Genomic DNA, 57,130 nt, shown 5'->3' on the forward strand with positions numbered 1-57,130 from the left:
AGTGACCTCCTCACGAATGATTTACGCTGTCTTTCAACAACGCATACGGATCATTCTAGCAGGAGGCGCTATGGAGTGGCTTACTTCGTCCGGAAGGGTGGCTCAAAAACGCCGGAGACGTGGCTCTCACTCACCGGAACGATGGCTCAATTCGCTCCGGATTATTCAATGAGGCGCAAGTCCGTTTGGAAAGGCAAATCAACGTAATGAAAGAAAACCGGAATTATGTACCCGTAGAGGAGGATGGACAATGACAATTTTAGTAACGGGAGCAACGGGGAATGTCGGTCGTCATATCGTCAACCAACTTCTCGAGGCTGGCCAGCATGTGCGCGCGCTCACGCGCAACCCGTCTAGTGCAAAGCTACCCGAAGGGGTGGAGGTAGTGTATGGCGACCTTACTGAGCCCAAGACTCTTGCGCCTGCGCTGAACGGCGTTACTGGTATACACTTGATCACCTTCAATAGTGACGGGTACACCCCTCTGCAAACCGGACCTGAGATTGTTGAATTGGCTCGAAAGGCAGGGGTTCGGCGAGTCTCGGTGTTATGGAATGGCGAGAACGGACCCGTGGAGAGAGCCGTAGAAGCTAGTAGCCTCGAATGGACCTTACTCCAGCCTGTCGAGTTTATGTCCAATGCGCTTGGGTGGGCAGAGTCTATTCGCATGGAAGGTATTGTGCGGGAGCCATATGGTAACTCGCCCAGCGCTATGATTCACGTTGCCGACATCGCTGACGTAGCGGTAGCCGCATTAATCGGTGAAGGTCACGCCGGAAAAACCTACACGCTGACTGGCCCTGAAGTACTGACAGTGTTCGATAAGGTTCGGATTATCGGTGCAATGATCGGCAGGGATATCCAGTTTATCGAGCTCAGCGAAGATCAGGCACGCGAACGTATGAGGGAGCAGGGGGCGCCAGAGGACGCCATCGATTTCGTCCTAGGATGGTATGCCAACCCTCCAAAATCTGCTTATACAGTGGCTCCGACCGTCGAGCAGGTCACTGGTCGCCCGGCGCGAACCTTCGCCCAATGGGTCTCTGAACACGTACATTATTATAAATAACATAATTGGGGCGCACCGGTAGGGGAAGGAGCATAAATGACGGACTTTGATTGACGTTCGGGAAATCCATGAATATAAGAGCGGCCATAGGGAGGAAGCATTCGTTCAGCCCTTTGATAGCGCTGTAAGAAAGTTGTAAGCTCCTGCAGTTACCATAGGATCAACATAATATTCCATGAAATGGAGGAGTGTTGGTCTATGGCGTACGGCATTTTGTTATTCATCCACATACTCGGTGCGGTGATGGGCCTCGGGGCGGCGTTCGGGTTCCCGATCGTCGCGAAGAGCGCGAAGACCGTATCGCAAGCGAAGCACACGCTGGAGCTGCTGAGGAAGCTCGAAATTCTCCCGAAGGTTGGAAGCATAACGCTGCTCGTCACGGGCTTAATTCTGGGGATCATAGAGCCTTCCTTGTTCAGGACGGGATGGTATATCGCTTCGATCGTGCTGTACGTCGCGGCCCAAGTCGTCGTTATCGGCTTCTTGCCGAAGAAGATGAAGGAACAAGCCGACATCCTCGCCAATCACGAGGGAGAAGTGCTGCCGAATGCATATCTTGCCGTCGGCAAGCAGGCGGGGCGGCTCGAAAGCATAACGCACGTGATCGCCTTCCTGCTCATCGGACTGATGTATTTCAAGCCGTTCTAACCTGCGGACGAGCCGCGGACGAATCGGAAGGGAATGAACGACAACTAGTCACGTTATTGATGAACCGTCAGGGATATCCTCTGGCGGATTTTTGTTGCCTCGTTAGGATTGCCGTTTTTTTTCGCGGGAACATCCGAATTGGTCGTCTACGCGAAGGGAAGGAGCAGGGTTCGATTGCGTTAACGGGTACGGGAACCTTGCGGATAAAGGAAAAAGATAGGTTCCTGAAAAAAACAATCCATTGTCTGGTAAAATGGAAGCGACGGGAAACCATCCCAGTACTAATGGTGACAGGGATTCGTAAACAATGGGGGGACGAAGGTGCGGATGACGAGGGAGTCGGCTCCAGAGGAGCTGACGTGGAACCTGAAGGACTTGTTTGCGGATCAAGCGGCTTGGGAAGCGGCACGAGTCGAAATCGAGGGAATGCTGCCCCTGCTTGAAGCCTTTCGCGGGAAGTTAGGGGAAGGGGCGCGTACGGTTGCCGACTGTCTCCAAGCTCAGGAAACGCTGCACGTCAAGCTGGTGCGGGTTTCCACGTACGCAAGGCTTCAGCAGGCGCAGGACGGGACCAATCCGGAATTTCAAGCGAATTCCGCGCGAATGGAGGATTTGATCTCCCGCGTGAATTCCGGGCTGGCTTTTATTCGCTCGGAGCTGCTGAGCATGCCGGACGGCTTGCTGGAGCGCTATCTAGATGAGGAGCCGGAGCTCGGCGCGTTTCGTAGAAGCTTACTGAACCTGCTTCGAACGAAGCCGTATGCGTTATCCCCGGACACCGAGGCGGCGCTGGCAGCGCTCGGCGAGGTTCTCGGCTCGCCCTATACGGTCTACCAGAGGAGCAAGCTGTCGGATATGACGTTCGCCCCGGTGAAGGACGGCGCCGGAGCGGAAAAGCCCGTATCGTTCGCCTTATTCGAGGCGGACTACGAGGAGTCGCCGGACCCCGTGCTTCGCCGGGCGGCATTCGAATCGTTCACGCACACGCTTACGACCTACCGCCATACGATTGCGGCGGCTTACGCGACGGAAGTGAAGAAGCAGACGGTATTGTCCCGGCTGCGGGGGTATCCCTCGGTCACTCGTATGCTTCTGGAACCGCAGGAGGTCGAGCAGGAGATTTACGAGAACGTCATTCATATCATTCGAGTCGAGCTTGCTCCGGCGATGCGACGATTCGCCAAGCTGAAGGAGCGCGTCCTCGGGCTGGACCGAATCCGGTTTAGCGATTTGAAGGCTCCGCTTGATCCCGACTTCAGTCCCCCCGTCACCATAGAGGAAGCCGGCCGCCTGCTGAAGGAAGCCCTGGCTGTAATGGGCACGGAATATTCGGACATCATTCATGCGGCGCTTACGGAGCGGTGGGTCGATTATGCGGACAATATCGGCAAATCGACGGGGGCGTTCTGCTCTAGCCCTTACGGCGTGCATTCCTATGTGATGCTGACTTGGGCGAACACGATGCGAAGCGCCTTCTTCCTCGCGCATGAGCTGGGGCACGCGGGGCATTTGATGCTGGCGGCTCGGTCGCAGCGCTACGTCAATTTCCGGCCTTCGATGTTTTTCATCGAGGCCCCGTCGACCTTGAACGAGCTGCTGCTGGCGCGCCACATCGTGAAGCAATCCGAGGAGCCGCGTCTGAAACGCTGGGTGCTGCTTCAGCTGATGAATACCTACTACCATAACTTCGTAACCCACCTGCTGGAGGCGGATATGCAGCGCCGGGTATACGAGGCGGCCGAGTTCGGCACGCCGCTGACGGCGGCCAAGCTGACCGCTTTGAAGGAAGCGGTGCTGCGGGAGTTTTGGGGCGACGCCGTCGAGCTGGACGAGGGCGCGGGTTTGACCTGGATGCGGCAGCCTCATTACTATATGGGGCTGTACCCGTATACGTATGCAGCGGGCCTGACGGTGTCTACGCAGGTTGCGGCGATGATTGAAGCGGAGGGCCAGACGGCCGTGGACCGCTGGCTGCGCGTCCTTAAGGCGGGAGGCACGCTCGACCCGCTGGAGCTGGCGCAGCTGGCCGGCGTCGACATGAGCAGTCCCGCGCCGATCCGGGCCGCGGTCGGGTACGTGAGCTCCATTGTGGAGGAGTTGGAGCGGATGTTTTGAAATCGGACCCGACCTTCGGAAGGGAGACGCGTCGCGAAATCGAAGCGCGATCCGAAGCGGAGAGATCGGGAAGCTGACATCCATCACCGCTTCGCTCTACCAAGAATGGCGAGAAGGGACCGCGAACTCTTGGCGCCAGGATCCGTCGCTCTCCGGGGGCGGTTTCCTCATGGATTCAGGCAGCCATATTATCGACGTACTGCTGTGGACTACAGGGCTTACTCCGGTCGAGGTGAAGACGCAGCTCCATCGGCAGGGCTCGCCGGTGGAGATCGACACGTTCAGCTCTATCCGTTTCGCCGAAGGCGCCGTGGCTGGTTTAAACCTCGTCGGGCATGCGCCATGTTGGCATGAAACCTATGTGTTCTGTGGTGAAGCGGGCGGGATTTTCTATGACAACGGAAAAATCACGCTTCGCAAAGCCGGCGAGGAGCCGATCGTGCCGAAGCTGCCGGAGCCTGCGACGAATCAAGACAAAAGTTTTATCGATGCGATTCTTGGCCGCCACGAAGTGATGGTCCCCGGCGAATTCGCTCTCAAAGTCGGTGAAGCTTTCCGAAATGGTTTACCAGGCTGCAGGGTATGTGCCGCACGGAATGCCTGTGACCGCCGAAGAACAAACAGCATCATCGGGATCACCGTAACGCGCCAAGCCGGCGCGTTTTTTATGAAATACAGCGGCAAAAGAAAACGGACATCGTCGATTTCGCAGCCGCTTTCCATAGAAAATACCCGAGGGTTTGGGAGAAGAACAAGCAGCGTTGGGACAAGATTTTCCCAGAGGTTAAGACCAGCGTGGAAGTAGAGGCGCACATCATAAGACCCGGCAATGTTAGCGCCCCGGGCGGAATGCCGCGCGAAGATTATCGGCGTTGGATCTCCTTCACACGCCAGGCCCTAGACTAATTCTTACAACGATATTCGAACCGTTCGCTGGACTCCTCGAACTTCGGAAGCGGTGAACCGGCAACCGGCCAAGGAAATGGCGTTCAGGGGAAACTAGCTTTACTTACTAGTCTTTTTCGAATTACTGCATTTATTTTGCGACATAGGATCGTCGACAACGCGAATGCTGGCAATTTGGTTCGTTTGATAAAGAATTTGAACGGGACCTGCGCAGCGATAACATTTCCACAGTGTTATCCAACGATTCCCTTGTACGACTTTTACCTCTTGTACGTAGGAAGGGAACCCCTTATTTTGTCCCCGGATGCGTACGAACACATATTTGCCGACATATTTTTTTAAACTGCTCAGCGACATGGTACCACCCCCTTATCATAGTCTTATACTTTATATTCTCTCTATTTCTTCATTGCTTGGATTATAGTCTTGCCACAAAAAAACACCCCCCAAGTCAACGCTGCCGGCGTCGCTTAAAGGAGTGCATTGGTTTCGTGTATAAGGCTAAACTTTATAGGTTACCAGCGCTGAACAAAACTGGGATAGACTCGTACCCGTTTTTTTCTTAAACATTTTGCCGAACGTGTGGACGTCGGAGTATCCGACTTGGCTCGCGATCTCGCTGACGGACAGGCTTGTCTGCAACGCCAGCTCCCTCGCCTTCTGGATGCGCACCCAGGTCAAGTACTGCATCGGGGTAAGACCGAACTGCCGCTTGAATTGCACGATAATATAGTTGCGGCTTAGCCCGGCGATCTGTTCAAGGTCGCGGTGCTGGACATTCTCGGCGTAATGCTCGCGGATGTAATGTTGCACCAGCAGCAGTTTGGCCTTCGTTCGAGTCTCCACCGTGGAGCCGGTCCGCGTCTTCTTCAGCCCTGCCGCAGCCTCTCCGAGCGCTTCGAGCAATAGGCCTTGCGCTTGCAGCTGCGAGGAAAGATCCGGCTGCCGGTACAGGTGAACCAGCCGATTCAGTTTTTTCTCCAGCTCCGTGCCCGTATAGTTGCCGAGCAGGTGCTTCTCCCCGAACAGGTGATGAACCGGAAATTCATGCGCCCCGAAGTGGAATACAAGCGACAAACACACATACGGTTCTCCCTCCAAAGTTAGGATGGAATGAGGCTCGCCAGGGCGGTGGAACAGCAGATCGCCCTTAACGGTAGGATACAAGCGACCGCCGATCGGGTAATCCGCTCTCCCTTCCACTACATATTGAAGGACGTATTGCCCCATCGTTCGGTTGCGAATCGCCCATCCCTTCGGTGCATGAAACAAATGGGCCAGTGTGATATGCGGCGGATAATGAAAGTTAGGCAGGTCCGAAATCGTTTCGCTCGGCGATGAACCGTCCGATGCCGATCGTTCCGTTTTCTCATCGATCATAGTTATGGCCCCCTTCCTTCCTTATCGTAAAGGAAAGTGATTTCGGCAACAAGAATCGATGTTCGGACCAAATACGGCGGACGTCATTTTCGATAAAATGGTTCTCGAAACCATTGGCGAAAAGAGGAGACGATTCGATGAGCGAGCCGCAGATCGATATGCTGTATGCCGACGCACGTACGCAACGCTGCATTACAGAGGAGCAAGCCCGGTTTTTTCTGGATAACGGGTTTCTCGTCGTCAAAGGGGTTCTTCGCGGAGAAGAGCTTCAAACCATCCAAGACGAGATGGAGAAGCAAGTGGCCAAAGGCGCCGCGGGCGTCCAAGACGACCCGGACTACATGTACGGCAAAGGCGGCAAGACCGGCCGCAGCGTCCTGCGCCGCATCGAGTACGTCATTGACAAAAGCGATCCGATGAAGGCGCTCCTCGGTCACCCATTTATTCTGCGTTCGGTCGAGAAACTGCAGGGGCGTAATTTCATTCCGACTTGGGATTCCATGGTTCTCAAAATGCCGGACGAAGGCATCGTGGTCCCGTGGCACCGCGACGCGGAAGTTCCGGCCGACTGCACGGATCCCCGTCCGATTTTTAACGTAGACTTTTACTTGGATTCGGCGGACCTCGCGACCTGCCTATGGGTCATCCCCGGCAGCAATAAGTGGTCGCGGGAGGAGTGCAAAGTTCGGATCAACCGGGATGGCCCCGATGGCTTCAGCACGGAAGACGCGATTCCGGTTCCGCTGGAGGCGGGCGACGCCATTTTCCACGACATCAAGGTGCTGCACGGTTCCCCTGCAGGAGACGGCAATCCGTTGCGCCGTACGGTCTATTACGAGTTCCGCCCCGGCGAGATCGAATCGAATTACGGACCGCACACGCGAGAGTACCTCGGACTGAAGCAGCAGGTGCTGCTCGAGTGCTTGGACCGCCGGGCCGCTGCCTCTTATGCTCAAGGCGAGGAGCCGTACGTCTATCATCCGGACGGGGAATTCGCCCTCGGCGAGCGGATGGAGCTGGTTACGTTCCGGTATCCGCATCAACAGTATTGGCGCAGCTAGCCCAAAGACTCCTATTAGACGATCTTAAGCCACCCTCCGGCGACAATTCGGATAAGCGGCTCGAGATCGTCTTTTTTACTTCATATCAACTAATCATCCCATCTGGAATGAAGAACGCTGTGGCAAAAGTTGGGCCGTTTATAACCCGGAAGAAGCATCTCGCACACGTCGGCGTTTATCGTGCCGTATGTCGTTTCCGGTTTGTGTTTGAAGCCCTCCAAGAAAGCATGCAGTATCTTGTGCTTGAAGCTGTCCCGAGGAAACGCCTTGACGACTTGCTCGCGCGCTTCTGCGGAGATGAGGTCGAAGTTTTTTCCCACCACATCATAACCTACGCCAAAATTCATAAGCGCCGCTTCGGCTTCCTTATATTCGACGATTCCTATTGTCGTATGAAGAGCTACAGCATCCCATACCAGCCGAATATACTCTTCCGGAACGCCGCGACTTGTAAGAAAATCGCGGGCGGCATTAGCGCCATCGACCTCAAAGCGTTTGTCATCGCTTCGGAAAGCAGGGGGAAGTCCAATATCATTCGAGTGGTTCCACATTAGATCGTCGCCATGCTCGCGCAACAACTCAGCCGCTTCAACGGCTAATTTACTATCGGGAAATCTCGCTTCCTTGATCGACTTTGTTCGCTAGACGCGCTGCCGCTTCTTCGGCTTCTTTTTTTGCTTTATTCAGCACATCCTTTTTGTCTAGCAAGTTCGTACCTTGAGCGCGGATAATCTGGTAATCCTCGACGCCGAGGAAGTGAAACATCGACTTCAGGTACTTGTGCGAGAATTCGTTTTCTGTGTACCAGTCGTTATTCGTATAGATGCCGCCGCTTCCTTGAATCACGAGTAAACTCCGACCGTCAGTCAATAAACCTACGCCACCGTTTTCCGTATATTTGAAAGTCTCTCGGGCGATCATGATGTTATCCATGTAATCTTTCAGTCGGGAAGGGATGTTGAAGTTGTGAAGCGGCATAATAATTACATATTTTTTCGCGCTTTTGAATTGCTGCAAAATTTCATTCATCCTGCCGGTCACACGCGTTTCTTCGTCCGTCAACGCTTCGCCGGAGGCGAATTTACCCCAAGCACTTAAAACCGTACTGTTTACTTCCGGGATTTCTTCGCGATAAAGATCGATTCGCTCGATCGAGTCGTTGGAATTCAACTTGCGGTAGTTTTCAATAAAGCGATTACCGACTTCAAGGCTAACGGAAGAAGGGGAATCCACAGCGGCATGTGCATTGATTACAAGTAGTTTTCCCATTTTTACACCCCTAAATATATTGTTGTATAATTGACGACAGATGGAATCGTCGATCCAATGTGGCTTTAATATACAGCTTCATATGGGCATAGTCAAATCCATTTTTATGGTGCGGGCAATGGTTGACAATTGGCGCGGTTACCATTAGATTAAAACTATTTACCCATGCGAAAATAATGGAAGGTGTTATTATGCAATATAGCGTCGGGGTAGAATATGCACTGCATTGTCTAGTTTACTTAATTCCAAACGAATCAACGATTGGTATCAAGGAACTTGCCTTTTTTCAAGGCATTCCAGAGACCTACTTATCCAAGATTTTCACAAAACTTGCCAAGGCGGGAATTATTACGTCGGTTCCTGGGGTTAAAGGCGGATTTAAACTGGCGCGCGACCCAGACGAAATTTCCTTTTGGGATGTGGTCGAGGCCGTGGAGGGAAAGAAGCCGATTTTCCAATGCCAGAACATAAAGGATAAGGGCTATCTATATCGCGATCGCGATTGTTCGGATTGTACAGTATCCACGAGCTCCTGCTCGATTAACTTAGTTATGCTCGAAGCGGAAGAAACCATGCAAAATTATTTGCGAAGCAAGAAGTTGTCTTGGCTGGAGGAGGAATTGGATCGTGTTTTGCCTGCGCAGACGCGCAAGGAAACGCGGGCGTTCTTTGCTAAGGGCAATTCCATAAACGAAAGAGATCGAAAGGAATAGACTTAGCGGATGGTGTCGTGCATTAAGCCGTTACAAAAAGTCCCCCTTAAGCGAAACGTCATGCGTTGGCTTAATAAGAAGAAATCCGAACCAAAATGTAAGGGGCACGCCTGCAACGGTGTGTCTCTTTATTTATCATGTTGATATTAAATTCTGCGTCGTTATACGGCAGGAAAGCCCCGATGGAAGCATCGGGGCTTTGCCTTGGAGTCAGGAATCGTTCTTTATTCCGAAACTTGCGATCAGGGCGAAGATCACAGCGATGGTAACCGCCAGGAATGAATCGGAATAGTTAACGGCATCTAATCGATACATCGGGTTTAACGGATCGATAGCGTCGCTTCGCGCATGCAGGAACGCTCCGATGAGGCTGGCTCCCGTCCCCGCCCCAAGATATAACGCGCCTTGGAAAAATCCCATCCCCGCTCCGACCAGGTCTTTCCGAAGAACGCCGATAGCGGAATTCGTGGCGGGCGAGTTCACGAAAGCAAAGGCGATTCCTACCCCCATGACGCCCGCTGAAATCAGAAGGGGGGATGCCCCCGGGGCAAAGGCGGACAAGAAAAAGGTGGATACTCCCATCAGGATGAGCCCGCTAACGACGAGCGATTTGGTTCCGACGCGGTCGGATATTCGGCCGACCCATGGCGAAACGAGCGCAACGGCCGCACCTCCCGGCAAGAGCGTTACACCCGCTTCGCCGGGGCTGAGCCCGTTCACCTCCAAACACAGCAACGGAACGAAAACTAGGACCGCAAAATAAGCGAACGCGGACAAAAAGGCTACGACGACAGAGTTCACATAAAATCTGTTTTTGAACAGGGCCGGGGGTACGAAAGGCTTGCTCGCCGCGCGAATCCTCAGAACGAATCCAATCATGGCAAGAAGAGACCCCAAAAGACTCCCATAGGAAGAAAATGAGGCGAAGCCGGCGCTTTCCCCTTGCGTTACCCCAAAAAGGAACAGTCCCGCGGTAAGTCCTAATAGCGTACCGCCTAGCAAATCGAAGGTTTGCTCGGTACCATCTTCGATTTCCGGTCGAATGACCGGCAGCGCAAAGACAGACCCGACTACGATGAGGAGCGACAGGCTAAAGGCGATCCAAAATAGAGCGGGCCAGCCCCAGGCTTGACCGACAACGCCTCCGAAGATCGGTCCTAAGGCCGTTCCGATCCCGATACAACCTGCAACAACTCCTAAGGCGGCGCCACGTTTCCCTTCCGCAAAAACCTTCGAAACCGCCACGACGGATAAGACCGGTATGGCAGACATTCCAGCCCCTTGAACCATCCGCCCGAACACTAATAATGGGAGGTTGGAAGCAAGGGCGCAGATCAAACTTCCGATGCTCAATATGGAAGCGGCCAGAGCGAACAGCTTCCTGAGCTCGATAAAATCCGACATCCGGCCGTACAGAGGAATCCCAATAGCAAGCAGAAGCGCAATCCCGCTCACGACCCAACTGACTTGAGCTTTCGAAGCTTGCAAGGATTCGCCAATGAGACCAAGAACGGGGTTTACCATATCCACCGTCATTGCAGCCGACAGGGAAGACAAGATAATGACCATCATTAACAATGTTGCGGATGCCCGATGTTCTACGAATTCATTTTGTTTCGTCTTTGCTTTCATTTTGGAAAAAGCCCCCTAAAATATTGGATTCCTTATTTTAGGAGGCTTGGTCATCTGCTTTCTTTACCACGTTCGTTCACCCTTCTTCTTCATGGTAACGAATGGAGGGGACGCCAGCCTGATTAGCGATCGCCGATCGCGTCCGCCAAAATTTCGAACGAACGCAGCCGGGCCGCATGGTCGTAAATTTGTCCGGCGACGATAATTTCGTCCGCTTGCGTCATCCGCGCGATGGCGGCGACGCCCTCGCGCACGGCGTCCGCATCGCCCGTCACCGTGTACTTCAGCTGGCTCTTGACGATCTCCCTTTCGTGTTCGCTCCAGAGGGGATCCATCGAGTCGACCGGCGGGGCGAGCAATCCGGTTCGACCGCGGATAATATTCAGGAACGCGAGCTGATGCGACGTCGCCAGCCGCTCCGCTTCCTCGTTCGTATCGGCGGCGACGACATTGATCCCGACCATCGCGTACGGTTTGTCGAGCGCTTCCGACGGGCGGAAGCTGCTGCGGTATAGCTCCAGCGCGGGCAACAAGTAATCAGGCGCGAAATGGCTGGCGAACGCGAACGGCAAACCGAGTTCGCCGGCGAGCCGTGCGCTGAAGCCGCTCGAGCCGAGCAGCCAGATCGGAATGTCGAGCCCTTCGCCCGGGTGCGCCCGCACGCTCTTCGCGCCCGGACCGGGCGCGAAAAACCCGCGCAGCTCTTCGAGCAGCTGCGGGAAATCTTGGCCGTCGCGGTCTAGGCCTCTGCGAAGCGCGCGCGCCGTCAGCTGATCGGAGCCGGGCGCGCGCCCGAGTCCGAGATCGATGCGTCCGGGATACATCGATTCGAGCGTGCCGAACTGCTCGGCGATGACGAGCGGCGCGTGGTTGGGCAGCATTATGCCTCCGGAGCCGACGCGAATCGTCGACGTACCGGCTGCGACGTAGCCGATGACGACGGACGTCGCGGAGCTGGCGATGCCGGGCATGTTATGGTGCTCCGCGAGCCAATAGCGGCGATAGCCCCAGCGCTCCGCATGGCGCGCGAGGTCGAGCGTATTGCGAAACGTGTCGGCCGCCGTACCGCCTTGTACGACAGGCGCTAGGTCCAACACGGATAAGATGGTCACGAAGAATTCCCCCTCAATCAAGGAAATTGAATGTTCGAACTGTAAGTATTAATGTAACAGATTCGGGCCGCGGTTTGCAAACGCAAGCGATGATTTACGGGCTACGCAAAGCGTAGCGTCAATCGGAATGCGCCGGACGATAAACCATCTACGAGGGCGGCGGCCGGCCGGTTTTTATTTTTCGTAATGGGTACATTAACACTTAAATTGCTGCAAATGGAGAGATTATGATGAAAATACAATTAAATGCTTCGGAAATTGCAAACCTCTGGACAACGGATATGAATAATTTAGTGTATATTTTCTCCATACCTTATTACATGAACCAATGCGAGGATGAAGAAATTCGTTCCATTATCGAATTGGCATTGGAAATTTCGCAGGACATTGTCGGCAATGTAGAAAAAATTTTCAAACAAGAAAACTTTCCTTTGCCGTTCGGATTTACGGAAGAAGATGTATATTTACATACTCCACGGTTATACTCCGACCAATTTGCGCTTCTTCAATACAATACATTAGCCGAGAATGGGTTAATGTTATACGGTCTTTCGTTGGCGACTTCCACTCGTTCGGATGTCCGCGACTTTTTTACTCACTGTATCTCTTTAACAACAAAGCTTTACAATCGAAGTAAAGATTTGTTGGAAAGAAGAGGACTGGTAAATTCCGCGCCGACGATTCCTTTTCCCGAAAGAGCGGAATTTGCTCATGATCAAGGATTTCTAACGGGCTGGTTCGGAGATCGAAGACCTTTAAACGTTATCGAAATTAACCAATTGGTTTTTAATAGTAGAGGCGCGGCTTTCGCGTGCGCAAAGCTCATGTCGTACAGTCAAATAGCGGGATCAAAAGAGCTTCGCGAATTTTTCGTTACAGGAAAGGAAATGTTCGGCAAACACTTTGAGGTATTTACTTCATTACTTAGAGAAGATGATTTGCCTTCCCAAATGACTTACGAATCCGAAGTAACGAACTCGACCGTACCCCCTTTCAGCGATAAAATGATGATGTTTTTCATTATGTCCCTAGGGTCTGTGTTCCTGAGCCGCTATGGCACGGCAATAGGTTTATGTAACCGACGAGATATCGGACTGCATTTCACGCGGTTGATGGCGGAATCGGCCGCGTATTTGGAAGATGCCGCTAACATCATGATCAAAAACGGGTGGATGGAGCAGCCTCCGCAAGCGACGGCTCGAAAAGCGTTAGCGGAAAACAGATAGGATGAAGTCGCTCCGTTCGTAAGCAGGACCGTCCCAATCCAAGGGCGGTCCTTTTTTGCGCTGACGCGAATGAAGCGAGCGTGCTCGAAAGCGGCGAAATCAAGAGAGTGGTGCAAAGCCGGAATTGAGGCTATCATGAGGGGTATGAACTCATAGAATGGGCGCGTGAGCATCGAGTGATGAATATGCCGATCTTGGCCACCAAGTTGTATATCCCCTTGCCGCGGACGAACGTCGTTCTTCGCAAGCGGCTTCTCGATCGTCTGAATGAGGGACTGAACCGGAAGCTAACCCTGATCTCGGCTTCCGCCGGCTTCGGCAAGACGACGTTGGTCGGCGAATGGGCCGCCGGCTGCGATCGACCGGTCGCTTGGCTGTCGCTGGATGCAGGGGATAACGACGTTACGCGCTTCTTCTCGCATCTGGTCGCCGCGCTGCAGACGGTCGAGGAGCGGATGGGAGAAGGCGCGGCTCATGCGCTCCGTACCCCGCAGCCGCCTTCCTACGAATCGCTGATGACGATGCTGCTGAATGACATCGCAGCGTTCCCGCGCCGTCTCGCGCTCGTCCTTGACGACTATCATGCGACGGATGACCATCGGATCGATAATGCCCTCGCCTTCCTGCTGGAGCATCTTCCGCCGCAGCTGCACCTGGTGATCGCCACGCGCGAGGACCCGCGGCTGCCGCTGAGCCGACTGCGCGCCCGGGGCCAATTGAACGAGCTGCGCGCCGCCGACCTGCGCTTTACTTCCGAAGAAGCGGCCGCGTTCCTCGACGAGGGTATGGGATTGGCGCTCTCGGCAGGCGATATCGCCGCGTTGGAGACCCGCACCGAAGGCTGGATTACGGGGCTCCAGCTGGCGGCGCTCTCGATGCGGGGGCGCGAGGACGTCTCCGCGTTCATTCGGGCGTTCGCCGGAGACAATCGGTACATCGTGGACTATTTGGTCGAAGAGGTGCTGCAGCGTCAACCCGCCCCGATTCGGCGCTTCTTGCTCCAGACCTCTATCCTGGACCGGCTGCATGGGCCGCTGTGCGATGCCGTCACCGGCATGGAAGGAAGCGGCGCGCGGTTGGAAGCCTTGGAGCGAGGCAACTTCTTCGTCGTCCCGCTGGACGACAGGCGCCGCTGGTATCGCTATCATCATCTCTTCGCCGAGGTGCTCGCCGCGCATCTCGCCTCCGATCCGCCCGAGCGGATCGCAACGCTGCATCGGCGCGCCAGCGCGTGGCACGAACGGCACGGCTCGTCCGCCGACGCGATCCGCCATGCGCTGGCCGCCGAAGACTTCGGTCGGGCGGCGGACATGGTCGAGCGGGCATGGCCGGCCCTGCGCGCCGCTCGGCAGGAGGCTGCCGCTCTAGGGTGGCTGAAGGCGCTCCCCGACGAGTTGATTCGACGCAGACCGGTGCTCTGCGTCGAGTACGCCTGGGCCTTGTTGTCCTGCGGGGAGGCAGCGGCCGCGGAGGATCGGCTGTCGGACGCCGAGCGGTGGTTGGAGCCGGCGGAAGACGGACGCGAGCGACCGGAAGTCGTGGACGAAGCCGAATTCGCCCGTCTCCCGGCGGCGATCGCGTTGTACCGCGCCGCGCTCGCTCAGGGACTGGGGGATGTTCCCGCCGTCATCCGGTACGCTCGTCGGGTGCTCGAACTCGTGCCCGAGGACGACGATCTCCCGCGAGGGGCGGCGACCGCGCTTCTGGGACTCGCCTCTTGGACGAGCGGGGATCTCGAGACCGCGTACCGGATGTTCGAAGGCGGCTTGGAGCGCGTGCAGCGGGCCGGTAACGTCAGCGACGCCGTCGGAGGCGCGATCGCGCTGGCCGATATTCGGATCGCGCAAGGTCGACTCCGCGAGGCGCTGCGGATTTACGAACGCGGACTGCAGCTTGCGTCGGAGCAGGGCGGGCTCGAGCTGCGGGGAACGGCGGACCTCTACGTGGGGATGAGCGAGCTCTGCCGCGAACGGAACGATCTGCATGCCGCCGAACGACACTTGGCAAGCAGCGTGCAGTCGGGCGAGCGCGCCGGGTTTCCGCAAAATCGGTATCGCCGGAACGTCGCGATGGCCCGCATCCGAGAAGCCCAAGGGGATCCGGACGGCGCGCTCGACCTGCTTCAGGAGGCGGATCGCCTGTATGCGGGCGACTTCTTCCCGAATGCGCGTCCGGTCGCGGCTTTGAAGGCAAGGCTGCGGGCGGGGCAGGGCAGGGTGGACGAAGCTCTGGATTGGGCGCGGGAGCAGGGGTTGTCCGTCGAGGACGACCTTAGCTATCTGCGCGAATTCGAACACCTTACGCTGGTTAGGGTGCTGCTGGCCCGGTTCAAGAGCGACCGTTCGGGTTCGGACCCCGCTATGCTCGAGGCGGCCATAGGTCTTCTCGAGCGCCTGCTCCAAGCGGCGGAAGAAGGCGGGAGGACGGGGAGCGCGATCGAAATCCTCGTCGTGCAGGCGCTTGCCCGTCAGATGCAGGGCGACGTCCCCGCTGCGCTTGCGGCGCTTGCGCGTGCCTTGTCCCTGGCCGAGCCGGAGGGCTACGTTCGCGTCTTCGCGGACGAAGGCCGACCGATGGCCGCCCTGTTGGAAGCGGCCGCGAAGCAGGGGATCGCCCGGAGTTATGTGAGGCGTCTTCTGAGCGCCTTCGGTCAGGAGGAGGACCGAAGGCGGACCTCGCCGGGCGGCGCGAGCGAGCCGCTAAGCGAACGCGAGCGAGAAGTGCTAAGGCTGCTCCGGACCGAATGGAGCGGCCCGGACATCGCTCGCGAGCTCGGGGTGTCCCTGAATACGCTGCGGACTCACACCAAGCACATCTACGAAAAACTCGAGGTCAACAATCGTCGGGCTGCGGTCCGACGAGCGGAGGAGCTCGGTGATTTTTAGCGTCCCCGCCCCGCCCCGGCCCCGGCAGGTCTAGTCGACCGCCTGCCGGGGCTTTTTCTTTTTCCCGTACACAATCACCACATCTGGTGATGCCGGATCCCCACATGAGCATGTATTCTTAAGCCATGAAAGAACGCATGCGACGATGCCGAGAGACATCCGCGGACAATCGAGAAGGAGGCGCAGAAAAAGTGGAACGCGAGCCTGAACGTTACGAATTTCGCGTCAAGGGCCGCCTTGACGTCCGGTGGGCCGACCGGTTCGAGGGGCTGAGCTTCGCCTATGATGAACGCGACGGGACCACGCTCCTCTCCGGACCGGTCGTCGATCAGGCCGCTTTGCACGGCCTGCTGAGGGGCGTACGCGACCTCGGTCTGACGTTGATCTCGCTTCGCGCGGCCAACGAACGTAATCAAGAGAAGAAAGGGATGAATCGATGAAGATCGCAGCTTCGAACTTGATCCGTTGGGCAGGGTTTGCGGCGATGGCGGCGGGGATGCTATACATCGTCGTACAGCCGATCCATCCGCCGGAAACGCTAGCGTCCGTAACTACTGACGCATGGGCAATGGTCGCCTATATGACCCTTGCCATGGCTCTCTTCAGCCTGATCGGGATATTGGGGATCTACGCCAGACAAGCGAACGAGACCGGTTGGCTTGGCTTAGCGGGCTTCCTTGTATTTAGCCTCTTCTGGACCGCCACGACGGCCGTCACCTTCGCCGAAGCGTTCCTCTTGCCGCTGCTCGCGACCGACGCGCCGAAGTTCGTTGAAGGCTTCATGGGCATCTTCGGCGGGGCCGCCAGCGAGGTCCCCCTCGGAGCGCTCTCGGCGCTGGCGCCGGCAGCGGCGGGGCTGTATATCGTCGGAGGTCTGCTGCTCGGCATCGCTACGCTCCGCGCTAGGATTCTACCGCGCGGGGCGGCCGGGCTGTTTATTGTCGGGGCCGCGGCGCCCCTCGCTTCCGCGCTGCTCCCGCATCCGCTCGATCGCCTCTTGGCAGTGCCGATGGGAGCCGCTCTGGCGTGGTTAGGGTACGCGCTTTGGTCGGAACGGCGTTCGTCGAAGGACGCTTGACTTGGAGTTCACTCCAAGGAGTACACTACTGGGGAGGGAGACAATTCCGGACGATATTGGAAAAAGAAAACACGTTAGCGCGCCGCGAACGTAACAAAGGAAAAACCCCGGATCAAGGAATCGGGGTTTTTCGCTTTGGGGTATTGCATTTCATGAGGAGAGGGTATATAGTGTAAGTATCTTAAATTTAAGATAAACAAATTTGAAGTGAATATCCGGAGGCGAGGAGATGAGCGAACGGGACCTATCGTTGAAGTTGTTCGTCGTGCTAACCAAGGCGCATAAGGTCATAATGGACCGCGCGGTGAAGGATATGAAGCGGAACGGATTGTCCGCCGCCGAATTCAGCATTTTGGAGCTGTTGTATCATAAGGGCAAGATGCCCTTGCAGCGCGTCGGGGATACGATCCTCGTCAGCAGCGGCGGGGTCACGTACACGGTGGATAAGCTGGAGGAGAAAGGATATTTATGCCGGGTATCATGCCCGGAGGATCGCAGAATCACTTACGCGGAGCTCACCGAAGCCGGTAAAGCGCTATTGGATCGGATCTTTCCGAGCCATGCGAAGAAAATCGAAGCTCTTATGAGTGCGTTGACGACGGAGGAGAAGCAAATCGCGATCCTCTTGTTGAAGAAAGCGGGGCTCCATGCGAAGGAGCATTAATTTTCGTCATATGTCTTGATTTTGAGATAAATAAAACTAAAATAAATGGAGGGTGTTCATGTATGGAAGATTTGGGCTTGCTTATCATTCGTTTGGTCGTCGGGTTGGCGTTCGCGGCGCATGGCGCGCAGAAATTGTTCGGGTGGTTCGGAGGCTACGGTCCTAAGGGGACCGGCGGCTGGTTCGAATCGATCGGCATTCGGCCCGGCGTTCTCGCCGCCGTCATGGCGGGCGCGGTCGAATTGTTCGGCGGTCTATTTTTCGCCGCAGGACTCTTCACGGCGGCGGCAGCGATTCTGCTTGCGCTCACCATGGTCGTCGCGATCGTGAAGGTGCATGCAAAAAATGGTTTCTGGAACACTACGAACGGGTACGAATTCAACTTGATACTTGCAGCCGTCTTGATCGGCGTCGCCTTCATCGGCGCCGGCGGTTATGCGCTTGACGCTCTGTTATTCTAATCTATAGGAGGACGTCGACAATGACGAAATTACAACAAACCGCGGGCATTCATCACATTACCGCGTTCGTAAGCGACGCGCAGGCGAACGTCGACTTTTATGCAGGGGTGCTGGGCCTTCGCCTCGTGAAGAAGACGATCAACTTCGACGCGCCGGAGGTGTACCATCTGTATTTCGGCAACGAGGTCGGCAGCCCGGGAACGGCCATTACGTTCTTCCCGTTCCAAGCGGGAAGGAAGGGACGCGTCGGGGGCGGTCAGGTCGGGTATACGACGTTCGTCGTGCCCCAGGGAGCGCTGCCGTTCTGGGAAGCGCGCTTGGCGAAGTTCGCGATTCCGTTCGATCGGCAGGAACGGTTCGGCGAGACGTATCTTCGCTTCAAGGACCGGGACGGTCTTCAGCTGGAGATCGTCGCTCGCGAAGCCGGACCGCGGAGCCGGTGGTCGTTCGGCGGCGTCTCGACGGAGCACGCGATCAAAGGCTTCGGCGGCGCCGTGCTGTACAGCATGGCTCCCGAGAAGACGATGCATACGCTGCAGCATGTCATGGGTCTCGAGCGCGTCGGCGAGGATCAGGGGCTGGTTCGATTCCAAGCGCCCGGGGACCTTGGCAATCTGGTGGACGTGAACGCGGTCGTCATGGGCAGAGGTCATGGCGGCGCCGGCACGGTTCATCACATCGCATGGCGGGCCAAGGATTTGCCGGATCAGGAGCAATGGAGAAGCCACGTCGAAGGGCAAGGGTTCCACCCGACGCCGATCGTGGACCGTCAATATTTCACGGCGATTTATTTCCGCGAGGAAGGGGAAATCTTGTTCGAGATCGCGACGGACCCGCCGGGCTTCCAGCGAGACGAACCGCTCGAGACGCTGGGCGAGAAGCTGATGCTTCCGGATTGGTTCGAGCCGCATCGCGAGCAGATCGTGCAAGGCTTGGCGCCGTTCGAGGTTCGCGTGTTGAAGGAGGATAAGGAATGATGAAGCATCTCTTTCGACAAGGAAGCGACCCTTCCGCGCCGACGCTGCTGCTGCTGCACGGCACGGGCGGCACCGAACAGGATTTGCTGCCCCTCGCCGGCGAAATCGACGCTTCCGCTTCCGTATTGAGCGTACGGGGCAATGTGTCGGAGAACGGCATGCCGAGGTTCTTCCGAAGACTGGCCGAGGGCGTGTTCGACGAAGCGGATCTTCTCGCCAGAACGCAGGAGCTGCACGAGTTCGTCGACGCGGCCGCGAACGATTACGGGTTCGACCGGAACAACGTGGTCGCGATCGGGTACTCCAACGGCGCGAACATCGCCGGCAGCTTGCTGTTCCATATCGCGGGTTCCCTAAGAGGGGCGATCTTGCACCATCCGATGGTGCCTCGGCGAGGCGTGGCGCTGCCGGACTTATCGGGGACGCCGATCTTCATCGGAGCGGGACGGAACGACCCGATCTGCACGCCGCAGGAGACGGAGGAGCTGACGGCCCTGTTGGAAGAGGCCGGAGCCGCGGTCGCCGTCCATTGGGAATATGCAGGACATCGGCTGACCGGGACGGAAGCGAAGGCGGCGGGCGAGTGGTACCGGAGCGCGTTCGCATGATCTCTATCGATCCGGCGCAGCGAACGGCCCGCGACAATTATAAGCTGCTGATCGGCAGCATTGTTCCCCGGCCGATCGCGTTCGTCACGACGGTATCCGATAGGGGCGTGTTGAACGCCGCGCCGTTCAGTTACTTTTCGATCGTGTCGAGCGTGCCCCCTATGATCTCTATATCCGTTCAGCGCAAATCGGGCATCATGAAGGATACGGCACGGAATGCGATCGGCGCCGGAGCGTTCGTCGTTCACATCGTGGACGAGACGAACGTCGAAGCGGTCAACCGGACGGCCGCCGGCCTCCCTCCGGACGAGAGCGAAGTGACGTATGCCGCCTTGACGCCCGTCGCCAGCGAGGCGATCGCCGTCCCCGGCGTCCGAGAAGCGAAGATTCGGATGGAGTGCGTCTTGGAGAAGGCGCTGGAGCTTGGGGGAACCGATGCGGAGCCGGCATGCGATCTGTTGATCGGGCGCGTCGTCCGGTTTCACCTCGCGGAAGAGGTGTACCAAGGCGGGTATATTCTCGCGGACCGGCTGCAGCCGGTCAGTCGGTTGGCGGGCAACGATTATGCCGCGCTCGGCAAGACGTTTACGTTGGAACGTCCGCAATAATACTAGGGCCCCGTCGATTCGACGAGGCCCTGTTTTTCAATCGATCGTCTGGAACGTCTGCGTCTCCGCGGACTGCCTTGCCAGCAAGCACATCCGGGCGCTGATCAGCCCGTCCTCCAACGTGCTTAACGACGCCGCGCCGTTCCGGATAATGTCCAAGAAGTTGGACGCCAGCCTCTCGTCGCCGCCGAAATGGCCTTCGCCTTGCTCGAATTCATAGCGGTCGACGCGGGCCTTATGATGGTGGAACACCTGAATCAGGCCGGTCGTGAAATCGAACTCGACCGTCCCCTTATACCCCAGAAATCTTGCGCCGCGGGAGGCCGCCTGCCGTCGCGCGAAGAAGTTCTGGGTGTAGGAGGCGTGCATCCCGTCTTCGTAACGGATGAGGGCGCTGCCGGAATCCTCGTTGCCGGTGTCCTCGGCGAAGGCGCAGTAGGGCCACTTCTCCTCTTCGGCCGTGCCGACCGTGCTTTCGGCGCATGTGCGATTTTCCTCGCAATCGACGCACTTCAGCCCCGCCGGCTTGTTCCCCTTGAATACTTGCTTCGAGGTCATGGCCGTCACGGCTACCGCTTTGCGGCCCGCCACATAGTTCAGATAGTCGAAGTCATGCGTCGCTTTCTGAAGGAATAATCCTCCTGTCTCCGCCTCGTCCCGATACCAGCTGTGGAAATATACGCCGCCGTACGGTACGTTGTTGACCGCCTGGATATGCTCTACGGTGCCGATCGTGCCCGAGTCGACGATGTCCTTCACCTGCTGCACGATCGTCGTCAGCCGCAGCGGGTGAGACACGACGACCGGCGTAGCGTACGCGAGGGACGCCTCCTTCAGGCGCCGCCAATCCTCCATGGTGGTCGATACCGGCTTCTCCAAGTAAAGCGGAATGCCGGTCGGGAGCGCTTCGAGCGCATATCGCGTGTGCAAGGAGCACCGCGTTCCGATCATGAGACCGTCCGGTTCGATCCGCCGGACCAACTCGTCCACGGTCGGGAACGTCGGGGGGGCGTCGGAGCCGTCCGGCACTCCGTTCGCCGCATATCTGGGATCCACGATGCCTGCGATGACGACATCCGGGTTCAACTTCCGCATCACGCGAATTACGTCCTTGATTCGATTGCCGTAGCCGATGACGCCGATCCTCATTCGTAACATCCTCCATGTCGATGTGGATAGTTCTTGCGTTGCCTCCATTATAAAAAATCGGGGCTCGCCGGGTCTTGTCGAATCAGCCGTTTTTCTTGCAAAATCGGCTCGTCGACGGATGCGGGACAATCGAATACAATAAAATCGACGAGCGCATTCGGGTAAGGATGAACGGTCTGAAGGAGGCCCGATGTCCGGTGGACGGGATCGACAAGCCATATTATAGGCAGTATCTAGAGGGCAGGGTGCGATTGGAACGCACGATCGTCATCGACGAGCTGGTGACGTTGTTTTATTTCGAGTTCGCGAAAAATTATCGCTTCGCAGGGGAATCCCACGACTTCTGGGAGATGGTATACGTCGATCACGGCGAGGTGACGGTGACCGCGGACGACGCGCAGTGCCGGTTGACGCCCGGAACGATCATCTTTCATAAGCCGGGAGAATTTCACAGCTTCTACGCGAGCGGGGGGACGGCTCCGAACATCGTCGTCGTGTCCTTCTGCAGCGATTCCCCCGCCATGGCCGCCTTCGAGCGAGCGGTGTTCCGACTCGACGACAAGGAGCGGGACTTGCTCTCGGGGATCGTTCGGGAGGGGAAGGCCGGCTTCCGCTTCCCGTTCACGTATCCGTTAATCCGCAGGGAGGACGCCCCGTTCGGTTGCGAGCAGCGTCTCCTGCACTATCTGGAGTCGTTCCTGCTGCGCCTGCTGTGCAGCAATACGAGAGGGGCCGCGCAAACCTCGCCGCGTTCGCTGCCCAGGGACAAGGAATACCGCTCCTTGGTACAGGCGGTCATCGGGTTCATGGAGCGGCGCATCGACGAGCCGCTGACCCTCGGAGAAATCAGCCAAGCGATGCATGTGACGAAGGCGCGGCTGAAGGAAGTGTTCAAGGAGCAGACCGGGCAATCGGTCATGCGATATTTCAGCTTGATGAAGATGGAGCGGGCGAAAAAGATCATTCGCGAGGAGGCGTGCAGCTTCTCGGAGGTCGCGGAACGGCTCGGCTTCGCGACGCCGCAATACTTCTCCAACGCCTTCAAGAAGCTGACGGGCGCGAGTCCGTCGGAGTACGCCAGAAGCGTGAAGGCCCGGTCGGAGGACTTTTAGCATGTGGACAAAGTCTGATGTGGATATGTTCATAAGAGCGGAAAAGTCTACCGGGGCGGAAAGTTCTTGTTAGTCACACCCTGTTGTTAACATTGTGGATAAGTTCCGTACGTCCACTTATTTCCAACATAGCTCGCTCGACGGGAGGGGAACCTATGGGTGTCTGATAAGACTAATCCATAGGGGGATCTCCATGAACCGTAAGGTACTGGCATTGGTCGGCGTCGCTTGTTTGTCCGGCTCGTTGTTGACGGCATGCGGCCAAGTCGACGACGACGGGACCGCTAGAGTCAACAATGTGAACGGCTATCAGCAGAACCGTAACGGCGGCTTCATGAATCGCGACGGGATCTTGAATAACGGCGCGGATCGCGGCATGCTCGACAACCCGTTCGACGGGAACGGCAACCGGAATTACGGAGTCGATGGCGGTCGGGACGTCGGCGCGAACGGCGCAGGCGTATCGGGGTCCAGCGACGATTTCGGATCGGGCGGCATGGGCATCGGGAACAACCGAGGCATGGGGATCGGCAACAACCGGTAAGAGAACCCTTAGGATCAGCGAAGACAACCCGTCGGAAACCTTTCCGGCGGGTTCTTTCTTATGCCCTCCTCTCCTTGGTTGAATGATATAATGGTAGAATCATACAACGAAGAGGAGCTGCCGGCATGAATCGAACGCAACATGAACACCCCGTCCTAGCGTTCGCGCGCGAGGAATGGGCGAGACTGTCCGCTTCGCAGCCGCGATCCGAAGGGGCGGAGCTTATACTCTGCACGTGGTCCGACCTGGAGGCGCAGGATTCGGAACGACTCTCTCCGGACATCAAGGAGAAAATGAGGGCGTCGACGCGTTCCGACGACTATATCATTGCGGAAGCGGCGGATCGACTTGTCCTCGCCGGGAAGTACGAACGGGCGACGTTGTTCGCCTTATACCAATATGCAAGAGAAGCGTGGGGGCTGCGGCGCGCCTATCCGGGGACCGACGTCTCCTTCGACGAGGAGGAGACGATCCGCGGCGCCGCGACCGGGAACTTCGAGCGCTTCTATTCTCCTCGCTTCGAACGCAGGGGCTTCGTCGTGGAAAACTACAAGGACCCGGCCTATTTAAAGCTCCTGATCGATTGGCTGGCCAAGAACGGGCAGAACGAAATTTTCTTCACGTTCATGCTCTGGGACGCGGTTCGGGACGAGGTCGCTCCGGAGATTGCGAAGCGGGGCCTTCGCGTCACGCTCGGCGGCCACAGCATGAAGTTTTTCACCGACCGTTCGGAGAGCTTCCGCGCGATCCAAGGCGATCATCCGTACACGGCCAAGAAGCAGTTCGATTATAAGGACGAGAGCTGGTTTCCTGCGTTATTCGACCAGATCGCGGCGTATTGCAAGGACGTGCCGAATTTGACGACGCTCTCGCTGTGGCCGGAGGATGTGGCGGACCGCAGCGGAGCGGGCTTCCTGTCCTCGTATATCCGGTTCGCGGAGCGATTGAAGGCGCATCTTCGGGCGGCCGGGATCGAGGCGGACGTCGAACACATCGCTTACAACGCGGGCCTGTCTTGGGATATGCTCGAGCTGGGCGACGCTCCGCCTTCCGACAGCGCGGACGTGCTCTTCGCGTATTGGGGTCGGGATTACCGATTCGGGTATGAGGCGTCTCCGCACGAGAACGAGCATCGGGCGAGGAAGGCGTTAGAGGAATGGACGGCGGCGGTGCGCGGCCAAGGGCGAAGGACGACGATCTTCGAATATTACAGCGACCACTTCATGTTGTCCTCTTTGTTCCCCGCGCTGCCGAGACGCATCGCGGAGGACGTCGAATATTACGCGAAGCTTGGCGTCGACGGGATGGTCGACCTGATCGTGCCTTATAAGGGGCCGCTTGATTATCCGTGGACATGGGCGCACGGCTTCAATAGCTTCGTCTTCGCCAGAGCGCTGTGGGGCGAGTCGCTGGAGGACATTCTGAACGAATATTACGCCGGCTACCCGGTCGCGGAACGCCGAAGCGTCCGAGCGACGTTCGAGAGAATCGAGGAGACGGTCGCGGAGGCGACGCGGTGGAACGTGCCCCTGTTTCCCGCGAGGGCGGTCGATGTCGAGCGAGCGGTCGCCGACGCGGAGCAAGCCGATGCCGTCATCGCGATGCTGCGGCGCATCCAAGCGGTGCTCGGGACGAGCGCGCCGAATGGGGCACCCGTCGGCAGCTACGAGAAATACGTCCGATGCCTGATCGAGCAGGCTTCGGCGTTGGAGACGTTGTGGCGGGAGAAGCGGGAGCGGCTCTAGCCGCTTCATGCGTTGTTTGTTATTATAGTTGTATTGAATTTAGGAGGTGCTCCAGGTGACTCATTCGATGCGGTTGAGATAAGGCTAGACGCGCGGCGAATCGGCCCAATCGAATACGAATGAGAATCAAAGGAGAACCGACCCATGCAATCGCAATGGAAGAAATCGTTCGCGTTCATCTTCGGCGGACAAATCTTTTCGATACTAACGTCGTTTATGGTTCAATTTTCGATCATCTGGCATCTGACGGAGACGACGGGCTCGGCCGCGGTGCTGATGATCGCCGGTCTGGCGGGATTTCTGCCGCAGGCGGTGCTAGGCCCGTTCATCGGCGTCTGGCTCGACCGCTGGAACCGCAAGCTGACGATGATCGTCGCCGACTCCGTCATCGCCCTCTCGAGTTTGTTGCTGGGCGCGTATTACTTATGGGGGGAGCCGAGCCTGTGGGTCGTGTATGCGATCCTGCTGATCCGTTCGACGGCTTCGTCCTTCCATGCGCCGGCCTTCCAAGCGGCGATCCCGCTCATCGCGCCGGGGGAACAGTTAACGCGCGTAGCGGGCTGGCATCAGCTGGTGTTCTCTTCCTCCAGCGTGCTCGGGCCGGCGCTCGGCATCGCGGTGTATTCCGCGACGTCGCTCGGAACCGTGCTGCTCTTGGACGTGGCCGGCGCCTTGATCGCGAATCTGATGCTGCTGTTCGTCCGCATCGAGCAGCCGAAGCCGGAGGCTGTTCAGACGCCTTCGTTCCGGAAGGAATTCAAGCTCGGCTGGGCGTCGTTCGTCGCGGCGAAGCCGATCGTCTTCCTCTCGATCGCCATGGCGGTGTTCAGCGTCGTGTTTATGCCCCTCGCCATGCTGTTTCCGCTCATGACGCTGTCGCACTTCGGCCGCGGGGGATACAGCGCGAGCGTCATCGAAGCCGTCTTCGGCATCGGCATGATCTTGGGCGGCGCGCTGCTGTCCGCCTTCGCCTCGAAGTGGAAAGACACGACGTATATGAGCATCAGCCTGATCGTCATCGGGCTCACCTGCGTCGGGAGCGGAGCGGTCGGGAACGAGGCGTTCATCGCCTTCGCGGTCCTGTCGTTCTTCATGGGCGCGGCGGCGCCGCTCTTCAACGGGCCGTACATGGCGATGATCCAGAAGTCGTTCGAGCCCGAGAAGCTGGGCCGCGTGCTCTCGATCGTCACGAGCATCGGTCTGCTGTCTTCGCCGATCGGGCTGGCGCTGGCCGGACCGGTCGTCGACCGCTTCGGCGTACAGACCTGGTTTTTCTGGTCGGGCATCGTCGTCGTGCTGATCGGCGTCTTGATCTACGCCAAGTTTTATCGCAGCGGAGAACAGGCATAAACGAGAAGAAGGGCTGTCCCAAAAGCGGGTAAAATCCACTAACGGGTAGCCATCCCAATATGAAAAACTTGAAAACGGTCGGTCAGGAGTGGTCTATTCCTGATCGACCGTTTTCGCTTTTTGGCTTATTGCTGTTCCTTAAGGAGGTTATGGGCGAGTGAAGCTGGAAATGTACAAAGAAATCGCTCCTTTGGCTGTTTGGGACAGCCCCTTCTTCATCTCATTTTCGATAATTCACGATGTTTCGGTACGCCTTCTTGCTCAGCTTCCGGAACAACGTGAGGTCGGGCGTGAAGTTCGCTTCGATCAGCCACACCTTCCCGTGACGGTCGATGCCGATATCCATGCCGACGGTGTGGATATACCGGTAGAATCGGCTGAGCGTCCTGGCGCTGACCAAAGAAATGCGGTCGACCTCCTTCAGAATGCGGCTTCGCCGCGGAGCGGTGTTGCCCTTCAGGTTCGAGCGGCGCAGAGCGGCGCTTGTCTTCAGGACCTTGCCATGGCTTCTCCGTATGTTCGTAATGATGTAGCCTTTGCCCGCGACTTTGGCCAAGCTGCCCGTCACCTTCCAACGAGAGGAGGACGTCCTCTTTCGCTGCACCATCACGCGCAGGTCGAAGGGGCAGCCTCTTACCTGGGCCAATCGGATGTACCGTTGCACGATCATCTCCTTGCCTCTCGACTTCCTGCGAATGTACCGATTCGCCGCCGCGCGGCTCCAATACGACTTCTTCTTTCGCTTATACCGAATTTCGATTCGGCCGGAGGACGAGCGGCGCACGCGCATCACGCCTTTGCCGCCCGAGCCGTGGACCGGCTTCACGATGACCCGGCCGTACCTCGCCAATAAGCTCTTGAGATTCGCCTTGCTGTACGGCTTCGACTTGGGGATATGCGAACGCAAGGAGCTTACGCTTCTTACGATGCGATACTTGTTCCACTTGCTCTTGCTTCTTCCGCGCTTAGCCATATTCCGCCTCCTGATCCCCTCGGACCCGAGGGAAGACTTGATGGCAGTATATGGACCCGAGGAGATGAAGTATGGACGACTGCCTTCGCGATGCGAAATAGGCGGGTAGGGGAATGAGAAATATGGAAACCCGCATACTAAAGACAACTCGACTCACGACATGGAGGCGTTGTTCTTGATGAATACCCGGTTCATCCGGTTCGCCGTGATCGGCCTCTCGCTTCTCGCGTTGGCGATGCCCGCCGCCGCGCAAGCGGCAGGGAACGAGCGGATCCATGCGGATTCGCGAACGGTCCAGCTGAAGTTCGGCCTCAGGAAGCTGTGGGTCGACCATGCGGTTTGGACGAGAAGCTACATGGTGAGCGCCGTCGCGGGATTGGACGATCAAGAAGAGGTGTTGGAGCGACTTTCGCAACATCAGCAGCATCTCGGGAACGCGATGATTCCTTATTACGGAGAGGAAGCCGGCCAACGGCTGGCGGAACTGCTGACGGAGCATATTCGAATCGCCGGGAACGTTGTGGCGGCCGCGAAACACGGCAATAAGCCCGAGATGGAGAAATGCAATCAAGCGTGGGTTCGGAACGCCGACGACATCGCTTCCTTCCTCAGCGGAGCGAACCCGCATTGGTCGAAGAAGGAGCTGCAACAGCTGCTCTACCGGCATCTGAATCTGTTAACGGACGCGCTTCAAGCGAGGTTGAGCCGGAATTGGCGGGCCGACATCGCCGCTTTCGACTTGGGCGAAGCGAATATCATCGTATGGGCCGACGTCCTCGCGGACGGCATCGTCAAGCAATTCCCGCAGAAATTTTAGATAACGCCATCCACCGGGGCCCCGATCCTTGGGAGAAGGGGACCTCCTCGAAAGGAGCGGAGGAGGCGGAATTGTACATCTTCGGTCAAATGGCGTACGATATAAGGTATGGTTCATGCGTACAAGGGCATTCCTAATAGGTAGAGGAGCGTGGTTCGTTGAGAAGAAACAAACCGTTGTCGATGGAAGATCTGCTGAAGGAGCTGAAGGGAGAAAACGCGCCGCAGGAGGATCCGAATTTCGTCTCGTTGGAGCAGCTGTTCAACGAGAAGTTTCTGCGCGGTCATTCGAGCTTCGCAAGCTTCGAAGAGTTCCTTACAAAGGGCAACTTCCAGGCTAGAACGCACGAGGAAATCAAGAACATCGAAGGCGAGCTCTTCGACCGCTATATCGCCCGGGAGACGGATTTCCGCGACTGGAAACAGATGCTGGAGGCGGCGAAGAAGGAGCACGAAGCGTCTAAGGGGAAAACATCATAAGGAATCGTTCGAGGGCGCCGTCAAGGCGCCCTCTTGCATTCTTCGGTAGAAAAGGAACCACTGCGATTCGCGCAGTGGTTCCTTTTCGCGTACGATTCAGTCTTTACGTGACAGGTTCGAACGGAAGGTTCTCGAAGGCTTCCGCTAAAGCTGCGCGTTCCTTATCTTTGAACTTCTTGTTGACGAGGATGTATTGAACATAGTCGTCCCCCGCCACGATTTCTTGGATTTCGAAGCCCCCTTGGGCGAGAGCGCCCAGTACGTCCGCTCCTCCGAAGCCGATCGGGGAAAACGAAGGGTCTTGGAAGCTTGCATCGTACCCGATCACCGTCTGATTCGGCGACGTCGGGTCTACCGTGACCAACGCGTATGCCGGTTGTTTAGCCATATTCCCACTCCTCTGCTTTCAAAAAAATTTGAGATTAGCGCGATATCTCTCGTTAGACGGCTTAGCCGGTGCTCACCCCCTTCCGAGTTACGCTTGATGCTACGTTATGAAAATTAATTCATATGGTGCTAGGTAGAATGCATAATTGTCAATAAATTCCGCAAATGGAATCTATTTGACAATGGGTGAATCGTACAGGACAGGAACCGATGCGGATTCGCATTCGATTCATATAGTAGTAAGCAGGAAATCGAGTTTCCTTAATCTATGAAAAGGGAGCGTGAGGCGAGCAAATGGTCGACGAGAACTTCCGGATCCCTATATCGGCAAGAATCGGCCGGCATGTCGTCATCGAAGAGGGCGTGATTCTCGGCGAGAACGTCCGCATCGGACATCATTCCGTCGTGTTGGCCGGAACCGTGATCGGCCATGACGTCACGGTCGGCTGCAACGCGGTGCTTGGATGCCAACCGTATAACAATGCTAGAGTTACGCATAAGGTTTCAAAGCAAGAAGGGTTAGTGATCGGCAACGGCTGCCGGATCGGCAACGGCGCCGTCGTCTACGCCGGCACGGAACTAGGGGAAGGGGCGATGGTCGGAGACTTGGCGAGCATTCGCGAAGGAACGCGCATCGGCAGTTCTACCGTCGTGGGGAGAAGCGCGACCGTCGAATGCCGTACGCGCATCGGCAGCCGCTGCCTGATCCAAACGGGGGCCTACATTACCGCCGATATGATCATCGAAGACGACGTCTTTATCGGGCCGGAGGTGTCCACATCCAACGATAAATATATGGGGAGACAGCCCTATAAACTAGCGGGTCCTCACATTAAGGAACGGGCCAGCATCGGGAATAACGCGACGCTGCTGCCGGGGATCGCGATCGGCCGAGGGGCGGTCGTCGGCGCCGGTTCCGTCGTGACGCAAGACGTGCCCGACGGGGTCACGGTCGTCGGCGTACCCGCGAAGCCGCTGTCCGCGAATCGGAGCGGGACGTCGAAGGGGGGGCAATGATGAACATGAACATTCCTTTAATCGATTTGCGCGCGCAATACGTTTCGTTACGGCAAGAAATTCGGAGCGCGATCCACAACGTCTTGGAGAGCGGGATCTATGTTTCCGGCCCGGAGGTGCAGCTCTTCGAACAGGAGACGGCCGAGTTCGCGAACGCCAAAACCTCGGTCTCCGTCGCGAACGGCACCGACGCGCTCATTCTCGCATTGGAGGCGTGCGGCGTCGGCCCCGGCGACGAAGTCATCACGTCTCCTTATACCTTCTTCGCGACGGCGGAGGCTATCGCTAGAGTCGGCGCGCTTCCGGTGTTCGCGGATATCGATCCCGATACCTATAATTTGTCTCCGGAGCAGGCGGAAGCCAAGATCACCTCCAGAACGAAGGCGATCATCCCCGTGCACATCTTCGGTCAACCGGCCGACATGGACGCGTTCCTCGCGATCGCCCGGCGGCACCGGCTGTACGTCATCGAGGATGCCTGCCAAGCGTTGGGCGCCGAATATCATGGGAAGCCGGTCGGCGGGATCGGACATGTCGGCTGCGTCTCGTTCTTCCCGACGAAAAACTTAGGCGGGTACGGCGACGGCGGGATCGTCCTGACGAACGACGAAGACATCGCCCGGAACGTGCGCGTGCTGGCGAACCATGGGAGCACCCGGAGGTATTTCCACGAGACGGTCGGTTATAACAGCCGGCTTGACGAGCTGCAAGCGGCGATCCTGCGCGTGAAGCTGTCGAAGCTTCGGGAATGGAACCGGCTGCGGCGGGAGAAGGCGGATTATTATTCCGAGCGGCTGCGGGAGATGGGGATTAAGGTCCCTTACGTCACGCCCTCGGCGAGCCACGTGTTCCATATCTATACGATAGAAGTTTCGAAACGGGAGGAGCTGTCGGCTTATTTGAACGGGGGCGGCGTGGCTACGGGGCATTATTATCCTTGTCCGCTGCATCTGCAGGAAGCCTTCGCGAGTCTCGGATATAAGCGAGGCGACTTGCCCGTCGCCGAAGCGGCTTCCGAGCGCACCCTGGCGCTGCCCATGTACCCGGAATTGACGGCCGAACAGCAGCAGTATATCGTATCGCGCATTCGAAAATTCATGGACTAAACAAGACCGCAGCTCGAGGCTTGAGCTGCGGTCCTTTTATGTTCCCGATATCGCATGATACACATTCAATAGGCGCGAAGCCGCGTTTTCTAGAGAATGATGACGTTCCACATAGCGGCGGCCGTCCCTTCCGAGCTGATTCCACCGTTCCGGCTGCGTCAGCAGTCGTTTCAAAACGTCGTAGATCGTCTCCGGATTCGCATTCACGATCGGAAGGCCGGGCGGATACGCGTCGAGCAGGTCTTCGCGAATATAACAGATCGCCGGCTTCCCCATCGCCATCGCCTCCATGCTCAGATTGGCGTAGGAGCCGATCAGCAGCTGATCGACGACGACGGCGCATTCCCGATACAGCCGCATCGCCTGCTCATGGGGAAGCTTCTCGATCAGACGGAAGCGGAACGGCACGCCTTCCTTCCGCAACCGTTCTACCGCGGATAAGAGATGCGCCGTACCCTTGACCTCCCGGTTCGAAGGGGCGTGAACGACCAGCGGTTCCGGTTGAGGGGGCGGATAGAAAGGCTGGATCCGTCCCGTCTCGATCGCGCGAGGAACGATATGGACATGTTTGTAATACCCTTCGACATAAGGCAGCAGCTCGCGGTCCGGAACGACGGCATGCTCGATCGAAGAGGAGAGAACTCGAAGGTTGCGGCGGATGAGCGGTTCCGGCCATATTTTCTTTACGCGAACGTAAGGATTGTTAAAGCTTCTGGCGACCGAACCGATGCGTACGTCGGAGCCGCGGTGCTCCGCGACCATGGTTTTCCCCATCCGGGCAAGGATCTTGAGATCGCTCTTATCGGGGAGGAACGTCTCCCCGAAGTGGAAGTGGAATACGTCGTACCGATCGACGGCTTCCTTGAAGAACGCCTTGCGAATCTCGACGCTTTCGGACGGAGGATACCGATCCAGGTTCAAACGGATATCCGCCAGATAGTCGTAATACCCGGCGGAGTGAAAACTGCAAGAGGTCGCGTCCACGCCTTGGGCGCGAAGCGCGCGGGCCGCTATGCTAATCCCGATTCCATACGGCAGGTGAAGCACTCTCACCGGACATCCTCCCTTCCTTCCCGGCGCCTTACAATCGACGATATATATCGATAAGCATGCCGGAGACCTGTTCCAGGCTATGATGCCGCTCCACGTAACGCCTTCCGCGCATCCCAAGCTCCGCCCAACGCTCGGGACGGCGAAGAAGATCTCTCAGCGCTGCGTATATCGTATCCGGATCGGCGCTCACGATCGGGAGATCCGGAGGGAACGTATCGCGGAGATCTTCGCGGATATAACAAATGACGGGCTTTCCCATCGCCATCGCTTCGATGCTTAAATTCGCGTACGATCCGATCCGAAGCTGATCGATGACGATCGAGGCTTGCCTATACAACCGTTGGGCTTCGAGATGAGGCATCCGTTCGATCAGCTTGAAATCGAATTTGTAGCCTTCCCTCCGCAAGCGGGTTACGGTGGACAAGATGTCGTCCGTGCCCTTAATCTCCCGATGGGACGGAGCATGCACGACGAGCGGCGGAGAGTCGGGCGACGGATAATCGGGAATGTACCGTCCGGTATCGATGGCGTAGGGGACGATATGAACCTTCTTATAATAAGGCGCGACGTAGGGCAGCAATTCGCGATCCGGAACGATGGCATGCTCGATATAAGCGGAGAGCCGTCTCAGATTCGCGCGAATCTTCATCTCGGGCCACGTCGGCTTGACTCGGACATGCGGATTGCCGAAGCTTCTCGCGACGGACAGCATGCGCGCCTCCGAGCCGCGATGGTGGACGATCATCTTCTTGCCGCGGTCCCTAATGATTTTCAAGTCGCGCTTGTCGGGGAAGAACGTCTCCCCGAAATGAAAGTGGAAGAGGTCGTATGTCTCCAACGCTTCCCGAAAGAACGCTTCGCGTACCTGCTTTCCGGCTCTGTACGAATATTCGTCCACATGCATGCGAATGTCCGCCATGTAAGCATAGCGGTGGGATCGCAGACTGCAGGAGACGGCATCGACGCCCCGGGCCCGCAGCGCCTGGCTTAATACGCCGATGCCGATTCCATAGGGAAGGTGCAATACCCTCCACGAACTCATGCCTTCGGCCGCCGCGCGATCGTTTCGGCTACGCCGCGTTCGAAGTCCCAATCGAACGACATGCCGATTCCTTTGATTTTCGCGTTGTCGATATCGAAATGTTTAATATCGCCGGGCTTCCAGTCGGCATACGCGATCGGAAGATCTTCTCTTCGCAATTGGCGCAGGACGAGCTCCGCCAGCTCTTGGATCGTAATTTTCAAGCCCGATGCGCAGTTGTATATTTCCCCGTCGGACTGCGGATGGCTCGCCGCAAGCAAATTCGCTTTGACCACGTCCCTTACGTACGTGAACGATCTGACCTGACTGCCGTCGCCGTATACGATGGGGGATTGGTTGTTCAGCACCCTTCGAATGAAGATCGAGACGACGCCGCCGAAGTCGTTATCTTCCTGCCTCGGGCCGTATACGTGGAAGTAGCGGAGAATCGATATGTTCATGCCGTATAGGCGCCGAAACACTTGGCAGTACTTCTCGGCGGCTAGCTTACTGGTCCCGTAGAACGACACCGGCTCGGTCGGATGTTTTTCGTCCTCGGGGACGTATACGGGCTCCCCATACACCGACCCGGTCGAAGCATGGACGATCTTCTTCACCCCATGCAAGCGCGAAGCCTCCAGCACGTTGAACGTCCCCTCCGCGTTCGTCTTTAAATCCAATCGGGGATTCTTCATGCACACGGTGTTCTTGGATACGGCTTCGTGGAATACGACCTCGACGCCTTGAAACCAATCGACGATCCCTTCGAAATCCGTTACGTCGGCTTTCGCGACCGTGAGAAGCGGATGGTCCTTCACGCCGCGGAGATTCTCCCATTTCCCTCCCGAGAAATTGTCGAGACAGACGACCTTTACATTCATCTCCAACAGTTGTTCCACCAGATGGCTGCCGATGAACCCGGCTCCTCCGGTAACGAGCGCCGTCTTATAGGGGAAACGTTCGATCAACTGTAAACACTCCTTTGCCCCTGATCTGATTTTTACTATTGGTATTCAACGAGGAAGGCGGGAGATATAGTCTTTTACTCATTTCATGGAAAATAGGCCGGGTTTCAAAGATTGCTATAAGCGTCTAATTTATAGGGTTCGGTATATACAACCATGGCTTCCATAGTTTTGCTTACATAGACTATTCCAGTCTGCCGGACAAGAGAATGCGAGGTGATGCCCATGAGAGAGAGGATCGATCGCTGCGCGGCTATGGCGAAGGCGAGCGGGAAACTATCGCTTGCGATCGTCGGTTCGACCGCGAATCGGAACAATCCGCCGTTCGTGATCGGACCTATGAAAGAGTCGGATCGGTTCGTAGGCAGCAGTTTTATAACGAGAGACCTTGAGATTTTCAAAGAGATTTGCGCGTATGCGGACGGGAAAGTCGACTACCTCTTCGTAGACATAGAAGCGAAGACGGATCCGCCGTTCGACTTTCTGGCGGAAGCGAAGGCTTGCGTGAAGGCGAGCAAGGTGAAAACGTATAAAGGCAACGATATCACGGCCCATGCCTGCGATCTCTTGATCAGCGAACTCGTCGGCGATCTCGCGGGGAAGAAAGTCGCGATTATCGGCGCGGGAAATATAGGCTCCAAGGTAGCCGTCAAACTCGTCGAACGAGGGGCGGACGTTTATATCAACCGCAGGGATCGGAACGGCGAACTGCTGGCATCCGCGATCAACGCGATGAAAACTCGCTATACGTCCGGAACGGTGTACAACGCATCCGATCCGGCCGAGGCGGCTCGCCAAGCCGACGTACTGATCGGGTTTACCCAAGGGATTCCGGCGATTACGGGGGCGATGATTTCCGCGCTCAACTCGAACGCGTTGATCGTAGACGGCGGCGTCGGAACGCTGACGGAAGGCGCGATCGCGGCGGCCAAGTCCGCGGGGTTGAGCCTCTTCCGATTGGACGTGAGAATCGCGCTGCCCTTCGTCATCGACAGCATCCTCTCGACGGAACGATTCTTGACGACCGTCGCGGGGACGTTCGCCGCCGACGGGAAGACGTACGTCGCAGGCGGCATAATCGGAAGCCGCGGCGATATCGTCGTCGAAACGATCGCCGACCTTGGGACGATCGTCGGCATCGCCGACGGGAAGGGCGGAATTCTTAAATATCGTTAGGAGTGGTTATAGGATGACGGAACGGATTCAGGGAGAACGAGTGTTTATAACCGGCGGCGCGGGGTTTATCGGGTCGACGTTGATCGGCCGGCTCATCGAACGAAATAAGGTCGTCGTATACGATAACTTCTCGCGGGACGCGATTCGGGGGAAGCCGTACGCGAACCATCCCAACCTAACCGTCGTGCAGGGCGACATTCTCAATGCGGAGCTGCTCGCCAGGTCGATGCGGGAGCAGGATTCGACGTACGTGATTCATGCGGCGGCGATCGCGGGGATCGCCTCGGTGCTCAAGAGTCCGGTGACGACGATGAAAGTGAATATGGTCGGCTCGTGCCATGTGCTCGAGGCCGCCGCCGCGCTTCGCGACTGCAAGCGGGTCGTGTGCTTCAGCACGAGCGAGGTGTTCGGTCAGATGGCGTTCCGATCGGACGAGACGAGTCCGGCGGTCATGGGAGCGGTAGGGGAAGCGAGATGGACGTACGCCGTCAGCAAATTGTCCGTCGAGCATCTGGCCTATGCGTTCTACAAGGAAACGGGGCTTCCGACGGTGACCGTCCGGCCCTTCAACGTATACGGCCCCGGGCAGGTAGGGGAAGGGGCTATCCGCGCCTTCGTTCTGCGAGCGCTGCAAGATCGTACGCTGCAAATCCATGGCGACGGAACGCAGATTCGGGCCTGGTGTTATATCGACGATATGGTGGAGGGCATTCTGTGCGCGATGACCCAAGAAGGAGCGATCGGCCAATCGTTCAATATCGGCAACCAACGGACGGTCATGACGATCTACGGTCTGGCGAACACGATCATCCGAGTGCTGCACTCTAATTCGAAGATCGAATTCGTCGAAGCGGATTCGGCGGATATCGAGCTGAGAATCCCCAATGTGGAAAAGGCTAGGGCCGTTCTTGGGTTCGAGGCGAAGGTCGGCTTGGAGGAAGGCATTCTAAGAACCGCCGAATTTTTTCGCGGGAACACGTAAGGGGGCTGGTTACGCGTGAAGGTGCTGCTTTCCCCTCACGGGATCGGAATCGGAACGCTGGCTCAGGCGCTTCGCGAGCAGGGCATGGACGCGACGGCCTGCAGCTTCAGCAACGATATTTACGCTTACTTGTCGGATATTTGTTTGAAATTGAACGAACATCCTTATCGGGAGAGAGAAGCGATTCGGAGAGCGTTCTTCGACGAAGCGAAGAGGACATACGACATTTTCCACTTTCACTTCGGGGAGACGTTGTTTCAAGACAAGAGCGATCTAAAGATTCTTAAGGGTTTAGGGAAAAAGATGGTCGTCCACCACAACGGGTCCGACGCGCGTCTGTTGTCCGTCGCCCGAAGCTTCGACAACCCGCATGTCGTCGTGAAAGAGACGTGGCCGGAAGAACGGATCCATGCCAATCTAAAGCTTCTATCGACCTACATCGACCATGCGATCGTCAACGACCACGAATTAGTGCCATACGTGAAGCCTTACTACAAGCACGTTCATGTCGTTCCGTACGCGATCGACGCGCGGCGAATATCGCCGGTCTACCCTTCCCCGGCCGCGGAGCCGTTGGTCGTTCACGCTCCGTCCCATCGGGAGATTAAGGGGACGGAGTTCGTCATCGCTGCAGTGGACCGATTGAAGCGGGAAGGCGTTCGATTCCGGTTTAAGCTGCTGGAAAATATACCGCATCATGAAGTCATGGAATGGTACCGGCAATGTACGATCGCAATCGACCAGCTTCGGATCGGCACGTACGCCAACTTAAGCATGGAAGTCATGGCCATGGGCAAACCCGTCATCTGTTATATTCGCGACGACCTGCGCCCTACGTTCCCGCCCTCGCTGCCGATCGTCAGCGCGAATCCGGATACGGTCTACCAGGTTCTCAAGGACTTGCTGCAGCGGCCTTCTGATTGGAGAGCTTTGGGCATGCAGGGGCGGCGGTACGTCGAGGACGCGCATAACTACCGGAAGGTCGCGGAGATGCTGCTCCGCATTTACCGACAGCTGTAGCGGTCGGAACGATGAAATCGAATGAAAGGAGGGACGGCCGAACCTATGAATTTGATCACGAGGCAAGCGATTCTCAGAAAATACGTACGGATGCAGCCGATCGAACGGACGTCGCCGCCGTCGAACGCCATCAAGGACAAAGTGTTGATCTCTCCCCACGGCATCGGGATCGGCACCTTGGCGCGCGCGCTGCGGGCGGGCGGCGTTCACGCGGCCGCCTGCAGCTTATACCAGGATCAGTACTCTTACCTCTCCGATATTTGTTTGAACCTGAATCAGCATCCGATGGTGCTAAGAAAAGCGATTCGGGACGCCTTCTTGGAGGAGGCGTTAGAGACGTACGACATCTTCCATTTCCGGTTCGGCGCCACCTTCACCGGAGACAAGAGAGATTTGAAGACGATGGCGGCGCGCGGGAAGAAGCTGGTCGTCCACCATTGCGGCGACGAAGCGAGAATTCTCTCGGTCGCCCGAAGCTTTAACAATCCCTATGTCCAGAGCCGGGAGGCTTGGCCGGAAGAGCGAATCCGCGCGAACATGAAGCTGCTGACGGCTTGCGTCGACCACGTCATTATTAACGATCACGAATTGCTGCCGCACGTGGAGTCCTATTACAAACGCGTTCACATCGTTCCTTACGCCATCGACGCGAAGCAGTTCAAGCCCGAGTACCCGTCCCCGAACGCGACGCCTCTCGTCGTTCATGCGCCGTCGCACCGTAGGGTGAAGGGAACGGATTTCGTCTTGAACGCCGTGGAGCGGCTGCAGAAGGAAGGACATAAGTTCCAATTTCAATTGGTGGAAAAGATGCCGCACGAACAGGCGAAGCAGCTGTACCAGAAGGCGACGATCGTCATCGACCAGCTGACGGTCGGGACGTACGCGAATTTAAGCATGGAGGCGATGGCGATGGGGAAGCCCGTGATCTGTCATATCCGGGAAGACCTTCGCGATTCGTTCCCGCCCGGGCTTCCGATCGTCGGCGCGAATCCCGACACGATCTACGAGGTATTGCGGGATGTATTGCGACGGCCGGACGAGTGGGGACGTCTGGGGGCAGCCGGGCGTCGCTACGTCGAACAGAACCATAACTACGAGAAGGTCGCTCGCATGCTGATCGATGTCTACAAACAGTTGTAACGATGCAGAGGTGAGCGCGCGGTGAAGGTGCTGCACTTGCCTTACGGAGGACAGATGGTGACGCTCTGCGCCGCCTTGCGGGACATCGGCGTGGATGCGACGGCGTGCCACTTCGAGCGGTCGAATTTCCGGTTCCAGGCAGATCTATGCCTTCATCTGCAGGACGTTCCGCCCTCCGGAAGGGAGGCCGTCCGACGGGAGTTTTTCCGCCGGGCGGCGGCGGAGTTCGACGTGTTTCATTTTCACTGCGGCCTAACGTTCTTCCCGGATCACGGCGACCTGGAGCTGCTGAAGGCGCTGGGGAAGAAGGTGGTGATGCAGCATCGCGGGTCGGACGTTCGGCGGCTCTCGATCGCCCGCGCCCTCGGCAATCCCTACGTGGAGGTGAAGACGCGCGACGAGCGTCGAATCGAAGCCGACCTGCGAAAGCTGTCCGCATGGATCGACCATGCGATCGTAGCGGATTACGAGCTGCTGCCGTACGTGCAAGATTTCTATAAAGAGGTCCATGTGATCCGTCAAGCGATTCGCTTAGAACGGTTCAAGCCGCGCTATCCTTCGATCGACGTCGAAGCGCCGCTCGTCGTGCACGCGCCGTCCCACCCGATCGTCAAGGGGACCATGTACGTCAGCAACGCCATGTGGCGCCTGGAACGCGGAGGGGTTCCCGTCCGGTATCGACTGCTGAAGAGAGTCCCGCACGAAGAGGCGATTCGCCTCTACGGGGAAGCGGATATCGTCGTCGATCAGCTGCGCATCGGCTCCTACGGCATTCTCAGCTTGGAGGGTATGGCTTTGGGCAAACCCGTCGTCTGTTACATCCGCGACGGGCTGGCCGAGACGTATCCGGAGGGACTGCCGATCGCGAACGCCGATCCGGAGACCGTCTACGACGTCTTGCGGGAGTTGATCGCAAGCCCGAAGCGGCGGCTCGAGCTAGGGCGGCAGGGCCGGGCTTATATCGAGAAGCATCATGATTCGCTCCGGATCGCGCGGCGGCTCGAGGCGCTGTACCGGCGGCTGTGACGACGGAGCGGAAGGAGAGGAGAGGAACATCTTGAGAGTAGGGGTGATCGGAACGGGTGCCATGGGAAGAAACCATGCCCGAGTGTATGCCTCGTTAGCGGAGCGCTGCCGGTTCGTCGGCGTGTACGACATGGACGCGGAGCGCGCCGCCGCCGTCGCGGCGCAATTCGGAGGCGCGGCGTTCCGCACGCTGCCGGAGCTGCTTGCGCAGGTCGACGCCGTATCGGTCGCCGTTCCGACGCCGGCGCATTACCGGGTCGGCATGGCGTGCGTCCGTCGGAACGTCCACGTCTTAATGGAGAAGCCGATTACGGAAACCGTCGGGCAGGCGAAGGCGTTGATCGAGTTGGCCCGAACGAACGGCGTCGTGCTCCAGACGGGACATATCGAATTGTTCAATCCGACGGTGCAAGCGTTGCGGGAGCTGCTGGCGGACGAAGAGATCGTCGGCATGGAGCTCCAGCGTCTGCGTCCGCTCGAGCCGCGCATGGCCCGTTCGGACGTCGTGAGCGACGCGATGATTCACGACATCTACATCGTGCATCATCTGCTGGGGAAGCGGATTCGTCATCTGTACGCGGCGGGCCGCCGGGAGGACCGGTATACCCAGCATGCGTCCGCGCTGCTCCGGCTGGAAGACGGCGCGGTCGTTCAGATGACGGCCAGCTATCTTACCGACGAGAAGGTACGGACGATTCGGGTCGTGACGAAGCGGTCGGTCATCGCGGCCGATCTATTGACGCAGCGAATCCGGTCGTCGTCCTTGAGCGAACCCGGCGAAACCCGATGGATCGACGTGCCGGACGGCGAGCCGCTGCGGTTGGAGCTGCTTCATTTCCTCGAAGCGGTCGACCGTCGTCGATCTCCGGACGTGACCGGGGAAGACGGGCTCGACGCGCTCGCCTTGGCCAACCGGATCATTCGGAAAGTGTCGGTTTCTTCTTAAAAGAGAGTATAGGAGGAGGAGGCGTTATGATGCGATTTCGCGCCGCGGGCGTGATCGGCCTTGGATATGTGGGACTGCCGCTTTCGAAACTGTTGGTGGAACACGGTATGCGCGTGACGGGCGTCGATGTGGATCCGGCGAAAATTCGAAGCTTGCAGGACGGCATCAGCTATATTTCCGACTTGAGCGACGCCGAGGTGCAGTCGTTGACGACGGGGGGACGCTTCGAGGCGGCGAGCGATTACGGCGGGTTGACGGCGGTCGAAGCCATCCTGATCTGCGTGCCGACGCCGATCCGCGAGGACGGGACGCCCGATCTGAAGTACGTGGAGCTCGCCGGCCGGCACATCGCGTCGCTGCCGCTCGCCGGCCAGCTGGTCGTGTTGGAAAGCTCCACGTACCCCGGGACGACGGAGGAGGTGCTGCTTCCGATTCTCGAAAGTCAAGGGAAGAAGCTCGGTAAGGACTTTTATCTCGCGTATTCGCCGGAGCGGATCAATCCGGGAGATCGAAGCTTCGGCCTCAGCGAGATGCCGAAGATCGTGAGCGGGGTGACCGAGGACTGCCTTCGGATGGCTAAAGCGTTGTATTCCCCGGTGTACCGGAAGGTGATTCCCGTCTCTTCTCCGCGCGCGGCGGAGATGGCGAAGGTGCTCGAGAACAGTCAACGATTCGTCAATATTTCCTTCGTGAACGAGGTCGCGAAATGCTGCGAGAAGATGGGGATCGACATTTGGGAAGTACTCGAAGCGGTGAACAGCAAACCCTACGGGAATTTGCCCTTCGCGCCGGGACCGGGGGTCGGCGGCCATTGCATTCCGGTCGACCCCTTGTATTTGCAGTGGAAGGCGGACGAAATCGGGGTCGACCTGGCGTTCATTCGCGCGGCGAAAGCGGTGAACGATTCGATGCCCGGTTATATCGCGGATCGGGTCGAGCGCTTGCTCCCGGACGCCCGGCTCGAGGGGAAATCCTTGCTCTTGATCGGTGTCGCTTATAAGAAGGACGTGAACGACCTGCGGGAGTCCAGCCCCCTTCGCGTCATGGAGATTCTGGCCGAGCGCGGGGCGCACGTGTCGTATCACGACCCGCTGGTTCCTTCCGTCTCGGTCGGCGGACGGCGATACGACAGCGTCGAGCTTACTCCGGACGCGCTGCGATCCGCGGATTGCGCGGTACTGCTGATGGACCACTCGAACCTTCCGATCGCATCGATCGTGGCCCACGCGCGGCTCGTCTTCGACACGCGGCGCGCGACCGGCGCCCTCGGCCCCGCGGATCACGTGAAGTATTTATAATAAAATCAAAGGCGAGAGCCCTGACGACAGGTTGTCAGGGCTCTCGCCTTATCTTGAGGTAACCGCGGATGGAGCGGCCGGGCAGGTTTACATCGGAAGCGGCGTAGGCGTCGGAGCCGGATAGCCGGCATCGGCGTACTTCGCGTCGATCGTCTCGCGAATCTCCTTCAAGGAGAGGCCTTCCTTCTTCAGGACGGCCGCTTCCACGGCGATCTCGATGCAGACGGCGCAGCGCGTGCCGTGGTCGTCCCAGACGACGGCGCCGTCTTCTTTCGCCTCGGCGACGAAGCAGTTCAAGTTGCTGCGATGCCCGGCGCTCTCGCCGCAGCCGCAGTAGCAAGGGATCGACGCAAGCACGTCGATGCTGTGACCGGCGATCAGATACGCGTTCCGAATCGCCTGCGGTTGTTCGTCCAAGAAAGAAGGGAGCGTCTCGAAGGACGCGGTCGCTTCCTGTAAGTCTCCGTTGGCGGCATGACGGGAGTCGTGCGCATGCTCGTCCGATGCCGCGCCGCCCGAGCAGCCGGCGATCGCCAGCGATGCCAAGATCGGCAGCGCGGCGGCTTTCTTCCAATTCATCGTTCATCCTCCAACATAGGTTCGATATGGATATGGACGTTGGATACGTCGTGTTTCTCGTTGATTTTCGCTTCGATCCGTTCCGTGATCGCATGGCTCTCGATGACGGACAGATGCGGATTGACCGTCACCGTCACGTCCACATACGTCTGGTTGCCGAGCGCGCGCGCCTTCAAGTCGACGATCCCCTTCACGCCTTTCGTGGAGCCGATCGTCTTCTTGATTTCTTGGAGCTTCTCGTCGTCGAAGCCGTCCGTGAGCGAATGCGTCGCATCCCTGAAGATGTCCCACGCGGTCTTGCATATGAGCGCGCCGACGACGATCGCCGCGAACGGGTCCAACCACGGCATGCCGTATTGGGCGCCGAGGATGCCGACGAAGGCGCCGACGCTGACGAGCGCGTCGGAACGGTTGTCTTGCGCCGCCGCCCGCACCGCCTGGCTGTTGATCCGTTCGGCGATGCGTCGATTATATAAGAACACCGCGTACATCACAACCGCGCACGCGAGCGCCGTCCATGCCGCGAGCGGATCCGGCGCCGCCTGCGCGGGCCGGCCGAGCTTCGTCGCCGAGTCGAACAACACCTGGAGCCCGACGGCCGCCATCAAGAACGACGCGATCAGCGCGGCGACCGTCTCGGCGCGGTAATGGCCGTACCGGTGATCTCGGTCGGCGGGCTTCCGGGAGATGCGCAGCCCGATCAACACCGCGACGGAGGCCGCGATGTCGGTCACATTGTTCCAGCCGTCCGCGGCCAGCGCTTCCGAGCCCGCGGTAAATCCGATCAGCAGCTTGCAGGCCGAGAGGACGGCATAGGCGAAGATGCTGAGCCAGACGCCCCTCTCCCCGGTCCGAGTATCTCTGTATGATGTATCCACCGTCGTCCGCTCCCACCCGTTCGAAAAAAATTGTCTCCCCATCATACTTCGCTCACCTCGGGTGGGTCTAGAGAAACAGTGTTGACCCGCGCGCAGAAAGCAGGGGACAAACAACAAAGTTGCCCGGGGTCAAAGAAGGTCGATAACAAATCCGCATTTGACCGGCGGGAGCTGCGCGAGGAGCTGCTGCCGCGGGTATGGGCGATTTTACGGTTGCTGCGCATGAAACGGAACGGGGAAGAACCGCCGAGGGAACGGGAGTAACCCGTTTCTTCGGCGGTTCATTGTTTAAGCGGTCGATGCGGCATGGCCGACTTGTCCGCCGCCATGCTCGCTATATTTGCTTGCGGAGGAACGCCTCGAGCAATTCGGCGACGCTGAGCTCGCCGAGCTCGGCGGCGATTCGGTCCGCCTTCGTCTGTTTCCGAATGGACCCTTCGAGAACGATCTGAACTTTAAGTTCTTTATCGAGCAGAACGGAAATAACCTCCAACGAATTGGACAGCAGCCCGACGACGACCGCGAGCTGCTGCGGCGTGAGCTGAGGCTTCGAGGGCTTCTTCTTACCGTTGCCTTTGCCGTTCCCGTTTCCATTTCCGTTCCCATACCCGTTCCCGTTCTTTTTCGTTCCGTTCCCGTTCCCCGGTTTGCGCACGACCTCCCCCGCCCTTGGTTACACGATGACCGTATCGGTGACGTCCACATCGTCATCATCCTCGCCGATGCCCATGACGAGGGAAGAGACGACGACGGCTATGACAATGATCGTAATGATCCTTTTCTTCTCCTCATCGCTCATCCGCATTCACCTGCTGCTTGTCGTGGGTAGTGAATCGATATCATCTTATGCTCGGGGAATGAAAGAGGTGAGCGCCGACGGAACTTGCCCGCGAGTCTTGGGAATGTCATAAATATGCACGGGGATGCAATTGTGACCTTCGCCTCTTATGTGGTAAAATTATAAGGCTACCTTATATTTAACCACATTTACGGAGATGGAGGGATGAGATGGCTGTCCGAATGAACCCGATGCTTCGTTCCCTTCAGATGATATTATTTTTTATTATATTCGTATTTGCGCCTTTGTCCTCGGTAATGCTACAGGAAGAGCATCTTCAAAAATCCGCGGAATTGGCGCACGGGCACCCGATGGACGCGCATGTCGTCGATAAGCAACTCCCCTTACGGCAGAAGATGCTGTCGGCTCCTCTTATGTATTTCCTGTTTATCGTCTTATCCTTCGAGTCGTTAGCAGTCGGCTGCCGCATGTCTCTTTATCGATATCCCGATATTTTCCTGCTTCGGAAGATCATTCTGCTGCGCCCTATAAAGTTTACCTCGACTTACGTGGATGTCTCCTTCGTCAAGTGACGGAAGTTACGCGCTCTCGGATAAAGAAGGAGGAATTAACATTGTATGGATCATATGATCTTTGAAGTCGGTACGGCCATGCTGCTCGTCGCGATCGCGTCGCTGCTTGCCGGCAAACTGAAGTTTTCCATCATCCCTTTCTTGATCATCCTCGGGATGGTCGTCGGTCCGCATGCGCCGCAGATCGGCATTTTCGACTTCACCTTCATCGAAAGCCAAGAAGTCATCTCGTTCCTCGGACGCATCGGGGTGCTCTTCTTGTTATTTTATATCGGACTCGAGTTCTCCGTATCCAAGCTGGTCAAGTCCGGCCGGAACATCGTCTTCGGGGGAACCGTATACGTCGCCCTCAATTTCGTCATCGGGCTCGCGTACGGGTTCCTGACCGACTTTCCGCTGTACGAGACGCTGATCATCGCCGGGATGTTGTCCGTATCTTCCACGGCGATCGTAGCCAAGGTTCTCGTCGACCTGCGACGCACGGGCAACGCGGAGACCGAATTGATTCTTGGAATGATCCTGTTCGACGACTTGTTCCTCGCGGTCTTCCTGTCGATCATGTCGGGATTGCTGCTTGGCGGCGCGACGTCCATCGGCGGCGTCCTTCTGTCGGTAGGAATCTCCATGGGATATATGCTCTTGTTCTTTATTATCGCGAGGAAGGGCACGCCCTTGCTCAATAAGCTGTTAAATATTTCGTCGAACGAAATATTCATTATCGTCGTATTCGCTTCGTTGTTCTTCATCGCCGGGTTCTCGGAGAAGCTGCACGTCGCGGAGGCGATCGGAGCGCTGCTGTTCGGCCTGGCGTTATCGGAGACGGAGCACAGCAAGCGGATCGAGCATCTCGTCGTTCCGTTCCGCGACTTCTTCGGCGCGATCTTCTTCTTCAGCTTCGGTCTCGGGATCGACCCGCTTACCTTAGGCGACGCCGCATGGCTTGCGATCGGGGCGGTCTTGCTGACGATTTTGGCGAACGTGGTGTCCGGCATGATCGCGGGCCGGAAGGCCGGTCTTTCCCACAAGGCGTCGACCAATATCGGATTGACCGTCATGGCGCGCGGGGAGTTTACGATTATCGTGGCGAACCTGGGCCTCTCCGCGGGGTTGATGCCGCTGTTGAAGCCGTTTTCCGCATTGTACGTATTAATCCTGGCGATCCTCGGACCTTTATTGGCAAAAGAATCGAAGCCTATATATAATGGCTTAAACAAAGTGTTCCGTTGGAGCAAGCCGCAAGAGAAGGTTAAAAACCCAGGCTGAGTTGGAAATGGAGGATGTGTAGAAAATGAGTACGATTCGCGAATCGGATCTGCCCGGTATCGGTAAAAAGTTCCAGGTAGAGACCAGATCTGGAGATAAAATCGTAATCGTGATCCATGACGACGGAAGAAGAGAAATTTATCATTTCGAGGACGACGATCCGGAAGAGACGATCTCGCAAGTGACATTGGAGGACGAGGAAGCGAGACAGATCGCGGCCATCATCGGCGGGATGAATTACAAGCCGAAGGCGCTGGAGACGATCGAAGTTTCGCTGGAAGAGCTCGTTATCGAATGGAGCAAGGTGGAATCGCACTATAAGAGCGTGGGCAAGACGATCGCGGAGCTGCAGGTACGGCAGCGGACGGGCGCTACGATTCTGGCCATCGTGGAGAAGCAGAAGCAGAAGATCAATCCGGGACCGGACGATCGTCTGGAGGCCGAGACGACGGTCGTCATGGCGGGCGAGCGGAAGCAAATCAAGCTGCTGAAGGATTTGTTGATGAACGGGTAACGGGAGGAACGAAGAGGAGGGATGGCATGCACCCTTGGCGCAGCGACGGGAGACGGAAGCGGGACCCGCTGCGTTTGGCGGCCTCGATCTTCGCCGCCGTCGTCGGCTGCTTCCTGATCGCCGCGGGGCTGGAGCTGTTCTTGCGTCCGAACCGCGTCGCCCCCGGGGGCATCGCAGGCGTGTCGGTTCTGGCTTCTCACGTCACGGAGATGAAGATCAGTCTATGGCTGTTCTGCTTGAATCTCCCGTTCGTTCTATATCGGAGGAAATACGTCGCGCGCGGTCCGCTTGCGATCGCGCTGCCGCTCGTCGGCGTCGGGGCGTTCGCGTATGTACTGCATCCCGTGTCCGCCCTGGTCGAAGAACCGCTCATGGGGGCGCTCGGAGGCGGCGTATGCCTCGGTCTCGGCATCGGCATGATTTTGCGTCAGGGCGGACGGTTCGACGAAGCGGAGACGGCCGTCAAGCGGCTGCCGTCTTTGCGGAACGCCGATACGGTCGTATTCGTCGTCAATCTGTCGATTTTAGCGGCGGCGGGGCTGATCTTCGGAGCGAAGCAAGCGATCTATTCGGTCCTCGCGCACGCGTTGGCGTATATGATGGTGGAGGTCGGATTTTCCGGCATGTCGCCGTATCGCCGCATTCTGGTGCGAAGCCGGAAACTCCCGTCGATCCAACGCGCTACGAAATACGCGTGCGGCGTGCAGTGGATCCCGACGGACGAGGAGCATTCGGCGATGTGCGTCGTGCATCGCTCGGACGCGGCGCGGGTTCGGCGTCTGCTGCGGGAGCTCGACGGCGAGGTGCAGATGGTCGGCAACCTCGAACATGCTAGAGAGACGATCGTATAAGCGTTCGTCGTTCGGCGAGGCGTTCAAGGCCCGCTCTTCGGAGCGGGTCTTTTTATGCCCGCAAGGCCACGAAATAAAATTCACTTGATTACTAAAAGTAACGTATATACAATTAGTCATGTGGTTATCCACGATTCTTGAATCGCGATATCGCAAAAGGAGGAACAGTAATAATGGCAAACGTAAAAATCGGCATCATTCTCGGCAGCACGCGGCAAGGACGCGTCAGTCCGCAAGTCGGACAATGGGTGAAGGGAATCGCGGACCGGCGGGGGGACGCGGAGTACGAAATCGTCGATATCGCCGAATACGAGCTGCCCTTCCTCGGAACGACCGACGGCAGCGAGCCGGGCATCAAGGCATGGTCCGAGAAGCTGGCGAGCTTGGACGGATTCGTCTTCATCGTATCGGAATACAATCACAGCATCTCGGGGGCGCTCAAGAACGCGCTCGACCTCGCGCGCCAAGAGTGGAACGACAAAGCGGCGGGCATCGTGAGCTACGGCTCGACCGGCGGCGCGCGCGCCGCCGAGCATCTGCGGGGCATTCTGGGCGAGTTGAAGGTGGCCGACGTGCGGACGCATCCGACGTTGAATTTGTTTACGGACTTCGAGAACTACAGCGTGTTTAAGCCGGCCGCGCTGCACAACGACAACGTCAACGCCATGTTGAGCGAAGTCGTCGCTTGGAGCGGCGCGTTGAAGACGCTTCGGTAATCCCCGAAAGAAATAAGAGGAAAGCCCCGGTTTCGCGTCGCAAGCGCGCAGTCCGGGGCTTTCCTATTCGCTGATTCACGCTATCGCTCGGTATTGCCGCGCCTCAGGTACGCATACGCTTGGTTCAGAAGGCGGACCAGCTGCTCGCTCTGCTCCTTGCCCAAGTGGTCGACCAATCCGCCGAAGGTGGCCCTTATATCCTTCATCGCTTTCTCGGCGAGCCCGACCCCTGTATCCGTTAACGTAATTTCCGAGCTTCTTCGATCTTGCGGGTGCGCGGACCGCTGGATGTATCCGCTCTTGATCAAGCCGTTGACGATCTGCGTCACGGTCGGCGAGGTCACCTGAAGCATCTTGCTCAGCTCGGACACCGTCGTCTTCGGCTCGCCTTGATCGGTCCGTTCTTTAATGAGCAGGAGGACGCGCAGCTCGCTCGCTTTCACGCCCCACCGGGTCGTCTTCCGCCAGTCCGCCTTCGATAAGTTGGAGAACGCGTTGATTAATGAAGTAACTTCGTCATGAGAAGCTGAATACACTGTTTCGTCTCACCGCCGATACATGTTCCGCAGGATGAGACTAATGATAATGAAAGCGGATGAAAAGGTCAATGACCGACGCCGCGGCGCCGAACGGGGGAAATAGTTGTTGCTATCTCCGTACCGAACCTCTATGATAATACATAGGTTGCCTACCTAAATAGTTTGGACATAGAGAAGAAAAGAGGTATCGGAATGGAGCACCTGACGCAAAAACAAAAAGTGACGATTATGATCGCGTTGATGGCCTCGATGTTTTTCGCCGCCATTAACCAGACGCTCGTCAGCACCGCTATGCCTAGAATCATCGCCATGCTCGGAGGCATGGAATATTATTCTTGGGTCATTATGATTTATATGCTCGTCTCTACGGTCGCGACGATTCTGGTCGGGAAGCTCTCGGACCTCTACGGACGGAAGCCGTTCCTGCTGTTCGGAATCGTGGTGTTCATGGTCGGGGCGTTCCTTACGGGCTTGTCGACGAACATCTTCCAGATGATCGCGTACCGCGGCATCCAAGGTTTAGGCGGCGGGGTGCTGATGGCGGTCACGACGATGGCCGTGGGCGACCTGTTCGCGCCTCGCGAGCGGGCGAAGTGGACCGGATTGATGATGGGCATCTTCGGACTGTCCAGCGTCATCGGACCGACCTTAGGCGGCGTCATGATCGACCATATGGATTGGCATTGGCTGTTCTGGGTATTCCTGCCGCTCGGCTTCGTCGCCTTCGCGATGATCTGGCGCATGTTCCCGAAGAAGACGGATGTGAAGAGCGTATCGATCGATTACGCGGGATCTCTCGTGCTATCGTTATGTATCGTCGCGTTGCTGCTCGGCTTCTCCTGGGCGGGGACGAAATACGATTGGGTTTCGTTCGAAATTCTCGGCTTGTTCGCCGCGGCGATCGTCCTCGCCGTCGTTCTCGTCTTCATCGAGCGGAAAGCGGAAAATCCCGTCATGCCTTTATCCTTGTTTAAGAACGGCATCGTGAACGTCTCCAACGGGATCGGCTTCCTGATGAACGCGGGCATGATGGGCGCGATGGTGTATATCCCCTTTTTCGTGCAGGGCGTCGAAGGATTCACGCCGACGCAGTCCGGCTTCGTCAACATGCCGATGACGATCATGATGATCGTCATGAGCGCGCTCGTCGGCCGTTGGATGTCGAAGACGGGCAAGTATAAGCTGTACGCCGTCGGCGGCGTGTGCTTGATGATCGCCGGCATGGGGCTCATGATGTTTATGGACAATATCGCGATGGCCGTGCTCAGCATGTGCGTCTTCGGCCTTGGTCTCGGGTTATGTATGCCGGTGTTCACGCTCGTCGTGCAGAACGCGGTCCCGATGACGCAGCTCGGCGTCGCGACGGCGTCCGCCACCTTGTTCCGGAACTTGGGCGGCACGATCGGCATCGCGGTGTTGGGCTCCGTCATGAACACCGCGCTCTCGCGAAACTTGAAGGACGCGATGGCGTCGCAAGAAGGGGTGGATCTGACGAAGCTCGACCCGCAGACGGCCGAGAGCGTAACGCCGTTCCTGAATCCGCAAATTTTGCTCGATCAGCCGAAGCTGCAGTCGATTATGGCCTCTCTGCCGGCGGAGATGCAGCCGTTGTTCGAGCGGCTGACCGCGATGCTGCGCGCCGTCTTGGCCGACACGTTGTCCACCGTGTTCATGTCCGGCGCCGCCTTGTTGGTCGTGGCGCTCGCGCTCGTCGTTTTCTTGAAGGAAATCCCGCTGCGTTCGGCGCAGAAGGGTCCGGAAGCCGCCGAAGCGCCCGCGCCGCAAGAAGGAAGAAAGCTTGCGACGCAGGAGTAGGACCAAGGGAATGGTTTCATCGCGAAGGCGGCCGGTCGCACGATCGGCTGCCTTCGTCGTTTCGCGTGCATGGAAATGGGAAGGATGAAGAGGAAGGTCTTTGATTATTTATGGGTCGGACAAGGCGAAGCGCGGGACTACGAGATTACGAAACGAGGACACGATATGCAAACAAGACAAAAACGACATGCGGTTGTAAAGAAGGTTTTACGAGGACTCGCCGTGATCGTCGGAGCATTCATTACGGCCTACGGACTCGAAGCCGTATTAATTCCGAACAACGTATCCGACGGCGGCGTGACGGGTCTAAGCATCGTCGGGTCGCAGCTGATCGGACTGCCGTTAGGACTTTTAATCGCGGTTTTTAATATTCCGTTTATATTCCTAGGATATAAGCAAATCGGAAGGAGCTTTGCGGTATATTCCGTGCTCGGCATCGCCTCGCTGGCCGTCGGCACTGCCGTTATGCATCACATATCGCCCATCGTCGAAGGCGACACCCTGCTGGTAACCGTCGTCGGCGGCATTATTATCGGCTTCGGAATGGGTCTGGCTTTACGGAATGGCGGGGCATTAGACGGGATCGATATGTTAGCCGTGCTGCTTTCTAGAAAATTGCCGTTCGGCACCAGCGATCTCATCTTATTCCTGAATTTGTTCGTGTTTATCGTCGTCTCGACCGTCTTCGGTCTTCAAGGGGCGATATTGTCAGGTATCGCTTACTATATTGCCTCTAAAGTGGTTCATATCGTCGAGGAAGGTTTAAGCGGCGCGAAAACGTTCAAAATCATTACCAGACATCCCGAAATCATGGTGGAGACCATTCGCGACCGCTTAGGGCGCGGCGCTACATATAATCTCGTGGAAGGCGGATATTCCAACGAACAATTCAAAGAAATCACTTGCGTGATTAACCGGTTGGAAGAAAGTAAAATGAAGGAAATTATTCAAGAGATTGACCCGAACGCCTTCATCGCAGTGTACGACGTCGCCGAAGTGAAAGGCGGAAATTTCAAGAAGCACGACATTCACTAGAAATAAACGACGAACGCAAGAGTCGCTGCCAATGCAGCGGCTTTTTTTAGCATCGATTCGCTTCGATAGTCGGCGGCGTTCGCGGGGGCGGCGAAGGCGGAGATACGAGACTTTTTTTACTCCGTTATCCATTTTCTACTACTTGCGTCCGATCCATTGAATGCGCCGGCCGGATTCGTTAATGTATTGGGCGAAACGAAACGAAACGCGAATGCGGAGCGGGAGCGATCGGCGGCCGGTTTGGTTTCAGTTTTTATATTGTTTGTTATTATTTAATCTTGAATACTCTTGTAATATTGAATTTTGTTATTTATTATTATCAAATATAAGTTGTTATCTGCGGGTTTATGTCATAACGTGGTTTTATAAGAGCGAATGATAACAAGGGGTAAATACCGATCGAGGAAGGTGTAAACGCTTACGAAGTTTCGCCGAACCACTAGAGAGAAAGGGGAATTGTCATGCTGCCGAAGAGCACTGAATCGCTGAACCATCTCCTCCGCCCGTTCCGCAATCGGAGCAATTACGAATTTATGAATCCGGACCCGGACGAGAGGCCTCGGCCGGAAGAGTTCTCTCCCCGGAGGACGGCGAAGCACGGTCGATGCATTGTCGTCGAGGACCTGGCGGCCCGGGAAGGCGCCGCCGTTACCGAGTCGGACGCTTCGTGGGCGAGACTCGGTACGCTGTTGGAAGAAGTGGCGGAGACGAAGGGGACGGTCTTCGCGCACGGCGACCGGATGTACGGCATCTGCATGTTCGGCGCCGAGGACGAGATGAGCGAGAAATCGATCGTAGCGTTCGCATGGTTTTTGACTTCCTTTATTCGTAAGCTCACCTCGCTGCAGGTAAGGATCGGAATCGGCCCGTTGATCTACTCTTACGCCGATATGAACCGGTCGATCAACGCGGCGATTCGTACGTTGGAAGTGCCCCCGCGGGTCGATCGGGGCCATGTCCTCCTGTACGCGGAGAGCGAGAGCGGCGCGCTGTTGGATCAGGTCAAGCGCTTGGTAGAGGAGACGTATGCGGAGACGGACTGTTCCCTGAAGCGAATCGCCAAGGAATTGTTCGTAAACTCGGCTTATCTAGGGCGGATGTTTAAAGAAAAGGAAGGCGTCTCGTTCAAGGATTACTTGAACCGCGTGCGAATGGAGAAAGCGAAGGAGCTGCTGAGCTCCTCGGATATGAAGGTGTACGAAGTCGCGTTTGCCGTCGGGTATCGCGAAGTGGACTGGTTTTATAAGAAGTTCAAAGCGTGCACGGGCATGAGCACGCAGGAGTATAGGTCCGCGCGACAGTATAATTCGTAAGGTAAAATATAACACTACATCCGGTTGTTGGAATTGTTTGCCCGACTTATACTGAGGCACAGCAAGTTATTTCACTTCAGTATAGGGGGAACGGACATGAACACGAACAAGTCGGCTGTAACGTTGTTGTTGGCCTTCGTCATGGCCTTCATGGCGGCGTGCAGCGGCGGCGGCGCGACGTCGGGGACGGATCCGGCGGAGGAGGCGGCGCCGGCGGAGAAACCCGCCGAGCCGGAACCGGTCGAGGAAGAGCCGGCCGAGGAGCCCGCGGAGGACGCGGCGGCCGGGACGTCCGACGAATTCGCGATGGATTTCGACCTGGGCGGTCGGGAAATCAAAGTCACGGCATGGTGGGACATCAAGTTCGAAGGCGATCATCCCGACGTCGTCGCGATCCGCGAGAACATCGACGAGCTGCAGAAGAAACACAACTTTACTGTCAGCTTCGTGACGACGCCGTACGACAAGATGGTCGAGCAATTCACGAGCTCGGTCATGGCCGGCGAGCCGTTCGCGGACGTCGTGCGCCTCGAGCGCAGAGCGGCGTTCCCGGGCCTCGTCACCTCCGGCATGATGACGCCGCTGAACGACATTATGGACGTCGACGGCCCGCAAGGGGCGTTCATCCCGGAGCTGCTGAAGACCCAGGTCGCTACCTTCAACGGCAAGCTGTGGGGCTTCGAGCGCAGCTACACCGACTTTTCCGGCATCTACTATAACAAGAATCTCTTGAAGGACCTCGGGATCAAGGATTTGCACGAATACGTCGAGGAAGGAAACTGGACGTGGGATACGTTCATGGAAGTCGCGAAGCAAGCGGTGCAAGGCGGCAAGAAGGGGTACACGGGCAGCAAGACGACCCTGACCTCGCTCGCGGTCGTCTCGAACGGCGGCAACTACATGGACCTCGAGACGGGCAAGGAAATGCTGACCGACCCGCGCACGTTGGAAGCGTTCTCATTCGTGCAAGAGATGTATAAGTCGGATGCCGGCGATTTCGAAGGCGACATCAAACAGAAGTTCACGAAGGGCGAAGTGCTCATGATCGGCGGCGTGCAATGGGAAGGCGAGGCGTACATGAACGAGCTCGGCTTCGGCGGACTCGGCTTCGTGCCGTTCCCGCTCGGACCGCAAGGCACGGAATTCAAATCGATCTCGAATCCGCCGAACTTCTGGGTCATCCCGAAGGGCGTCAAGGACGCCGACAAGATCGTCTACCTCATGGATAAGATTTGGGACATCGAAAGCACGGAGGAGTATCCGAACCAGAACCGTCTGGAAGCGTATTTCGCCGATGAGAAGGATATCCAAGCGGCGATTCAGATGGGGCAGTCACCGGCGTATACGGTCGTCGACAACATCTACATTTTCCCGACGTTCGAAATTTATAAGCTGCTCGATCAGCTGACGATCGAGATGCTCGCCCCGGCGACCATCGCGGAACAGCATAAGCAAGTGCTGCAAGCGGCGATCGACGACGCTTTGAAGCAGCCATAAGCCGTTCTTCGAACCGAATAGCCGACAACTACGGGAAGGGTAGCTTGTCGGCTTTTCTTTTCATGCTCGAGCGGTTCTCCATTAGATTCTTATGCTGAAGAAGGTGAGCAGCGCAATGGTCGGTATGTTGAAAAGAAATCGCGGTCTCCTGCTGACGGCGGCGGCCGGGGCGGTCTTGATCGCCTGGTTCCTTGGGGGCGATCGGCAGGCCGCGTCCGACGGGAACCTGGTGAACCTCGAGGCGCTTCAGTCGTTCGCGGAGAACAGCTACCAAAATTACCTTCTCGCTCACGGCGCGTCGCCGAGACCGGATGCGCGCGTCGTGGTGGAGGGAGAGTCGTATCTCAAGGCGGAGGGAGGCCGGGTATCCGTCGAGAAGAACTACGAAGGGACGGACGGGGAAGCGGTCGTCACCGACGAAACGGGGAGCGTCACTTGGCGCTTTCAGGTGGAGGAGGAGGGGCTGTATCACATCGGCGTCCGGTATTTCCCGGTCGAGGGCAAGAGCTCCGCGATCGAACGCATGGTCTTGATTAACGGCGCGCTGCCGTTCCAAGGGGCGGATTCGCTCATTCTGGATCGGGTGTGGAAGGATGAAAGCCAGGAGACGAAGCGGGACAACCGAGATAACGATCTCCGGCCCGGCCAAGAGGAGTTCAGATCGTGGCGGGAGACGGTACTGAAGGATTCGAACGGGCTGAACGAGGAGCCGTTCCTGTTTTATTTTCCGAAGGGCGAGAATGAGTTGACCTTCGTTTCGCTGCGCGAACCGATGGCCATTGATTACATAGAGCTTCACCGGCAGGAAGCGATTCCTACGTATGAAGAGGCGAAGCGGGAGTACGAGCGGAACGGCCTCGCAGCCGCGAAGGACGCGTTCGTCAAGGTACAGGCGGAGAAGGCCGCGTACAAGTCGTCCCCGACGCTGTATCCGATTCCGGATCATACGAGCCCTTCCGTGGAGCCTTACAGCATCTCGAAAATACGGATGAACGCCATCGGAGGACTCAACTGGCGGCTGCCCGGGGAGTGGATCGAGTGGGAGATCGAAGCTCCGGAAGACGGCCTCTACCAGATCGCCTTCAAGGCAAAGCAAAATCAGGTTCGAGGGACGTACTCCAACCGGAAACTGTATATCGACGGCCGCGTGCCGTTCAAGGAAGCGGAGAGCATCCCGTTTTATTACGACGCGAACTGGCGGTTGCAGGTCGTCGGCGACGGGAACGAACCGTATTTGTTCCACCTGACGAAGGGCGCGCATCGGCTGAAGCTGGAGGTCAGTCTCGGCGACGTGACGCCGCTCATTCGAACGGTGGAGTCGAGCGTGCTCGAGCTGAACGCCGCGTACCGCAGCATTCTAATGATCACGTCGGCTACGCCGGACCCATATCGGGACTACCAGCTCGATCGGCGCATTCCGGGCATGGTCGAGACGTTCGCGGAGCAAAGCGACGTGCTCTACACGGTCGCGGAGCGGCTGCGGGCGATTACGGGGGAGAAGAGCGATAAGACGGCCGTGCTGTATACGATGTCCCGTCAGCTGAGGGAGATGGCGGACGATCCCGATACGGTCGCTCGGCGGCTCGACCAGTTCAAGATCAATATCGGCTCGCTCGGATCCTGGCTGCTCACGATTCGCGAGATGCCGCTGTCGCTCGACTATGCGGTCGTCGCCTCGCCCGACCGGCCGCTGCCGAAGGCGGAGAAGCCTTGGTACGCGAAGCTCGGACACGAAGCGGGATCGTTCTTCTATTCGTTCGTCGAGGACTACAATACGATCGGCAGCGCGGGCGAAGAAGGGCAGGACAGCGTGACGGTCTGGATCGGCACGGGGCGCGACCAGGCGCAGGTCATGAAAGAGATGATCGACGACAGCTTTACGTCTCGAAGCGGCATCCATATCGACTTGAAGCTGGTCGACATGAGCACGCTGCTCTCCGCGACCCTCGCCGGCCAAGGGCCGGACGTGGCGATGCAGATCGGGAACGCCGACCCCGTCAACTACGCGATGCGGAACGCGTCGTACGACGTCGGCCGGTTCCCGGATTACGAGGAAGTCGCGTCTCGGTTCCGCGACAGCGCGATCGCGCCGTACCGGTTCGACGGGGGCGTCTATGCGCTGCCCGAGCAGCAGACGTTCAGCATGCTGTTTTATCGCAAGGACGTCTTGGCGGAGCTCGGACTCGATATCCCGGATACGTGGGAAGACGTCTACGAGATGATTCCGGAGCTGCAGAAGCGGCATATGGAATTCGGCCTGCCGATCCAAGACCCGCAAGCGACGATGGTGCCGAACGAGACGTTCGCCATGCTGTTGTTCCAGAACGACGGCAGGTTCTACTCCGAGGACGGGGCGGACAGCTTGCTGGACGAAGAAATTTCGATGCAGGCGTTCCAACGATGGTCCGATTTCTACACGAGCTATAAGTTTCCGCTCACGTACGACTTCATGAACCGGTTCCGGCTCGGGGAGATGCCGATCGGCATCGCGGCGTATACGACCTACAATACGCTGACCGTCGCAGCGCCCGAAATTCGCGGTCTGTGGGATTTCACGGTCGTGCCGGGCACGCCGGAGGCGGACGGGACGGTTCGCCGCGACGTCGCGAGCGGAGGCACGGCGGTCATGATGCTGGAGTCCGCGGAAAACAAAGACGCCGCGTGGGAGTTCATGAAATGGTGGACGGAGAAGGACACGCAGGTTCGCTTCGGCCGCGAGATGGAAAGCCTGATGGGCGCGGCGGCGCGGTACCCGACGGCGAATACGGAAGCGCTGAAGGAGCTGCCGTGGCCGGTGAAGGATTACCGGAACCTCGAAGCGCAGTGGGAGTGGGTGCAGGGCATCCCCGAGGTGCCGGGGGGCTACTTCACGGGCCGCCATCTCGATAACGCGTTCCGCAAGGTGGTCAACCAGGGGGAAAACCCGCGAGAAGCGTTGTACGACCACGTGCTGACCATTCAGAACGAGATCGATCTGAAGCGCAGCGAATTCGGGCTGCCGTCCGAAACGGAGGTGCCGTAACTATGCAGCAGACCCGTAA

The 57,130-nt window shown here is 57.5% G+C and carries 56 protein-coding genes and 1 pseudogene; 41 read left to right on the forward strand and 16 right to left on the reverse strand.

The window, feature by feature from the left end; all coding sequences use genetic code 11:
• Positions 1-250: 250 nt before the first annotated feature.
• The 5 genes and pseudogenes from FE782_RS17350 to FE782_RS33320 all read left to right on the forward strand — a co-directional run bounded on the left by FE782_RS17350 (position 251) and on the right by FE782_RS33320 (position 4,738).
• Positions 251-1,069, forward strand: a complete 819-nt coding sequence (locus FE782_RS17350) for an NAD(P)H-binding protein (protein WP_138195509.1) — start codon at positions 251-253, stop codon at positions 1,067-1,069.
• Positions 1,070-1,267: 198 nt separating this feature from the next.
• Positions 1,268-1,717 (forward strand): DUF2269 family protein, encoded by a 450-nt coding sequence (locus FE782_RS17355; protein WP_138195510.1) that lies wholly within the window; start codon positions 1,268-1,270, stop codon positions 1,715-1,717.
• A gap of 327 nt (positions 1,718-2,044) precedes the next feature.
• Positions 2,045-3,832, forward strand: coding sequence for an oligoendopeptidase F (pepF, locus tag FE782_RS17360; RefSeq protein ID WP_138195667.1), 1,788 nt, complete (start codon positions 2,045-2,047; stop codon positions 3,830-3,832).
• Positions 3,804-4,202: pseudogene (locus FE782_RS33315) on the forward strand (Gfo/Idh/MocA family protein); the annotation flags it as partial. The gene pepF and the pseudogene FE782_RS33315, both read left to right, overlap by 29 nt.
• 326 nt (positions 4,203-4,528) lie before the next feature.
• Entirely contained in the window at positions 4,529-4,738 is a 210-nt protein-coding gene (locus FE782_RS33320; RefSeq protein ID WP_369127189.1) for a Ger(x)C family spore germination C-terminal domain-containing protein, read from the forward strand.
• A 501-nt stretch (positions 4,739-5,239) separates the two neighbouring features.
• Here the strand turns inward: FE782_RS33320 and FE782_RS17375 are convergent.
• Positions 5,240-6,118 carry a helix-turn-helix transcriptional regulator gene (locus tag FE782_RS17375; protein WP_138195511.1) on the reverse strand — a complete coding sequence of 293 codons (879 nt, stop codon included), beginning with the start codon at positions 6,116-6,118 and terminating at the stop codon, positions 5,240-5,242.
• A gap of 137 nt (positions 6,119-6,255) precedes the next feature.
• Here FE782_RS17375 and FE782_RS17380 point away from each other — a divergent pair, with 137 nt between their 5' ends.
• The gene (locus FE782_RS17380) at positions 6,256-7,179 is read left to right on the forward strand and encodes a phytanoyl-CoA dioxygenase family protein (RefSeq protein ID WP_138195512.1); all 924 of its coding nucleotides are present in this window, start codon (positions 6,256-6,258) and stop codon (positions 7,177-7,179) included.
• Between the two features lie 89 nt (positions 7,180-7,268).
• On the opposite strand, the gene FE782_RS17385 is transcribed toward FE782_RS17380, so the two are convergent.
• Both FE782_RS17385 and FE782_RS17390 read right to left on the reverse strand, forming a co-directional pair.
• Entirely contained in the window at positions 7,269-7,754 is a 486-nt protein-coding gene (locus FE782_RS17385) for an HD domain-containing protein (RefSeq protein WP_439116437.1), read from the reverse strand.
• A gap of 28 nt (positions 7,755-7,782) precedes the next feature.
• Complete coding sequence (locus tag FE782_RS17390) at positions 7,783-8,448, reverse strand: FMN-dependent NADH-azoreductase (RefSeq protein ID WP_138195514.1); 666 nt, start codon at positions 8,446-8,448, stop codon at positions 7,783-7,785.
• A gap of 191 nt (positions 8,449-8,639) precedes the next feature.
• On the opposite strand from FE782_RS17390, the gene FE782_RS17395 reads away from it, so the two are divergent.
• Positions 8,640-9,161, forward strand: coding sequence for an Rrf2 family transcriptional regulator (locus tag FE782_RS17395; protein ID WP_138195515.1), 522 nt, complete (start codon positions 8,640-8,642; stop codon positions 9,159-9,161).
• A gap of 210 nt (positions 9,162-9,371) precedes the next feature.
• Here the strand turns inward: FE782_RS17395 and FE782_RS17400 are convergent, their stop codons facing one another.
• On the reverse strand, positions 9,372-10,793 hold the full coding sequence (locus FE782_RS17400) for an MFS transporter (RefSeq protein WP_138195516.1): 1,422 nt from the start codon (positions 10,791-10,793) through the stop codon (positions 9,372-9,374).
• Between the two features lie 122 nt (positions 10,794-10,915).
• A complete protein-coding gene (locus FE782_RS17405; RefSeq protein ID WP_238392538.1) occupies positions 10,916-11,905 on the reverse strand; it encodes an LLM class flavin-dependent oxidoreductase in 990 nt (329 codons plus the stop codon).
• Between the two features lie 230 nt (positions 11,906-12,135).
• Here FE782_RS17405 and FE782_RS17410 point away from each other — a divergent pair, with 230 nt between their 5' ends.
• The 9 genes from FE782_RS17410 (at position 12,136) to FE782_RS17450 (ending at position 20,412) form a co-directional block, all read left to right on the forward strand.
• Positions 12,136-13,131 (forward strand): DUF3231 family protein, encoded by a 996-nt coding sequence (locus FE782_RS17410; protein ID WP_158299435.1) that lies wholly within the window; start codon positions 12,136-12,138, stop codon positions 13,129-13,131.
• 179 nt (positions 13,132-13,310) lie between these two features.
• Positions 13,311-16,016, forward strand: coding sequence for a winged helix-turn-helix domain-containing protein (locus FE782_RS17415; protein ID WP_138195669.1), 2,706 nt, complete (start codon positions 13,311-13,313; stop codon positions 16,014-16,016).
• Positions 16,017-16,207: 191 nt separating this feature from the next.
• Positions 16,208-16,456 carry a DUF8691 family protein gene (locus FE782_RS17420; RefSeq protein WP_138195519.1) on the forward strand — a complete coding sequence of 83 codons (249 nt, stop codon included), beginning with the start codon at positions 16,208-16,210 and terminating at the stop codon, positions 16,454-16,456.
• Entirely contained in the window at positions 16,453-17,094 is a 642-nt protein-coding gene (locus FE782_RS17425; protein ID WP_138195520.1) for a hypothetical protein, read from the forward strand. Before FE782_RS17420 ends, FE782_RS17425 begins: the two co-directional genes overlap by 4 nt.
• Before the next feature lie 229 nt (positions 17,095-17,323).
• The gene (locus tag FE782_RS17430; RefSeq protein WP_138195521.1) at positions 17,324-17,758 is read left to right on the forward strand and encodes a MarR family winged helix-turn-helix transcriptional regulator; all 435 of its coding nucleotides are present in this window, start codon (positions 17,324-17,326) and stop codon (positions 17,756-17,758) included.
• Positions 17,759-17,820: 62 nt separating this feature from the next.
• A complete protein-coding gene (locus tag FE782_RS17435; RefSeq protein WP_138195522.1) occupies positions 17,821-18,219 on the forward strand; it encodes a DoxX family protein in 399 nt (132 codons plus the stop codon).
• Between the two features lie 20 nt (positions 18,220-18,239).
• Entirely contained in the window at positions 18,240-19,196 is a 957-nt protein-coding gene (locus tag FE782_RS17440; RefSeq protein WP_138195523.1) for a ring-cleaving dioxygenase, read from the forward strand.
• The gene (locus FE782_RS17445) at positions 19,196-19,804 is read left to right on the forward strand and encodes an alpha/beta hydrolase (RefSeq protein ID WP_138195670.1); all 609 of its coding nucleotides are present in this window, start codon (positions 19,196-19,198) and stop codon (positions 19,802-19,804) included. The genes FE782_RS17440 and FE782_RS17445 overlap by 1 nt, the downstream gene beginning before the upstream one ends.
• The gene (locus FE782_RS17450) at positions 19,801-20,412 is read left to right on the forward strand and encodes a flavin reductase family protein (protein WP_138195524.1); all 612 of its coding nucleotides are present in this window, start codon (positions 19,801-19,803) and stop codon (positions 20,410-20,412) included. The genes FE782_RS17445 and FE782_RS17450 overlap by 4 nt, the downstream gene beginning before the upstream one ends.
• Before the next feature lie 36 nt (positions 20,413-20,448).
• On the opposite strand, the gene FE782_RS17455 is transcribed toward FE782_RS17450, so the two are convergent.
• Positions 20,449-21,561, reverse strand: coding sequence for a Gfo/Idh/MocA family protein (locus tag FE782_RS17455; protein WP_138195525.1), 1,113 nt, complete (start codon positions 21,559-21,561; stop codon positions 20,449-20,451).
• Between the two features lie 74 nt (positions 21,562-21,635).
• Between FE782_RS17455 and FE782_RS17460 the strand changes: the two genes are divergently transcribed.
• The 4 genes from FE782_RS17460 (at position 21,636) to FE782_RS17475 (ending at position 26,312) form a co-directional block, all read left to right on the forward strand.
• Entirely contained in the window at positions 21,636-22,673 is a 1,038-nt protein-coding gene (locus tag FE782_RS17460; protein ID WP_238392539.1) for an AraC family transcriptional regulator, read from the forward strand.
• 193 nt (positions 22,674-22,866) lie between these two features.
• A complete protein-coding gene (locus FE782_RS17465; RefSeq protein ID WP_138195526.1) occupies positions 22,867-23,217 on the forward strand; it encodes a hypothetical protein in 351 nt (116 codons plus the stop codon).
• Between the two features lie 125 nt (positions 23,218-23,342).
• Positions 23,343-24,962 (forward strand): hypothetical protein, encoded by a 1,620-nt coding sequence (locus FE782_RS17470; RefSeq protein ID WP_138195527.1) that lies wholly within the window; start codon positions 23,343-23,345, stop codon positions 24,960-24,962.
• Positions 24,963-25,106: 144 nt separating this feature from the next.
• The gene (locus tag FE782_RS17475) at positions 25,107-26,312 is read left to right on the forward strand and encodes an MFS transporter (protein ID WP_138195528.1); all 1,206 of its coding nucleotides are present in this window, start codon (positions 25,107-25,109) and stop codon (positions 26,310-26,312) included.
• 220 nt (positions 26,313-26,532) lie between these two features.
• Here FE782_RS17475 and FE782_RS17480 read toward each other — a convergent pair whose 3' ends face one another.
• Entirely contained in the window at positions 26,533-27,285 is a 753-nt protein-coding gene (locus FE782_RS17480; RefSeq protein ID WP_138195529.1) for a YheC/YheD family protein, read from the reverse strand.
• A gap of 178 nt (positions 27,286-27,463) precedes the next feature.
• Between FE782_RS17480 and FE782_RS17485 the strand changes: the two genes are divergently transcribed.
• A complete protein-coding gene (locus tag FE782_RS17485; RefSeq protein ID WP_138195672.1) occupies positions 27,464-28,102 on the forward strand; it encodes a glycosyltransferase in 639 nt (212 codons plus the stop codon).
• Positions 28,103-28,278: 176 nt separating this feature from the next.
• On the forward strand, positions 28,279-28,581 hold the full coding sequence (locus tag FE782_RS17490; protein ID WP_138195673.1) for a hypothetical protein: 303 nt from the start codon (positions 28,279-28,281) through the stop codon (positions 28,579-28,581).
• Between the two features lie 103 nt (positions 28,582-28,684).
• Here the strand turns inward: FE782_RS17490 and FE782_RS17495 are convergent, their stop codons facing one another.
• Positions 28,685-28,969, reverse strand: a complete 285-nt coding sequence (locus FE782_RS17495) for a hypothetical protein (RefSeq protein WP_138195530.1) — start codon at positions 28,967-28,969, stop codon at positions 28,685-28,687.
• A 293-nt stretch (positions 28,970-29,262) separates the two neighbouring features.
• Here FE782_RS17495 and FE782_RS17500 point away from each other — a divergent pair, with 293 nt between their 5' ends.
• Both FE782_RS17500 and FE782_RS17505 read left to right on the forward strand, forming a co-directional pair.
• Positions 29,263-29,985, forward strand: coding sequence for an N-acetyltransferase (locus FE782_RS17500; RefSeq protein ID WP_138195531.1), 723 nt, complete (start codon positions 29,263-29,265; stop codon positions 29,983-29,985).
• Between the two features lie 5 nt (positions 29,986-29,990).
• The gene (locus tag FE782_RS17505) at positions 29,991-31,091 is read left to right on the forward strand and encodes a DegT/DnrJ/EryC1/StrS family aminotransferase (protein ID WP_138195532.1); all 1,101 of its coding nucleotides are present in this window, start codon (positions 29,991-29,993) and stop codon (positions 31,089-31,091) included.
• A gap of 36 nt (positions 31,092-31,127) precedes the next feature.
• Here FE782_RS17505 and FE782_RS17510 read toward each other — a convergent pair whose 3' ends face one another.
• From FE782_RS17510 to FE782_RS17520, 3 genes are read right to left on the reverse strand one after another with little or no spacing between them, the layout of a single operon-like run.
• Positions 31,128-32,144: a glycosyltransferase family protein gene (locus FE782_RS17510; protein WP_138195533.1), complete on the reverse strand. Its 1,017-nt coding sequence runs from the start codon at positions 32,142-32,144 to the stop codon at positions 31,128-31,130.
• A gap of 28 nt (positions 32,145-32,172) precedes the next feature.
• Positions 32,173-33,186 carry a glycosyltransferase family 4 protein gene (locus tag FE782_RS17515; RefSeq protein WP_138195534.1) on the reverse strand — a complete coding sequence of 338 codons (1,014 nt, stop codon included), beginning with the start codon at positions 33,184-33,186 and terminating at the stop codon, positions 32,173-32,175.
• Complete coding sequence (locus FE782_RS17520; RefSeq protein WP_138195535.1) at positions 33,183-34,133, reverse strand: NAD-dependent epimerase/dehydratase family protein; 951 nt, start codon at positions 34,131-34,133, stop codon at positions 33,183-33,185. Before FE782_RS17520 ends, FE782_RS17515 begins: the two co-directional genes overlap by 4 nt.
• Before the next feature lie 222 nt (positions 34,134-34,355).
• Between FE782_RS17520 and FE782_RS17525 the strand changes: the two genes are divergently transcribed.
• The 7 genes from FE782_RS17525 to FE782_RS17555 are packed head-to-tail and all read left to right on the forward strand — an operon-like array spanning position 34,356 to position 41,718.
• Positions 34,356-35,306, forward strand: a complete 951-nt coding sequence (locus tag FE782_RS17525; RefSeq protein WP_158299436.1) for an NAD(P)-dependent oxidoreductase — start codon at positions 34,356-34,358, stop codon at positions 35,304-35,306.
• Positions 35,307-35,319: 13 nt separating this feature from the next.
• Positions 35,320-36,288: an NAD-dependent epimerase/dehydratase family protein gene (locus FE782_RS17530; RefSeq protein WP_138195537.1), complete on the forward strand. Its 969-nt coding sequence runs from the start codon at positions 35,320-35,322 to the stop codon at positions 36,286-36,288.
• A 15-nt stretch (positions 36,289-36,303) separates the two neighbouring features.
• Positions 36,304-37,308, forward strand: a complete 1,005-nt coding sequence (locus FE782_RS17535; protein WP_138195538.1) for a glycosyltransferase family protein — start codon at positions 36,304-36,306, stop codon at positions 37,306-37,308.
• 45 nt (positions 37,309-37,353) lie between these two features.
• Positions 37,354-38,448: a glycosyltransferase family 4 protein gene (locus FE782_RS17540; RefSeq protein WP_158299437.1), complete on the forward strand. Its 1,095-nt coding sequence runs from the start codon at positions 37,354-37,356 to the stop codon at positions 38,446-38,448.
• A 21-nt stretch (positions 38,449-38,469) separates the two neighbouring features.
• Positions 38,470-39,474 (forward strand): glycosyltransferase family 4 protein, encoded by a 1,005-nt coding sequence (locus FE782_RS17545; RefSeq protein WP_138195540.1) that lies wholly within the window; start codon positions 38,470-38,472, stop codon positions 39,472-39,474.
• Positions 39,422-40,420, forward strand: coding sequence for a Gfo/Idh/MocA family protein (locus tag FE782_RS17550; protein ID WP_158299438.1), 999 nt, complete (start codon positions 39,422-39,424; stop codon positions 40,418-40,420). Before FE782_RS17545 ends, FE782_RS17550 begins: the two co-directional genes overlap by 53 nt.
• Before the next feature lie 26 nt (positions 40,421-40,446).
• Positions 40,447-41,718: a nucleotide sugar dehydrogenase gene (locus FE782_RS17555; RefSeq protein WP_138195542.1), complete on the forward strand. Its 1,272-nt coding sequence runs from the start codon at positions 40,447-40,449 to the stop codon at positions 41,716-41,718.
• Between the two features lie 87 nt (positions 41,719-41,805).
• On the opposite strand, the gene FE782_RS17560 is transcribed toward FE782_RS17555, so the two are convergent.
• The 4 genes from FE782_RS17560 to FE782_RS33125 form a co-directional block, all read right to left on the reverse strand.
• A complete protein-coding gene (locus FE782_RS17560) occupies positions 41,806-42,297 on the reverse strand; it encodes a PCYCGC motif-containing (lipo)protein (RefSeq protein ID WP_138195543.1) in 492 nt (163 codons plus the stop codon).
• Entirely contained in the window at positions 42,294-43,217 is a 924-nt protein-coding gene (locus FE782_RS17565) for a cation diffusion facilitator family transporter (RefSeq protein ID WP_202914550.1), read from the reverse strand. The genes FE782_RS17560 and FE782_RS17565 overlap by 4 nt, the downstream gene beginning before the upstream one ends.
• A 292-nt stretch (positions 43,218-43,509) precedes the next feature.
• Complete coding sequence (locus tag FE782_RS17570) at positions 43,510-43,830, reverse strand: hypothetical protein (RefSeq protein WP_138195544.1); 321 nt, start codon at positions 43,828-43,830, stop codon at positions 43,510-43,512.
• An 18-nt stretch (positions 43,831-43,848) separates the two neighbouring features.
• Positions 43,849-43,974, reverse strand: a complete 126-nt coding sequence (locus FE782_RS33125; RefSeq protein WP_274388726.1) for a hypothetical protein — start codon at positions 43,972-43,974, stop codon at positions 43,849-43,851.
• A 221-nt stretch (positions 43,975-44,195) separates the two neighbouring features.
• Between FE782_RS33125 and FE782_RS17575 the strand changes: the two genes are divergently transcribed.
• From FE782_RS17575 to FE782_RS17595, 5 genes are all read left to right on the forward strand, one after another.
• Complete coding sequence (locus tag FE782_RS17575; protein ID WP_138195545.1) at positions 44,196-44,546, forward strand: hypothetical protein; 351 nt, start codon at positions 44,196-44,198, stop codon at positions 44,544-44,546.
• 45 nt (positions 44,547-44,591) lie between these two features.
• The gene (locus tag FE782_RS17580; protein ID WP_138195546.1) at positions 44,592-45,809 is read left to right on the forward strand and encodes a cation:proton antiporter; all 1,218 of its coding nucleotides are present in this window, start codon (positions 44,592-44,594) and stop codon (positions 45,807-45,809) included.
• Between the two features lie 25 nt (positions 45,810-45,834).
• Complete coding sequence (locus FE782_RS17585; protein ID WP_138195547.1) at positions 45,835-46,323, forward strand: cation:proton antiporter regulatory subunit; 489 nt, start codon at positions 45,835-45,837, stop codon at positions 46,321-46,323.
• A 26-nt stretch (positions 46,324-46,349) separates the two neighbouring features.
• On the forward strand, positions 46,350-47,174 hold the full coding sequence (locus FE782_RS17590; RefSeq protein ID WP_138195548.1) for a YitT family protein: 825 nt from the start codon (positions 46,350-46,352) through the stop codon (positions 47,172-47,174).
• A 173-nt stretch (positions 47,175-47,347) separates the two neighbouring features.
• Complete coding sequence (locus tag FE782_RS17595) at positions 47,348-47,890, forward strand: NADPH-dependent FMN reductase (RefSeq protein WP_138195549.1); 543 nt, start codon at positions 47,348-47,350, stop codon at positions 47,888-47,890.
• A gap of 80 nt (positions 47,891-47,970) precedes the next feature.
• Here the strand turns inward: FE782_RS17595 and FE782_RS17600 are convergent, their stop codons facing one another.
• On the reverse strand, positions 47,971-48,426 hold the full coding sequence (locus FE782_RS17600; RefSeq protein ID WP_138195550.1) for a MarR family winged helix-turn-helix transcriptional regulator: 456 nt from the start codon (positions 48,424-48,426) through the stop codon (positions 47,971-47,973).
• 195 nt (positions 48,427-48,621) lie between these two features.
• On the opposite strand from FE782_RS17600, the gene FE782_RS17605 reads away from it, so the two are divergent.
• The 5 genes from FE782_RS17605 (at position 48,622) to FE782_RS17625 (ending at position 57,111) form a co-directional block, all read left to right on the forward strand.
• Complete coding sequence (locus FE782_RS17605) at positions 48,622-50,244, forward strand: MDR family MFS transporter (RefSeq protein WP_138195551.1); 1,623 nt, start codon at positions 48,622-48,624, stop codon at positions 50,242-50,244.
• A 165-nt stretch (positions 50,245-50,409) separates the two neighbouring features.
• Positions 50,410-51,279 (forward strand): YitT family protein, encoded by an 870-nt coding sequence (locus FE782_RS17610; protein WP_138195552.1) that lies wholly within the window; start codon positions 50,410-50,412, stop codon positions 51,277-51,279.
• A 461-nt stretch (positions 51,280-51,740) separates the two neighbouring features.
• A complete protein-coding gene (locus FE782_RS17615) occupies positions 51,741-52,592 on the forward strand; it encodes a helix-turn-helix transcriptional regulator (protein ID WP_138195553.1) in 852 nt (283 codons plus the stop codon).
• 96 nt (positions 52,593-52,688) lie between these two features.
• Positions 52,689-54,089, forward strand: coding sequence for an ABC transporter substrate-binding protein (locus tag FE782_RS17620; RefSeq protein WP_138195554.1), 1,401 nt, complete (start codon positions 52,689-52,691; stop codon positions 54,087-54,089).
• Between the two features lie 115 nt (positions 54,090-54,204).
• Entirely contained in the window at positions 54,205-57,111 is a 2,907-nt protein-coding gene (locus FE782_RS17625) for an extracellular solute-binding protein (RefSeq protein WP_238392540.1), read from the forward strand.
• The last annotated feature ends 19 nt before the right edge of the window (positions 57,112-57,130 follow it).

Origin of the sequence: Paenibacillus antri, assembly GCF_005765165.1 — a bacterium.
Taxonomy (GTDB): Bacteria; Bacillota; Bacilli; order Paenibacillales; family YIM-B00363; genus Paenibacillus_AE; species Paenibacillus_AE antri.

What these genes read in the sequence shown, in the direction of transcription:
- FE782_RS17350 (WP_138195509.1), top strand. Translation starts at nt 251, where the DNA reads ATGACAATTTTAGTAACGGGAGCAACGGGGAATGTCGGTCGTCATATC.
- FE782_RS17355 (WP_138195510.1), top strand. Translation starts at nt 1,268, where the DNA reads ATGGCGTACGGCATTTTGTTATTCATCCACATACTCGGTGCGGTGATG.
- pepF (WP_138195667.1), top strand. Translation starts at nt 2,045, where the DNA reads ATGACGAGGGAGTCGGCTCCAGAGGAGCTGACGTGGAACCTGAAGGAC.
- FE782_RS17375 (WP_138195511.1), bottom strand. Translation starts at nt 6,118, where the DNA reads ATGATCGATGAGAAAACGGAACGATCGGCATCGGACGGTTCATCGCCG.
- FE782_RS17380 (WP_138195512.1), top strand. Translation starts at nt 6,256, where the DNA reads ATGAGCGAGCCGCAGATCGATATGCTGTATGCCGACGCACGTACGCAA.
- FE782_RS17390 (WP_138195514.1), bottom strand. Translation starts at nt 8,448, where the DNA reads ATGGGAAAACTACTTGTAATCAATGCACATGCCGCTGTGGATTCCCCT.
- FE782_RS17395 (WP_138195515.1), top strand. Translation starts at nt 8,640, where the DNA reads ATGCAATATAGCGTCGGGGTAGAATATGCACTGCATTGTCTAGTTTAC.
- FE782_RS17400 (WP_138195516.1), bottom strand. Translation starts at nt 10,793, where the DNA reads ATGAAAGCAAAGACGAAACAAAATGAATTCGTAGAACATCGGGCATCC.
- FE782_RS17410 (WP_158299435.1), top strand. Translation starts at nt 12,136, where the DNA reads ATGAAAATACAATTAAATGCTTCGGAAATTGCAAACCTCTGGACAACG.
- FE782_RS17415 (WP_138195669.1), top strand. Translation starts at nt 13,311, where the DNA reads ATGAATATGCCGATCTTGGCCACCAAGTTGTATATCCCCTTGCCGCGG.
- FE782_RS17425 (WP_138195520.1), top strand. Translation starts at nt 16,453, where the DNA reads ATGAAGATCGCAGCTTCGAACTTGATCCGTTGGGCAGGGTTTGCGGCG.
- FE782_RS17430 (WP_138195521.1), top strand. Translation starts at nt 17,324, where the DNA reads ATGAGCGAACGGGACCTATCGTTGAAGTTGTTCGTCGTGCTAACCAAG.
- FE782_RS17435 (WP_138195522.1), top strand. Translation starts at nt 17,821, where the DNA reads ATGGAAGATTTGGGCTTGCTTATCATTCGTTTGGTCGTCGGGTTGGCG.
- FE782_RS17440 (WP_138195523.1), top strand. Translation starts at nt 18,240, where the DNA reads ATGACGAAATTACAACAAACCGCGGGCATTCATCACATTACCGCGTTC.
- FE782_RS17445 (WP_138195670.1), top strand. Translation starts at nt 19,196, where the DNA reads ATGAAGCATCTCTTTCGACAAGGAAGCGACCCTTCCGCGCCGACGCTG.
- FE782_RS17450 (WP_138195524.1), top strand. Translation starts at nt 19,801, where the DNA reads ATGATCTCTATCGATCCGGCGCAGCGAACGGCCCGCGACAATTATAAG.
- FE782_RS17455 (WP_138195525.1), bottom strand. Translation starts at nt 21,561, where the DNA reads ATGAGGATCGGCGTCATCGGCTACGGCAATCGAATCAAGGACGTAATT.
- FE782_RS17465 (WP_138195526.1), top strand. Translation starts at nt 22,867, where the DNA reads ATGAACCGTAAGGTACTGGCATTGGTCGGCGTCGCTTGTTTGTCCGGC.
- FE782_RS17470 (WP_138195527.1), top strand. Translation starts at nt 23,343, where the DNA reads ATGAATCGAACGCAACATGAACACCCCGTCCTAGCGTTCGCGCGCGAG.
- FE782_RS17475 (WP_138195528.1), top strand. Translation starts at nt 25,107, where the DNA reads ATGCAATCGCAATGGAAGAAATCGTTCGCGTTCATCTTCGGCGGACAA.
- FE782_RS17480 (WP_138195529.1), bottom strand. Translation starts at nt 27,285, where the DNA reads ATGGCTAAGCGCGGAAGAAGCAAGAGCAAGTGGAACAAGTATCGCATC.
- FE782_RS17485 (WP_138195672.1), top strand. Translation starts at nt 27,464, where the DNA reads ATGAATACCCGGTTCATCCGGTTCGCCGTGATCGGCCTCTCGCTTCTC.
- FE782_RS17495 (WP_138195530.1), bottom strand. Translation starts at nt 28,969, where the DNA reads ATGGCTAAACAACCGGCATACGCGTTGGTCACGGTAGACCCGACGTCG.
- FE782_RS17500 (WP_138195531.1), top strand. Translation starts at nt 29,263, where the DNA reads ATGGTCGACGAGAACTTCCGGATCCCTATATCGGCAAGAATCGGCCGG.
- FE782_RS17505 (WP_138195532.1), top strand. Translation starts at nt 29,991, where the DNA reads ATGAACATTCCTTTAATCGATTTGCGCGCGCAATACGTTTCGTTACGG.
- FE782_RS17515 (WP_138195534.1), bottom strand. Translation starts at nt 33,186, where the DNA reads ATGAGTTCGTGGAGGGTATTGCACCTTCCCTATGGAATCGGCATCGGC.
- FE782_RS17525 (WP_158299436.1), top strand. Translation starts at nt 34,356, where the DNA reads ATGAGAGAGAGGATCGATCGCTGCGCGGCTATGGCGAAGGCGAGCGGG.
- FE782_RS17530 (WP_138195537.1), top strand. Translation starts at nt 35,320, where the DNA reads ATGACGGAACGGATTCAGGGAGAACGAGTGTTTATAACCGGCGGCGCG.
- FE782_RS17540 (WP_158299437.1), top strand. Translation starts at nt 37,354, where the DNA reads ATGAATTTGATCACGAGGCAAGCGATTCTCAGAAAATACGTACGGATG.
- FE782_RS17550 (WP_158299438.1), top strand. Translation starts at nt 39,422, where the DNA reads ATGATTCGCTCCGGATCGCGCGGCGGCTCGAGGCGCTGTACCGGCGGC.
- FE782_RS17555 (WP_138195542.1), top strand. Translation starts at nt 40,447, where the DNA reads ATGATGCGATTTCGCGCCGCGGGCGTGATCGGCCTTGGATATGTGGGA.
- FE782_RS17560 (WP_138195543.1), bottom strand. Translation starts at nt 42,297, where the DNA reads ATGAATTGGAAGAAAGCCGCCGCGCTGCCGATCTTGGCATCGCTGGCG.
- FE782_RS17565 (WP_202914550.1), bottom strand. Translation starts at nt 43,217, where the DNA reads ATGGGGAGACAATTTTTTTCGAACGGGTGGGAGCGGACGACGGTGGAT.
- FE782_RS33125 (WP_274388726.1), bottom strand. Translation starts at nt 43,974, where the DNA reads ATGAGCGATGAGGAGAAGAAAAGGATCATTACGATCATTGTCATAGCC.
- FE782_RS17575 (WP_138195545.1), top strand. Translation starts at nt 44,196, where the DNA reads ATGAACCCGATGCTTCGTTCCCTTCAGATGATATTATTTTTTATTATA.
- FE782_RS17580 (WP_138195546.1), top strand. Translation starts at nt 44,592, where the DNA reads ATGGATCATATGATCTTTGAAGTCGGTACGGCCATGCTGCTCGTCGCG.
- FE782_RS17585 (WP_138195547.1), top strand. Translation starts at nt 45,835, where the DNA reads ATGAGTACGATTCGCGAATCGGATCTGCCCGGTATCGGTAAAAAGTTC.
- FE782_RS17590 (WP_138195548.1), top strand. Translation starts at nt 46,350, where the DNA reads ATGCACCCTTGGCGCAGCGACGGGAGACGGAAGCGGGACCCGCTGCGT.
- FE782_RS17595 (WP_138195549.1), top strand. Translation starts at nt 47,348, where the DNA reads ATGGCAAACGTAAAAATCGGCATCATTCTCGGCAGCACGCGGCAAGGA.
- FE782_RS17605 (WP_138195551.1), top strand. Translation starts at nt 48,622, where the DNA reads ATGGAGCACCTGACGCAAAAACAAAAAGTGACGATTATGATCGCGTTG.
- FE782_RS17610 (WP_138195552.1), top strand. Translation starts at nt 50,410, where the DNA reads ATGCAAACAAGACAAAAACGACATGCGGTTGTAAAGAAGGTTTTACGA.
- FE782_RS17615 (WP_138195553.1), top strand. Translation starts at nt 51,741, where the DNA reads ATGCTGCCGAAGAGCACTGAATCGCTGAACCATCTCCTCCGCCCGTTC.
- FE782_RS17620 (WP_138195554.1), top strand. Translation starts at nt 52,689, where the DNA reads ATGAACACGAACAAGTCGGCTGTAACGTTGTTGTTGGCCTTCGTCATG.
- FE782_RS17625 (WP_238392540.1), top strand. Translation starts at nt 54,205, where the DNA reads ATGGTCGGTATGTTGAAAAGAAATCGCGGTCTCCTGCTGACGGCGGCG.